Source organism: Microbacterium cucumeris (genome assembly GCF_058349845.2).
In genome coordinates, this window is the sequence record NZ_JBYRIZ020000002.1 from 54127 (window position 1) to 111515 (window position 57389).

A 57389-nucleotide genomic window follows, 5' to 3' on the forward strand; every position below is an offset into this window, starting at 1 on the left:
CTCCAGCATCCTGCCGTTCCGCTGGTTCGCGACGGCGTGGATCGAGCTGTTCCGCGGGCTCCCGGCTCTGCTGACGATCTTCGCGGTGGCGTTCATGCTGCCGATCGGTCTCGGCATCAAGATCCCCGGCGGTGCCGCGGCGCAGGGTCTGGTCGGACTGATCCTCGTCGCCTCGGCGTACATGGCCGAGGTCATCCGCGCCGGAATCCAGGCCGTCCCGAAGGGTCAGACCGAGGCATCGCGGTCGCTGGGCATGTCGCCGACGAAGACGATGTTCTGGGTCGTGCTGCCGCAGGGCTTCCGCATCATCATCCCGCCGCTGACCAACGAGTTCGTCCTGCTGCTCAAGGACACCTCGCTGCTGTACATCGCGGGGACGACGATCCTCACCCGCGAGCTGACGACCTTCGCGCGCGACACCTCGACGGCGACTGCGAACGGCACGGCGCTCGTCGTCGCGGCGGCGCTGTATCTGCTCGTGACCATCCCTCTCACGCGCCTGGCCGCGTGGCTCGAACGACGACTGGCGAGGCAGCGATGAGCACGGATCTGATCGACATCCACGCTCCGGCCATCGAGGCGCGGGGCCTGGTGAAGAACTTCGGCGACAACGAGGTGCTCAAGGGGATCGACCTCATGGTGACCGCCGGCGAGGTCGTATGCGTCATCGGACCGTCCGGCTCGGGCAAGTCGACCCTGCTGCGCTCGGTCAACCTCCTGGAAGAGCCCACCGACGGCGCGATCCTGATCGAGGGCATCGACATCACCGATCCCGACGTCGACATCGACCGGGTGCGCACCCGCATCGGCATGGTCTTCCAGAGCTTCAACCTCTTCCCGCATCTGAGTGTGCTCGGGAACCTGACGCTCGCGCAGCGCCGGGTGCTGAAGAGATCCAAGACGGATGCCGAGGCCATCGCCCGCGAGATGCTGGACCGGGTCGGGCTGGCCGAGAAGGTCGACGCCTATCCCGGACACCTCTCCGGCGGGCAGCAGCAGCGCGTCGCGATCGCCAGGGCACTGTGCATGAACCCCGACATGATGCTGTTCGACGAGCCCACGTCGGCGCTCGACCCCGAGCTGGTGGGTGAGGTGCTGCAGGTCATGCGGTCTCTCGCCGACGAGGGCATGACGATGCTCGTCGTCACCCACGAGATGGGCTTCGCGCGCGAGGTCGGGTCGAGGCTGATCTTCATGGACGGCGGTCGCATCGTCGAGGAGGGCGACCCGCGCGCCGTGCTCGCGGACCCGCAGCATCAGCGCACGAAGGACTTCCTCTCGCGCGTGCTGTAGTCGCGGCGGGCGCGGCTACGCCGATTCGCGCAGAACGAGGCGATGCGGCACGACGCGGTGCGGGCCGACGTCGCCGTCCCCCTCGCCGAACGCGACGGCGAGTTCGAGCGCATGGCGGGCGACCTCGTCGAAGTCCACCGCGAGGGTCGTGAGGGTGGGAGCGACGAGCGTGCCGACCGTGAGACCGTCCACGCCGGCGACCCGGATGTCGCCGGGGACGTCGAGCCCCGCGTGACGGCACGCCGACAGCACGCCGAGCGCCATCAGGTCGTTGAACGCCAGGATCGCATCGGGGCGCGTCGTGCGGCGGATCACCTGCGCGGCGACGGCGGAGGCGTGCTCCGGCGTCGGAACGGACGCATGGACCACCTCGGGGGAGAGGCCCCGTCGTTCGAAGGCCTCGACCATCGCGATGCCGCGCCTGCTCGGGGTCGGGGGTTCGGAAGCGTCCAGCACGACCGGTCGGCGCGTGCCGAGTGCGACGAGGTGTGCGGCGAGGTCGTCGATCGCCGCGATCGGGTCGAGGTCGACTCCGGCGTGCGCGATGTCCTCTCCGGCGTCGAGGAGGACGAGCGGCGTCGCGCCGAACCGGCTCTCCCATGCGGAAGCCCACGTTCCGAGGTAGCCGACCACGACGTCCGCCTGGGCGTGCAGCGAACGCAGCAGGCGGTCCGCGGCTCCGGCGAGGCCGATGTCGACCAGCGAGACGCTCCATCCCTCGTCGGCGGCGCGGCGCACGACGGCCGCGGCCAGCTCGGGCGAATACGGGTTGCGCAGGTCGTTCACGACGAGCCCGAGCTGGCGATCGCCGCCGGTGACCAGCCCGCGTCCGAACCGGGACGGCCGGTACGAGAGGGCTCCGGCGGCGTCGAGCACCCGCTTCTTGGTGTCGGCGCTGATGCCCGGCATGTCGTTGATCGCGCGCGTGACCGTCTGCCGGGACACGCCCGCCGCGGCGGCGACATCGAGGATGGTCGCGCGCCGGCGCGCGGCGGGCGCTGCGGGGTCGCCCGCGCCGGTCAGCTGCGCAGATTCAGCCATGCCACCTCTTCGGGCGTGAGATCGACGGTGAGTCCCCGCATCGACGAGCGGGTCTCCTCGATCGTACGGGGTCCGAAGAGGGGGAACGTCGGGAACGGCTGCGCGAGCACGTAGGCCAGCGCGATCGCCGTCGTGGGCACGCCGCGTTCGGCTCCGAGATGCTCCGCGCGGCGGAGACGCTCGAAGTTCTCGTCGCTGTAGTAGCAGCGCACGAGCTCCGGGTCGCTGAGGTCCTCCGGGTGGGCGCGGCCGGCGAAGAACCCGCGCGCCTGCGACGACCACGGCAGGAGAGGCAGCTGCCGCTCCTCGAGCCAGCGCTTCGAGGCCTCGTCGGTCACGTGGACGCACCCCTCCCATGGCACGTCGTAGGCCTCGGCGAGTCCGAAGTGGTCGCTCACGACCCCGAATCCCTGCCGTCCGTTCGCCCTGGCGTAGGCGTTCGCCTCGTCGATGCGCGCGGGCGTCCAGTTCGATCCCCCGAACACGCGGATGCGCCCGGCGCGCGCGTGCTCGTCGAGCACGTCGACGAACTCGCCGACGGGAACCTCCGGGTTGTCCCGGTGGAGCATGTAGATGTCCGCGTAGTCCGTGCCCTGCCGCTCGAGGCTCTCGAGCAGCTGGCGCGAGACGGATTCCGGATCGCAGTACGGTGTGTGCCCGCCCTTCGTGATCACCACGACGTCCTCGCGGACGCCGCGGTTCGCGATCCACCGGCCCAGGCGCTTCTCCAGCTCGCCGTCGCCGTAGATGTACGCGGTGTCGAACACGTTGCCGCCGCGCTCGGCGTAGACGTCGAAGATCGCCGATGCGTGCGCGAGGTCCGGCTGGTTGTCGACGCCCATCACGAGCCGCGACACCGGTTTGCCGACCCCGGGGATCTCCCCGTACCGCATCTCGCCGTCACGGGTGTCGCCGCCCGGGACGAACGCGCCGCGCACCGGGGGGATGTCGGCGTCCTCGGCCTCGAACGGATATCGCAGCCCGACGGCGGCGCGCCAGCGGTCCAGCGTGCGCGCGGTGGCCAGCGTCTCGGCCGTCGTCATCTCCGGGACATCGAGGCGACCCTCGCGCAGCGCGGCCAGAGTCGCCTCCGCCTCGAGGGCGTAGGCGTCGGCCTCGTCGATCACGATCGTCTGCACGCCGTCGGTCGTCGCGAGCTCGATCTCGGTGGCGCCGACCGGCACCCAGGGCTCGGCGACGCGGATGCTGCCCCGCTCCCCGAAGATCGTCACAGTGTTGGGCGCCGGGACCATGACACCGGTCGTGAGGGTCGCGGTGATGCCGCTGCGATAGGTGGCCCGCGCCACCGTCCACTCGTCGACACCGGTCGGCCCGATCGACCCGTCAGCCGTCAGCTCGACCGGCTCGGAGGCGTGCACGCCGTCGGCCGCGTCGACGACGGCGGCGGCCATCGTCACGGTGTACCCGCCGACATCGAGGATGCCGCCCCCGGCGACCGCCGGATCGAGGAGGCGTCCGCGGCGCTCGCCGACGCGGAACGCGAACGACGCGTCGATGTGGAGGACCCGGCCGATGGCGCCCTCGCGCACGAGATCCAGCACGGCGCGCGTCTGCGGGTGGAAACGGTACATGTAGGCCTCGACGAGCGGCACGCCGGCCTGGCGGGCCGCGTCCACCATCGCCATGGCCGTGCCGTGGTTGACGGCGAGCGGCTTCTCGCACAGCACCGCCTTGCCGGCGGAGATCGCCGCGATCGCGAGTGCGGGGTGCGCCGTGTGGACGGTGGAGACGTAGACCGCGTCCACGCGCGGGTCCGCCAGGGCCTGGGCGTAGTCCCCGGCGGTCACCTCCTCAGCGCCCTGCTGCTCGGCTTCGTCCGCGAACGAGCGGGCACGAGCGGCATCCGAACTGCCGACCGCGACGATCCGTCCGTCGCCCGAACCGATGCCGGTCAGGAATCGCCGCGCGATGCCGCCGGGGCCGAGCACGGCCCATCCGCCGGTGCGGGTATGCGTCTCTTCGACGGGGAGCTGAGGGGTCACCATTGTCCTTTCGAGCCGGGACCGTGAACGCTCACGGTCCTGTCACGCTAGCCCCGTATCCCTTGATCGTCAAGCCCGTCGTGAACGTTCACACGTTCGGTTCTCACCTCGGAGATCTCTCCCGAGCGACGGAGAGACCTCTCCGGAATGACGAGACCCCGTCGTATCCACGCGGATACGACGGGGTCTCGCAGGTAAGGCGGGGTCTCGAGCGAGCGTCAGCTCTCGACTTCGACGACCTCGGCATCCGCGGCGTTGCGCCGCACCGAGTCGATCCCGCCGAGTGCACTCGCCTTGGACGAGTATCCCTGGCCGGTCGCGATGACCTCGCCGTTGCCCGCCTTGAGGCGGAACCGGTAGTCGCCGCCCTTGTCCTGGAACACCTCGAACGTGCCTGCCATGCGGCATCCTTCCCCTGAACGATCGGGGACGGAGTGCCCCCGGATCACACGCTATCGACGCCCGCATCCGAGCGGAAGCGTCGGATCCCCGGCCGATCCGCCCCTCGAGACCCCGCCTGCGTGACGAGACCTCCCCGCATTCGCGTGAATGCGGAGAGGTCTCGTCAACAGGGAGAGGTCACTCGTGACGGGGATCCGTCGAGGGACCGAGAGGGGATGACGTGCGTCAGGCCTCGGCATCCTCGGGGACGAAGTCGACGCCGGCCTCAGCGCGCTGCTGGTCGGTGATGGGAGCGGGCGCAGCGGTGAGCGGGTCGAACCCGTTGCCGGTCTTCGGGAACGCGATGACCTCGCGGATCGACTCGGTCTTGGACAGGTGCTGCAGCACGCGGTCCAGGCCCAGCGCGATGCCGCCGTGGGGCGGCGCGCCGAACTTGAACGCGTCCAGCAGGAAGCCGAACTGCTCGTCCGCCTGCTCATCGCTGATTCCCATGACCTCGAACACCCGCTTCTGGACATCCTCGCGGTGGATCCGGATGGAGCCGCCGCCGAGTTCGGAGCCGTTGCAGACGATGTCGTACGCGTAGGCGAGCGCCGAACCGGGGTCGGTGTCGAAGGTGTCCTCGAACTCGGGCTTCGGGCCGGTGAAGGCGTGGTGCACGGCCGTCCAGGCGCCGGCGCCGACAGCCACATCGCCGGATGCCACGGCGTCCGCGGCCGGCTCGAACATCGGGGCGTCGACCACCCAGGTGAAGGCGAACGTGTCGGGGTCGAGCAGGCCCAGACGCCGACCGATCTCGACGCGCGCCGCTCCGAGGAGAGCGCGGCTGTCCTTGGCAGAACCGGCGGCGAAGAACGCGCAGTCGCCGGGTGCCGCTCCCACCAGCTCGGCGAGCCCGGCCTGCTCGGCCTCCGAGAGGTTCTTCGCCACGGGGCCGCCGAGGGTGCCGTCCTCGTTGAACAGGACGTATGCGAGACCTCGGGCGCCGCGCTGCTTGGCCCAGTCCTGCCAGGCGTCCAGCACCTTGCGCGGCTGCGAGGCGCCGCCCGGCATCAGCACGGCGCCGACGTACTCGGACTGGAAGACGCGGAAGGGCGTCTCCGAGAAGTACGAGGTCGCCTCGACGAGCTCGAGGCCGAAGCGCAGGTCGGGCTTGTCCGAGCCGTACTTCGCCATGGCGTCGGCGTAGGTGATGCGCGGAAGGGGAGTCGGCACCTCGACGCCGATGGTGGCCCACATCGCGGTGATGACGGCCTCCATCATCTCGATGACGTCCTCCTGGTCGACGAAGGCCATCTCGATGTCGAGCTGCGTGAACTCCGGCTGGCGGTCGGCGCGGAAGTCCTCGTCGCGGTAACAGCGCGCGATCTGGAAGTACTTCTCCACGCCGCCGACCATGAGCAGCTGCTTGAACAGCTGCGGCGACTGCGGCAGGGCGTACCAGCTGCCGGGGTGCAGGCGTGCGGGCACGACGAAGTCGCGGGCGCCCTCGGGAGTGGAGCGGGTGAGCGTGGGCGTCTCGATCTCCGTGAACTCGCGCTCGTGGAGCACGTCGCGGATCGCCTTGTACACCTGCGAGCGCAGGCGCATGACGGATGCCGGCTGCGGACGGCGCAGGTCCAGGTAGCGGTACTTGAACCGGACGTCCTCGCCGATCGGGTCGCCGCCTTCGAGGCCGGTGGAGACCTGGAACGGCAGCGGGGCGGACTCGTTGAGGACGACGACCTCGGATGCGATGACCTCGATCTCCCCGGTGGGCAGGTTCGGGTTCTCGTTTCCGGCCGGACGCGCGGACACGGTGCCGGTGACCTTCAGGACGAACTCGCTGCGCAGCGGATGCGCGGTCTCCTCGTCGCGGATGACCACCTGGGCGATGCCGGAGGCATCCCGGAGATCGATGAACGCGACTCCTCCGTGATCACGACGACGATCGACCCAACCCGTGAGGGTGACGGTCTGACCGATGTGCTCGGCTCGCAGAGAGCCGGTCGTGTGAGTGCGAAGCACGGAAGATTCCTCCAGTTCGGAAAAGGGAACCTGGCTATTCTACGGGGGAGGGTTCACGCTCCGAGAGAGCCCGCTCGCTAGACTCGCGGCCATGGACTCCAACCTGATCACCGAACAGCTCTTCTCGACCAGTTCGGTGCTGCTCGGCGTCGTTCTGTACGTCCTGTACGCGGTGACGATGTGGAAGGTCTTCGCGAAGGCCGGCTATCCCGGCATCCTCGCGCTGATCCCTATCGTCAACTGGATCTTCCTGGTCAAGATCGCCGGGATGTCCGGCTGGTTGGCGCTGCTCTATCTGATCCCGCTCGTGAACGTCGTGTTCGCGCTCGTGGTCGCGTTCAAGGAGGGTGCCAACTTCGGCAAGGGCGGGGCGTTCTCGTTCTTCCTCCTCTGGCTCTTCCCTTACATCGGTCATCTGATCATCGGCTTCGGATCCGCCGAGTACCGGCGGGTGTGACCGGGTGCCTGCCGAGCGTCTGCACCTCGTCCGCCACGGCGAGGTGCACAATCCCGATCGCGTGCTCTACGGTCGGCTGCCGAACTTCCGTCTGAGTGAAGCGGGACGGGGGATGGCACGTGCTGCGGCGGAGTACGTGATCGGACTCGGGCACACGCTCGCAGAAGTGCGCTGCTCGCCCCTGCAGCGCGCCCGCGAATCGGCCGAGCCCTTCACCGAGCTGACGGGACTCGCGGCCGAGATCGACGAGCGGATCATCGAGCCCACGAACGTGTTCGAGGGCACCAGGATGCGTCGCGCACTGCGCGACCCGCGCAACTGGTGGCACCTGCGCAGCCCCTCGACGCCGAGCTGGGGCGAACCCTACGCCCTGATCGCGGCACGCATGCGTCAGGCCATGGACGACGCCTGGCACGAGACGGATGCCGGGGACATCGTCTTCGTCTCGCACCAGGCGCCCATCTGGATCACGCACCTGTCGGTCGCCGGTCTCCCGCTGCGCCACGACCCGCGGACCCGACGGTGCTCCCTCTCCAGCGTGACGTCCTTCGAGCGCGTGGGCGACGTGTGGCGCGAGGTCGACTACGCCGAGCCCGCGTCGGGCGGGGTGGACCTCGGCGCTGTCTGAGCGCTTACCCTCGCGGTCAGTGCTCCGCGGCCAGCTCCTGGACGAGCACAGCGGCCGCCATCTGCCCGGCAGCGGCCGCCATGACGACTGACGCCACCACCCCCGGCAGCGTCGCGCGGTGGGCGAGGTCGCCCGCCGCGCTCACACCGGGGACGGAGGTGCGCCCGAACTCGTCGATCTCGATCGCACCGGACGGCAGCACCTGCAGCCCGAGCTGCTCGGCGAACGGCGCCCGCTGCCGGATGGACCCTGCAGCGACGAAGAGCCCGGCGACCGCGATGTCTCCATCAGCGGTGCGGACCACGACCTGGACTCCATCGTCCTCGACGCGCTCGACCGGCACGGGGTGCACGCGCACGGAGGCTCGCTCCAGCTGGCCCACCACGGCCGGGTCGGGGGCCTCGCCGACACCGAAGACGGTGATCTCGCCGACGATGGGAGCGAGCATCCCGATCAGGTGGGCGGTCCGGTCGCTCGCGCCGAGGATGCCGATGCTCGCGTCGCTGAACTCGTGGCCGTCGCAGAACGGGCAGGTGAACGCGCGTCGTCCCCACAGCGCATCGAGGCCGGGCACGGCGGGGAGGTCGTCCGCGACGCCAGTGGCGAGCACGATGCGCCGCGCGCGCTCCGACGTGCCGTCGGCGAGGGCGACGGTGAAATCGTCCACCTCGCCCTCGATGCGCTCCACCGCCACATCTCGCACGCGGACGTCGGCGTACGCACCCAGTTGGGCGCGTGCCTTCGCCCGGAAGTCGGCGGGCGGCGTGCCGTCGTTGCCGATCACGTTGTGCATGTGCGCCACGGGGCCGTTGCGGTACTCGCCGGAGTCGAGCAGCAGGGTCGAGCGGTGCATCCGGCCGAGGCTGAGCGCGGCCTGCAGGCCGGCGGGGCCGGCTCCGATCACGATCACGTCGTACATGGTGTCTCCATCCTGATCTTGCGTTCGCGAACAGTCTGTGACTTCATGTCAACATGAAGTCAAGCGCGAATCATCCCTGGTCCGTCGGAGACGTCGCCGAGCGCTTCGGTCTGCCGACGAACGTCCTCCGGCACTGGGAGAGCGTCGGGCTGCTCCGACCTGATCGGGATGCGGCGGGGCGCCGGAGATACGGCGAGGACGAGGTGGTGCGCATCGCGATCATCCAGCGCAGCAAGGCCGCCGGGATGAGCCTCGAGCAGATCGGCGTCCTGCTGGACGACGGCCGTTCCGGCCGTCACGAGGTGCTGCACGCGCATCTGGACGACCTCGACCGGCGCATGGAGGAGATGCGCCGGTCGCGCGAGATGACCGAGCACGCGCTGCGCTGCCGCGCTCACGACATCACGATGTGTCCGAACTTCCGCGCCGGCGTCGAGGACGTCCTGGCACGGCTGTGAGGCTGGCAGAAGGCTCAGAGTACCCATAGAATCCGCCACGTAGACTGGGGCCCGTGCCCGATCACACGGTTCTCTCCGACCGCGCCGGCCAGCCCTCCCGATCCCGCTTGCGCGGAATGCTCGGAGTCGCGCTCGCCGCGGCGCTCGTCGTCGGCGTGACCGCGTGCGCTCCCGATCCCGTCGCCGAGCAGTACCTGAACGGTGAGGACAAGGGCTACATCGCCGCCGACGGATTCACCGTCGTCGAGATCGCGCCGGAGGATCGCGGCGAGCCCGTCGAGTTCGGCGGCGTGACCGAGGACGGCGAGCAGTTCGACAGCGCCGACATCGCCGGCGACGTCGCGGTCGTGAACTTCTGGTACGCGGGCTGCGCGCCGTGCCGGGTCGAGGCGCCTGAGCTCGAGGCCGTGTGGCAGGACTTCCAGGACGACGGCGTGTCGTTCGTCGGCGTCAACACGTTCGACGAGGCCGACACCGCCAAGGCGTTCGCCGAGACCTACGGCGTCACCTACCCGAGCCTGATGGACGCGAAGACCGGAGAGGCCAAGCTCGCCTTCGCCGGCGCCACGCCGATCCAGGCGACGCCGACGACGCTCGTGCTCGACAAGCAGGGCCGAGTCGCCGCCCGCATCATCGGACAGCTGGAGAGCGCGTCGATCCTGTCGACGCTGGTCAAGGACGCGCTCGCGGAGAGCGCGTGAACGTCCAGACGCTGATCGGCGACGGCAGTCTGCTCCTCGCGATCCCGGTCGCGATGCTCGCCGGACTCGTGTCGTTCCTCTCGCCCTGCGTGCTGCCGCTCGTGCCCGGCTATCTCGGCTTCCTCGGCGGCGCGGTCGCTCCCCGGGGCGGCGCAGGCGCGCAGTCGAACGGGAAGGGCCGGCTCCTGCTGGGCGTGCTCCTGTTCATCCTCGGCTTCACGATCGTGTTCGTCGCCTGGACGATCCTGGGCGGCGCGACCGGGCACTTCTTCGTCCGGTGGGGCGAGCTGGTCACGCGCATCCTCGGCGTGGTTATCATCCTCATGGGGCTGGTGTTCCTCGGGCTCTTCGGCTTCGCGCAGCGCGAGTTCCGCTTCCACGTCGACTCCAGGTCCGGCCTGATCGGCGCGCCGCTGCTGGGCATCGCGCTCGGCATCGGCTGGGCGCCCTGCATGGGACCCACGCTCGCCGCGATCGTGTCACTGTCCTGGCAGGTCGGCGATCCGTGGCGCGCCGCCCTCCTGGGCGTGGCGTACTCCCTCGGCCTGGGCATCCCGTTCGTTCTCGTCGCTCTCGGCTTCGGCTGGGCCGCGCGCGCGATCGGCTTCCTGCGCCGTCACATCCGCACCGTGAACATCATCGGCGGCGTGCTGCTCATCGTGCTCGGTGTGCTGATGGTCACCGGAATCTGGACCGACATCATGTCCCGCCTGCAGGCGGTGATGGCGAGTGTCGTCCTCCCGCTCTAGTTCGATCAAGAAGGATGCCGTGAGCCCCGAGTCCGCCGACCCGTTGCGCCCCTCTGACCACGTCGACGCCGTCGATGACGGCATCACGCAGCCCCGGCTGGGCTTCGTCGGGTGGCTGCGCTGGGGCTGGCGTCAGCTCACCTCGATGCGCACAGCGCTCGTGCTGCTGCTGATCCTGGCGATCGCCGCCATCCCCGGGTCGGTCTTCCCGCAGCGCATGGCCGACCCCAACGGCGTGACGCAGTGGGAGGCGGACAACCCGGATCTGTTCCCGGTGCTCGACGCGCTGAGCATGTTCGACGTCTACCTGTCGCCGTGGTTCTCGGCCATCTACCTGCTGCTGTTCACCTCGCTCGTGGGATGCGTCATCCCGCGCATCAAGCATCACGCGAAGGCGCTGCGGACCCGCCCGCCGCGGACGCCGGCGCGTCTCGCGCGCCTGGCCGATCACGTGGAGACCGACCGCGAGGTCGCGGACGGCGAGGATGCCTCGGCCGAGGCATCCCGTGCGGCCGACGTCGCGCAGAAGCAGCTCAAGGCGCTCGGCTATCGCGTCGAGCGCTACGACAAGGGCAGGACGTTCTCGGTGTCCGCGGAGCGCGGGTACTGGCGGGAGACGGGGAACCTGCTGTTCCACCTCGCGCTGGTCGGCGTGCTCGTCACCGTCGGGGTCGGCGGCGGGTTCGCGTACACCGGGCAGAAGGTCGTCGTCGAAGGGGAGACCTTCGTCAACTCCCTGGTCGACTACAACTCGATGAATCGGGGTCGCTTCGTCGGCGACGACGCCCTCGCGCCGTACGCCATGACGCTGGACTCCTTCGACGTCACATATCAGGAGTTCGGCTCGAAGGCGTCGGGGCAGGCGGGGGACTTCTCGGCCAACGTGTCCGTGCGCGACACGGACGGCTCCGAGTGGGAGGGCGCCGTGCAGGTGAACCACCCGCTCGACATCGCCGGCGACAAGGTCTACCTGCTCGGCAACGGCTACGCGCCCACCATCACCGTCCGCAACGCCGAGGGCACCGTGGTGTTCCGCGACTCGGTGGAGTTCCTGCCACAGGACAACAACATGACCTCCCTCGGCGTCGTGAAGGTGACCGACGGCATGCCGGAGCAGCTGGGCATGCTCGGGTTCTTCTATCCGACCCAGGCGAAGCTCGACTCCGGCGCCTATACCTCCATCTACGGAGACACGTACGCGCCGCTGCTGACCCTGCGCGTGTATCAGGGCGATCTGGGGATCGACGACGGCACCCCGAGGTCGGTCTATGTGCTGGACACGACGGATCTCACCGAGATCGCCGGCGGGGACTCGGGAGTCGAATCCCTCGAGCTCCAGCCGGGCGAGACCGCCGACCTGCCCAACGGGCTCGGCACCGTGACCTTCGAGGACGAGTCCCCGGAGGGGACGGCGGAAGGCGACTTCACCCAGTCCGTCAAGCGGTTCGCCTCGCTGCAGATCCATCACGACGCCTCTGCCGTGTGGGTGCTCGTGTTCGCGCTGCTCGCGCTCGGCGGCCTCGGTCTCGCACTGTTCGTCCCGCGACGGCGGATGTGGGTGAAGGCGACCGCCGCTACCGACACCGTGCACCTGGAGTACGCCGGGCTCGCGCGCGGCGAGGACCCCACGCTCGCCGCAGCCGTGGACGACCTGGCCGCCGGGCACGCCCGGCTGCTCGACGCCCCGAACCGGCGTGCACAGCAGGCCGCCCCTGCTCCGACCGACGACCCGAAAGTAGACTGACACCATGGAAGCGCTGGACGACTACTCGCTGCTGTGCATCTGGACGGCCATCGCGATCTACGCCGGGGCCTTCGTCGCCTATGCGTTCGATCTCGCGAGCCGCTCGGCGGCGACGGCGGATGCCCGCGCCGAGCGCGAGCTCGTGTCGGTGGGATCGGGCGGCTCGGCCGCGGACGCGGCGGCCGTGGCATCCGGCTCCGAGGCGCCCAAGAAGCCGCGCCACGTCATGGCGCGCATCGGCACTGCGCTGACGGTGCTCGCGTTCGTCTTCCACGTCGCAGCTCTCGTGCTGCGCGGCGTCGCGGCCGCGCGCGTCCCGTGGGCGAACCTGTACGAGTTCGCGATGATCGGGACCGCGCTCATCGTCCTCGTGTACCTGGTCGTGCTGACGCGCGTCGACCTGCGCTACCTCGGCACGTTCATCATCGGCCTCGTCGTCGTCCTGCTGGGCCTGGCGTCCACGAACTTCTACGTCGAGGTCGTGCCGCTCATGGATCCGCTCAAGAGCGTGTGGCTCGTCATCCACGTGTTCGTCGCGTCCCTGGCCACCGCGTTCCTGGCGCTGGCCTGCTCCTTGTCCGTGCTGCAGCTGTTGCAGGCACGACGGGAGCGCAAGATCGCGGAGCAGGCCGAGAAGACCGGAGCACGCTTCCTCGCGACGCTGCCGACCGCCGAACGCCTGGAGGCCCTCGCGTACCGCTTCGCGATCGTCGGCTTCATCTTCTGGACCTTCACGCTGATCGCCGGCGCCATCTGGGCGCAGGACGCCTGGGGTCGGTACTGGGGCTTCGACGTGAAGGAGACCTGGACGTTCATCATCTGGGTGCTGTACGCCGGGTACATCCACGCTCGCGCGACCCGGGGATGGCGCGGGAACCCGTCGGCGTGGCTGTCGATCACCGGGTTCGCCGCCGTGATCTTCAACTTCACCGTCGTGAACGTGTTCTTCAAGGGTCTGCACGCCTACTCCGGTCTGAGCTGATCTTCTCGAGCGCCCTCCCGGCGGCGGCGCGGGGCGGCGCTATCATGACGCCATGATCCGCTTCCTCATCCGCACGGCGATCTCGCTGGTGTGCTCCGCCCTCGCCCTCATGGTCTGCGCGTGGGTGCTTCCGGGCTTCGGCTTCTCATGGAGCGGATTCCTCACGGCCGTCGTCGTGTTCACCGTCGCGCAGGCGGTGCTGGGGCCGTTCATCTTCAACGTGGCGCGGCAGTACGCCAGCGCGATCCTGGGCGGCATCGGGCTGGTGTCGACGTTCGTCGCGCTGCTCATCGCCTCGCTGTTCCCCGGCGGGCTGAAGATCGACGGCATCATCACCTGGGTGCTCGCGACGCTGATCGTGTGGATCATCACGGCGCTGGGCACGTGGCTGCTGCCGCTCATCTTCCTCAAGAAGCGGGTCGAGCAGCGCCGCAGCTGACGTGCCCCTTCAGCGCTTCATCCGCACGGGGTACCGCCGAGCGGGATGATCTCGGAGTGCTCGACGCCGTTGTCGTACCAGATGAACTCGGCGTCGGAGATGACCTCGCCGACGGGGGAGAGGTCGCGGCGGGCCGCCGTCTCCAGACCGGACCACGCCTCAGCATCGAGCGCCCTGGCGTACACGACCGAGAGATGGAAGATCCAGTCGTCCACGTCGAGCTCGTCCAGCCGGTGGATGTCCGTCGCGGACAGAGCCGCCGTGAGGCTCGCGTACGCGTCGACCAGCGCCGGAGTCCTGACGAGCCGGACGATGATGATCTGCCAGGGGGCGGGGAACGCGTCCACGGCCTCGGCGATCACCTCGATCGGATGCTGCGCCGCAGCCCATCCGCGGATCAGCGACGCCAGCTCCGCCCGGCGTTCTGGCTCGTGGAAGCCGCGCAGCGTGACGTGGCCCGTGAGGGGATGCTTCAGCCCGCGTCCGGGTCCCTCCAGAAGCCGCGCCTGTGTGCGCTCGTACTCCCGCGCGACATCGGCGGTCGGGCGCAGCACGAGGTACTGCTGCCCGTCGAGCGAGTCGTGCTGCCGGGTGTCCATGAACGGTCGTCGCATCCGCCCAGCGTAGGGCGCCCGCGGCGCTGTACGGATCAGCCGGCCGCGAGCACCGCCTTCGCCGAAGTCGTCCGGCGCAGCGCCACGGCGAGCGTGGTCGCGCCGAGCGCCAGCACGGCCCAGACGATCAGCGCCGCGACGGCCGAGCCGCTGACGGAGATCAGGCCGGTGAACGCCGCCTGGGTCGGCAGCGCGGCACCGAGCGACGCCAGCCACGCCGGAATCGTCGAGATGAGTCCGGTCGCGATCGCCAGGACGCCCACGAGCGCGCTGATCCAGCGGCCGATGCCGCCGAAGAGCGCCACGAGCGCCTGGTTGACCGCGGCGAACGCGATCCCTGCGAGCACCGCCGTGCCCGCGAACGTCCACCACGCTCCCGCCTCGTACTGCGCGACGATCTGCACGATCAGCGACACGAGCAGACCCTGCCCCGCCCCGATCAGGGCGGCCGGGGCGAAGGCGCGCAGCGTGAGCGCGATCGACGGACGACGCGACGTGAGCGTGCGGTCGGTGTGCGGACGCAGCACCAGGAAGGTCGCGAGCGCGCCGAACCACAGCACGACCGCGGTGAGGAGCGGGATCGCGGTGGGCCCGAAGATCGTCGACGTCGAGGTGTTCGACGACACCGGATCCGCGATCACGGTCGCGAGCGACGAGGACTCCTCGTCGCTGAACGAGGGGAGCTCGTCGACCGCGGTGCTCAGGCCTCCGGCGAGCTCATCCGTGCCGTCGGCGAGCTGACCGAGGCCGTCGACGAGTTCCGTCGCGCCGTCGGCGAGCTGTGTCGCGCCGTCGCCGAGCTGGCCGGCTCCCGAGCTGAGTTCGTCCGCACCGGATGCGAGCTGGCCGGCGCCCTGACCGAGACCGATCGCTCCCGTGCTGAGGCCGGAGGCACCGGTCGCGAGCTTGCGCGCTCCGGCGGCCGACTGGGTCGTCCCCTCGGCGAGCTGGGTGAGGCCACCGCCGAGCTTCGTCGCGCCGGCGCCGGCCTCGCGCATCTGCGTCGACATTTCAGCGGTCGCTTCGGTGTCGAAGGCGGAGAGGCCGTCGGCCGTGCCGGCTGCGGCCTCTGATGCACCTGTGGCGGCCTCCTGGAGGTCGGGCATGCTCTCGGAGATGTCAGCCAACTCGATGCAGACTGGATCGTCGGTCCGCCCATCGCACAATTTCGCGAGCTCGTCGATGTCCAGGACGAGATCACTGACTTCGGTTGCGACGTTGGCGGTGGCATCCTTTGCAGCGCTCGCCGCGCCGAGAAGCTTGTCGGGGACGAGCCCGTTCTGCTCGAGCGCGGTCGCACCCGCCGTCAGACCGGCCCCCAAATCGGTTGCTCCTCTCGAGGAATCCGCGATGCCGGCAGCGATGGTGTCGAGCCCCGCAGCGAGCGCACCCGCGCCGCCGCTGAGCTGGTCTGCTCCGCCGGCGAGCTGGTTCGCGCCGTCCGAGATCTCGGACGCGCCATCTCCCAGCTGAGACGCCCCGTCACCGAGCTGGGTGACGCCGTCCGCGAGCTGCGTGGCCCCGTCGGGCAGGGCTGCGGCCCCGTCTGCGGCCTGCGACGCGCCGTCCGCGAGCTCCGTCGCCCCGTCCGCGGCCTCGCCGATCTGGTCGCCGAGCGTGGTGAAGCCGACGAGGACGTTCTCCATGGTCGCCTCGCTGAGCATCGTGCCCATGCTGGAGGTCGCGGCCGCCGCGATCTGCGACGTGATCAGGTCGTCGGCGACGCGACCGTCCTCCGGCGTGGTGACGGTGATCGTGGCCTGCTCCGCCTCGCCCCCGCCGTCCGCGATGGCCTGCCCCGAGGACGTCGCGGCGGCGGAGAAGTTCTCCGGGATCGTGATGACGGCCTGGTAGGTGCCGTCCGCGAGCCCCTCGGCCGCGTCGTCCTCGTTCGAGATCACCCAGTCGAGGTTCGAGTCGACCTCGTCCGATCCCTCCACGAGACCCGACGCGAGCTGGCGGCCGAGCGGCGTGTACTGGTCGTCGATCGTGACCGGCTCATCGAGGTTGACGATGGCCGCCGTCATGTTGTCCAGCCGCTCGGTTGGATTCTGCAGCGCGGCGACCAGTACACCGCCGATGATCGCCGGCAGCAGCAGCACGCCGATCACCGTCAGCCATGTGATCGGCTTGCGGGAACGTGCGCGTTCGATGGAGAGGGTCATGCGGTCACCTCGGTGGTCTCGGTGCGGCGGGGGGATCGGGTGTCGAGCACATCGGCGTCGGACCAGCCGGCGTCGGCGAGGACGGCGCGCGCGACGTACGCGTCGGATGCCGTGGCGAACACGGCCAGCGGGCGGGCTGTCGCGGCATCCCGCAGCATCGCCGTCGCCTGGTCGCGCTGAGCGCCGCCGAGGCGGTCGATGCCGTCGATGACGACGAGCTCGGAGCGCCCGCGCAGCGCCTCGCGCAGGTCGCCGAGCGCGGCATCCGCGTCATCGACGAGCACGCAGCCCACGTGCGATCGCACCCAGGCGGCGCGTCCCGGCAGCAGGTGCCCGGCCACGCGCAGGCGTCCGCCGTCGGGAGCCACGCGGCCCGCGACCGCCAGGGCCAGAGCGCGACGGACCCGGGCATCCGGACCCGTGGCGATCAGCGCGGCGCCCGGAGCCACCCGGAGGCTCACGCCGTCGACGACGGGAGCGTCCGCGGCGAGCACGAGGTCGTCCGCCGCGACGATCGAGTCGTCTCCCGGCCACGCGGCCAGGTGCCGCTCGCGCTCGACGGCCTCGCCCTCGATGTCGACGCTCGGCAGGATCTTCTCCAGCCACGCGGGCAGCTCCCAGGCGCGCTGGCCGAGGATCGCCATCAGCGCGGGGATCAGGGTCATGCGCACGAGGAAGGCGTCGATCGCGATGCCGGCGGCAAGACCGAGGGCGATGGGTTTCAGTGACGAGTCGCCTTCCGGCACGAATGCCACGAACACCGCGAACATGATGAGCCCGGCGGCGGTGACGACCTTCGCCGATCCGCGGAAGCCGGTGCGCACAGCGCGGATCGCGGCCTCGCGGCGCTCCGCGCGGGAGGCGCTCTTCGACGACGGGTCGTGCACGTAGTCCTCGCGCATGCGGGACACCAGGAACACCTGGTAGTCCATCGCGAGTCCGAACAGCACGCCCATCAGGACGATCGGCATGAAGCTGATGATCGGTCCGACCTTCGCGACATGCAGCGCGTCGGCGAACCAGCCCCATTCGAAGACCGCTCCCACGACGCCGAACGCGGCGACGATCGACAGCAGGTATCCGAGCGCGGCGGTGATCGGCACCCACAGGGACCGGAACACGATGGTCAGAAGGATGAGCGACAGCCCGATCACGAAGATCCCGAAGGGCAGCAGCGCCGCACCGAGCTGATCGGAGATGTCGATCGCGACGGCCGTGAACCCGGTGACCTTCACATCGATGCCGTACTCGTCGAGCCATTCGTCGTGATGCGAGCGAAGCTCGCGCACGAGATCGCTCGTGGCGGGGTCGTCGGGTGCGGTCTCGGGGATCACCTGGACGATGCCGGTGTCGGCGGTCTCGTTGGGGGTCGCGAGGGCGACCTCCTTGACGCCGTCGATCTCGTCCACGGCGTCGCCGAGGTCCTCCATCAGCGTCAGCGGATCGGTCGAGGTGACGATCGTGCCGGTGAGGATCAGCGGCCCGTTGAATCCGGGGCCGAACTCCTCCGCCACGAGATCGTAGCTCTGCCGGGCCTCGGAGTCCTTCGGGAGCACACCGGCGTTCGGCAGGGCGAGGTTCAGGCTGAGCGCGGGGATCGCGACGACGCCGAGTCCGATGACCACGGCGAGGGACGTGAGGATCGGTCGCTTCGTGATGCCGCCGACCCAGCGCTGACTGAACGTGCGCTGCGGCGCGGTGGACGCCTTCTTCTTCCGAGGCTTGCGCTTCCAGCCGATCACGCGCCCCTTCATGAAGCCGAGCAGCGCGGGTGTGAGGGTCACCGCGATGGCGACCGCGATGGCGACGGCGACGGAGGCGGCTACGCCCATCGTCGTCAGGAACGGGATGCCGGCGAAGCCGAGGCCGATCAGGGCGATGAGGACGGTGATGCCGGCGAACACGACCGCGGACCCGGCGGTGCCGACGGCCCGCGCCGCGGACTCCTCCGGGTCGACTCCGTCGCGCACCTGGTCCTGGTGCCTGGCCATGATGAACAGCGCGTAGTCGATGCCGACGGCGAGGCCCAACATCAGCGCGAGCAGCGGCGTGGTCGAGGACACGGTGGCGAACGCCGTGGCGGCGAAGATGCCGGCGATCGAGATGCCGACGCCGAGGACCGCCGTGGCCAGCGGCAGCCCGGCCATCGCGAAGGAGCGGAACGTGACGATCAGCACGACGAGCGCGATCAGCAGGCCGACCGCCTCGGTGATCGTGACGCCCGGGATCGAGGTCGCGAACAGGTCGCCCCCGAGGGCCGTCTGCGACCCGTCCGGCAGCGCCGCGGACAGCTCGTCGACGACCGCGCCCAGCTCGTCCTTGGTCTCCTGCGACACGTCGGTGGACTGTCCGTCGAACTGGAGCTGGACGATCGCCGCGGTCTCCTCCTCGTTGACCATGCCAGCGACCATCTCGTCATAGGGGGACGTGACGGCGAGGACCCCGTCGAGGTCCTCGAGCTCGTCCACGGCATCCTCGATGTCCGTGCGGTACGCGTCGTCCGTGATGCTGTCGCCGTCGGCCGCGACGACGATGAACTGCGCGTTCGTGCCGCTCACCTGCGGGAACGACCGGGAGAGCTGCTCGAGACCCGCCTGAGATTCGGTGCCCGGGATCGAGAACGTGTTGTCCGTACCGGTGCCGAGCACCAGCGCTCCTCCGCCAGCGATGCCGAGGACCAGCAGCCAGGAGACGAGCACGCGCCAGGGGTGGCGGAACGACCAGCGTCCGAGCGACGACAGGAGAGTGGACACGGAATCCTCCGAGGGGCCGAGGTGGATTCGATACACAGGTGTATCCGATACAACTGTGTATCCTACGGTGAGTCGGCGGTGCGAAACTGTGCGCGGGGTGTGAGAGTTGAGGGGAGGAGGCTTCGATGACGATTCCGGTGACCCGACGTCGCGAGAACACGCGTGCCCGCCTGCTGGATGCCGCGGCGCAGGTGTTCGCCGAGGTGGGCCTCGAAGGAGCGAGCGTGGAGGCGATCTGCGAGCGCGCCGGCTTCACGCGCGGAGCCTTCTACTCGAACTTCGAGTCCAAGGACCAGCTCTTCCTGGCTCTGGCGTCCACGGTGGCCGAGCAGCGTCTCGCCTCTGTGCGGGGGCGTATCGACGAGTTCGTGGCCTCCGGCGTCCTCGCCGGTGACGCTGATCCGACCGAGCTGGTCCAGAAGATCATGGATTCCGGTCTCGACGACCGCCTCGGTGTGCTGATGATGAGCGAGATCCGCATCCGCGCGCTGCGCGATGAGGCGTTCGGGCGCGCCTACGTCGAGCAGGACCGTGCGATGGTCGCGAGCATCGAGGGCATCATCCAGGGCATCATCGACTCCGGGCTCTTCTCACTGCGGATCGACGTGCCCTCTGCCGCGCGCATGCTCATGGTGCAGTGGGAGGGGTGCATGGCTCGCGCCGCGATGGAAGGGCTGGACGGCGATCGCCTGCATCATGTCGGCGCCGAGGCGCTCGGTCAGCTGGTGGATCTGATCATCGCTCCGGCCGAGTAGCGCGGACGCCGTTCTCCGAGAGCACGGCATGGCAGCGGGAAAGGCGGTCCAGCCACCAGTCCCGGCGGTCCTCGGAGGCCGCCAGGCGGTCGAGCCGCGCCGGATCAGGCACGACGCGGTGGGCCGGGACGGCTCCGTCGACGGGGATCAGCTCCGCGACATCGTCGGTGAACAGGGCGCCGGTGCCGAGGCCGCAGTCGTGCTCGAGATCGGGGAGGGATGCCGCGAGCATCGCGCCCTGCGCCAGGCCGACGGCGGTGTCCAGGGCGCTGGAGACGACCGCGGGGAGACCGGCCTCGGCGACGATGTCGAGCGCGCGGCGGATGCCGCCCAGGGGCTGCGCCTTGATCACCACGAGGTCGGCGGCTCCGGCCCGCGCCACCGCGAGCGGGTCCGCGGCCTTGCGCACGCTCTCGTCGGCGGCGATCGGGATCCCCATGTACTTCACCCGACGGCGCAGTTCGGCGAGCTCCGCGACGCTCCCGCACGGCTGCTCCGCGTACTCCAGGTCGAACGGGGCCAGCGCGTGGATCGCGTGCTCGGCCTCGTCGACGTTCCAGGCGCCGTTGGCGTCGACGCGGATGCGCCCCTCCGGACCCATCGCCTCACGCACCGCGCGCACGCGCGCGACGTCCTCGGCGAGCACCTGGCCGGACTCGGCGACCTTGACCTTCGCGGTGCGGCACCCGGGGAACCGTGCGAGGACCGCGTCCACCCGGGCGGCCGCCACGGCGGGCACGGTCGCGTTGACCTGGACGGTCTTCCTGCGCGCTTCGGGCTGGGCTGACCAGCCGAAGTCGATCGCGGCGGCGAGCCACGTGGATGCCTCGGCATCCGGATACTCGACGAACGGCGAGAACTCCGCCCAGCCGTTCGGGCCCTCGATCAGCAGGGCTTCGCGCACGTCGACGCCGCGGAATCTCGTCGCCAGGGGGAGCGCGACCACTCGTGCCGTGTCGAGCAGGTCTGCCAGCGCCGGGATCATGACCCTATTCTGCTCTCGGTGTCAGCCTACATAAATGTGCGATTGACAATAGTGTGTGACGCACAGTAAAGTGGCGGACATGGACGAGACGTTCGACACACATCTGCAGGAGCTGCGGCGCGGCACGATCGTGCTCGCGTGCCTGCAGCTGCTGCGGGAGGCCGGCTACGGCTACAGCCTCCTGGAGCAGCTCGAGGCGCACGGCTTCGCGACCGACGCCAACACGCTGTATCCCCTGCTGCGACGGCTGGAGAAGCAGGGATACCTCACGAGCGAGTGGAACACCGAAGAGGCCAGGCCCCGGAAGTTCTACCGCACCTCCGAGGCGGGCATCCGCCTCGCCGACACACTCACAGACGAATGGCGCGCGCTCACCGGAGCGATCGCCTCGCTCACCGAAGAGGAGCACTGACATGACCGCCACACTGACCGAACGCTACATCTCCGCGACGATCCGGAGCCTCACACCTGAGACTCAGGGCGACGTGCGCGCCGAACTCGAGGCCTCCATCGCCGACGCCGTCGAAGCGCGCGTCGAGCAGGGCGAGGATCCGGCGGAGGCCGAACGGGCCGTGCTGACCGAGCTCGGCGACCCCGGCATCCTGGCCGCCGGTTACGCCGACCGCTCGCTGCACCTGATCGGCCCGAAGTACTACCTCACCTGGTGGCGGCTGCTGAAGCTGCTGCTGTGGATCGTGCCGGTCAGCGTCGTCGGCGCCCTGGTCCTCGGGCTGCTGCTGTCCGGGGCCGGCGTCGGCGAGACGATCGGGCAGGCGGTGTCCGTCGGGATCACCGTGATGGTCCACATCGGCTTCTGGACGACGCTCGTGTTCGCCGTGCTGGAGCGCACCGGCGCCGACACGGGCGCGAAGTGGGACGTCGATCAACTGCCGGAGATCCAGGAGGGCGGGGCCGGCCGCAGCGAGCTGATCGCCTCCCTCGTCTTCCTCGGCATCGCCGTCGTGGCGGTGATCTGGGATCGCGTGCGCGGGTTCTTCCCCACCGGAGGCGAGCCGATCCCGATCCTTGACCCCGCGCTGTGGCCGTGGTGGATCGGTGCCCTGTTCGTCCTGATCGCTTTCGAGGCGGTCTTCGCGGTCGTGATCTTCCGGCGCGGGTGGACGACGGCGCTCGCCGTCGTGAACACCGTGCTCGCTCTCGCCTTCGCGGCGTGGGTGCTGATCCCGCTGATCTCCGGAGACCTCATCAACCCGGAGTTCCTGGCGCACATCGTCCAGGCCGGAGGCGAAGGCTTCGCGGCGGGTGACGCCGAGGCGGCCGGCAACGGCGGCATCTTCCGCATCCTCGCTGTGCTCGTGGGCTTCGGCATCGGAGCGGGAGTCATCTGGGACATCATCGACGGCTGGCGGAAGGCCCGCCGCGCGGTGCGGGCCTGATCGCTGCGCAGGATCCTGCAGCGGTTCCCCGGGGAGCGGGCATGCTCCCCGGGGAACTCCGCGTTCGGCTCAATCGTCGGAGAGCATCTTCGGCAGATAGCCCAGCGCGTCGAGCTGACGGATGAGGCGCGGTGCCAAAGGGCCGCGAGACAACGCGAGTCGGTAGAACCGCGGACCCTCGACGGAATGCTGAAGAAGTTGTCGGTCCAGAAGGTCGCGAATGATGCGGGAGCGCTGCGAGGCTGTGCCGAGCAGCACCTCCGCGAGGTCCCCGGCCTTCACCGTCCCGCGGTTCAGGACTTCATTCAGCGCTCGATGCTCGCTGGTCGTGATCTGTCCGTCGCGGGCGAGGCGCGCCAACGCCGGGCCCACGAGTGCATCGATGACATACTCGCGATCTTGAAGTCGGATCAGACGAGTGATGTCCTCCCGGATCCCCTTCGCGAAGAAGGAAGCCCAGGCGATCGTCCCTTCGTCATCGAGTGCGTCTGCCGCTTCCAACGCGGCGATGTATGCAGCGCGGTCGTTGCCGAAGACGGCTGTGGGGTTCAGCGCGCTGAACCCCCGAGTGGCGAAGATCGTCCGCCGCAGCATGGCGTACGTGAACAGGCGGGAGACGCGACCGTTTCCATTGCGGAACGGGTGGATCCAGACGAAGCGATGATGCGAGAGAGCGATCTGCATCATCTGCTCATGAAGCGGGCGCTCCGCGTTCGCGAACTCGAGCAGAGACGACATCTCAGCATGAACGGTCACCCAGGGCGGTGGCCGGTGAGCGGAACCGGTGATGGCGACGTCCTGGTTCCGGTAGGCGCCGGGGGTCGGATCACCTTCGCGCGAGAGTCCTTGGACCGTGCGGGCGTGGAGATCGCGGATGAGTCCGTGCGTGAGCGGTTCGGCCGGATCAAGCTCGTCCAAGTGTCGAGCGACTTCGGTGATGTTCGCGATCTCGCGCAGCTGCTCAGTGAGCGGATCCTCAATCCCGTCGACAAGATCGATGGCCTCGTAGACGGTCGTATGGTTGCCCTCAATGCGGGCGGATACCACACTCATGACGGTATCGAATAGGCGATGCAGTTCTGCGTACGTGTCGCGTGGGGTGGTTCCCGTTCCGATGTCGGCGCGCAGCCGTTCGATCTCGAACAGGGTGGCGACGAGATCCGAGTCGAAAGCGAGAGGCGGCAACCGGTAGAGGTCGGTCATGGTCCTTGCTCCTGGATGCGTGAGAAATTGCAGTCATTTCCTCGATTATTTGCAGTCTAGGTGTACATACACCCGAAAAGAAGCTCCTTCTCGCATATGACAAGCCCCAACTAGTTGCGCACAGGGTCTGAGAGACTTGCAGGTCCAAGGCGGCCGACTTGCTTTCTACTCCCTGCCGACGCGGAATATGCTCGTAGACGTGCACAATGCGTTCGTCTCCGACCTGTTCGACCCCGCCGAGTGGGTGCTCGCCCCCGGCGCCGAGGCTTACACCGACATCACGGCTCATGTCTCGGTGGACGGCGGCGTCGCGCGCATCGCGTTCGACCGACCGGAGGTGCGCAACGCCTTCCGCCCGCACACGGTCGACGAGTTGTACCGGGCGCTGGACGTCGCGCGTCAGGACCCGAAGATCGGCGCCGTCCTGCTGACCGGCAACGGGCCGAGCCCCAAGGACGGCGGCTGGGCGTTCTGCTCGGGCGGCGACCAGCGCATCCGCGGTCGCGACGGCTACAAGTACTCCGAATCCGCGACCGAGGTGGCGGATCCGGCCCGCGCCGGACGTCTGCACATCCTCGAGGTGCAGCGCCTGATCCGCTTCATGCCGAAGGTCGTGATCGCGGTCGTACCGGGGTGGGCGGCCGGCGGGGGCCACTCGCTGCACGTCGTGTGCGACCTGACGATCGCGAGTGCCGAGCACGGCAGGTTCAAGCAGACGGACGCCGACGTCGGCAGCTTCGACGCCGGATACGGATCGGCGTACATGGCGCGCCAGACCGGACAGAAGTTCGCGCGCGAGGTGTTCTTCCTCGCCGAGGAGTACTCCGCGCAGCGCGCGTATGAGATGGGCGCCGTCAACCGTGTCGTCCCGCACGCCGAGCTCGAGCGCGAGGCTCTGGCCATGGCGCGGACAGTGCTCACCAAGTCACCGACCGCCATCCGGATGCTCAAGTTCGCCTTCAACGCGGTCGACGACGGGATGGTCGGCCAGCAGGTGTTCGCCGGCGAGGCGACGCGCCTGGCCTACGGCACCGACGAAGCGGTCGAGGGACGGGACTCCTTCCTCGAGAAGCGCGCTCCGGACTGGAGCTCCTTCCCCTGGCATTTCTGAGCGCAGACCCATGGCACGGCTGATCACGAGTTCCGCGGACGACCCCCTGATCCTTCGGGATCAGCTGCGCGCAGCGCTCGACGGCGGGCCGGCTCTAGGGCTCGGTCTGCTCGGCGGGGAGCCGGAGGCCGTGCCGGAGGGCACGGTGGTGGTCATCGGGACGTCCGGATCGACCGGCATCCCGAAGCGGGTCGTGCTCAGCGCGGACGCCCTGCGCGCCAGCGCCGAGGCGACCGGCGCGCGCATCGGCACCGGGCGCTGGCTGCTCGCCCTGCCGGCGGGATACGTCGCAGGACTCCAGGTCCTCGTGCGATCCATCCTGGCGGGTACGCAGCCGGTCGTGCTGTCCGACGGATTCTCCCCGACCTCCTTCGCCGAGGCTGTGCTGTCGAATGTGCGCTCGACCGATGAGGCGATGTACACCTCGCTGGTCCCCGCGCAGGTCGCGAGCCTCCTGGACGCGATCGACGAGCCGGGTGTGCGCGCCGCGCTCGGGACCTTCCGCGCGATCCTCGTCGGCGGGCAGGCGCTGCCGGACGTCCTGCGCGAGCGGGCGGACGAGGCAGGCCTGCGGATCGTGCGCACCTACGGGTCCACGGAGACGAGCGGCGGATGCGTCTACGACGGCATCCCGCTGGACACCGTGACCGTGCGCGCCGTCGACGGCGAACTGCGCATCGCCGGCCCCGTGCTCGCGGACGGGTACCTCGGCGACCCGGCGCTCACCGATCGCATCTTCCACCGCGACGACCGCGGCATCCGCTGGTACCGCACCGGCGACCTCGGCATCGTCGAGGACGGCGTGGTGCGCGTGCACGGCCGCGCCGACAACGTCATCGTCTCGGGCGGCATCAACGTCTCGCTCGACCGCGTCGAACGCATCGTCCGACGGGTACCCGGCCTGACATCGGCCGTCGTGGTCGGCGTCGACGACGAGCGGTGGGGCGAAGCATCCGTCATCGTCGCCGTGCGCGGCGAAGCGCTGCGACGCAGCGAAGCAGAGCAGCTCGAGCACGCCCGCACCGCCGTCGCCGAGGAGATCGGCAAGCATGCCCGGCCCGCTCGGCTCATCCTCGTCGACGAGCTCTCCACGCTGCCCAGCGGCAAGCCCGACCGCGACGCGATCTCCCGTCTGGCCGCGCAACTGCGCTGAGACCCGCCAGACTGAGGGCATGGCGACCTACACCCACGGACATCACGAATCGGTGCTGCGCTCCCACAGCAACCGGACGATCGCGAACTCGGCGGAGTATCTGCGCCCGTTCCTTCACCCGGATGCCGTGCTCCTCGACGTCGGTGCCGGGCCGGGCACGATCACCGCCGAGTTCGCCGAGCACGTCGCGCGCGTCACGGCGACTGAGATCGGGGATGCCGAGCTGGAGCTGTCGCGGCGGGAAGCGGCCGCGCGGGGCCTCACCAACCTGGACTTCTCGGTCGAGGACGCTCATGCGCTGAGCTTCGCCGACGATTCGTTCGACATCGTGCACGCCCATCAGGTGCTCCAGCACGTGGCCGATCCGGTCGCGGCGCTGCGCGAGATGCGTCGCGTCGCGAAGCCCGGTGGTGTCGTCGCCGCGCGCGATGCGGACTACGCCGGGTTCCTGTGGTTCCCGCTGATCCCGGAGCTGGACGAATGGCTGCAGCTCTATCGCGACGCGGCCCGCGCGAACGGGGGAGAGCCGGACGCCGGCCGACGGCTGCTGTCCTGGGCCAAGGCGGCGGGATTCCAGGACGTCACGGCGACGGCTTCCACCTGGTGCTACGCGACTCCGGAGGAGCGCGCGTGGTGGGGCGGCATGTGGGCCGACCGCATCGTGGAATCCGCGCTCGCCCGCCAGGCTGTGGACACGGGACTGGCCACCCGCTCCGACCTCGCTCGCCTGAGCGCGGGCTGGCGGGAGTGGGCCGCCGCCGAGGACGGCTGGTTCCTGGTGCCGCACGGCGAGATCATCGCGCGGGCCTGATACATCTGCAGACGGACGCGCCGCATCGCCCCCTCGCGTAGCGTGAGAGGGTGATCCGTCCGCTGTCCCGCACCGCACTCGTCCTCGACATCCTCGGGGCCGTTCTGCTGTTCCTGACGCTGACGCCGATGTCGCTGGTGTTCTACGCGCCGGGGAGTCTCACCTTCATCGGCATCTCCGAGGCGGCGGGCATCGCGGCGACCGTCCTCGCGGGAGCGATCCAGTGCGGAGCCGTCGCGGTCGGCCGGCTCGCCCCCGGGATCGCGCTGACGGTGGCCTGGATCGGGGCGCTCGTGCAGATGGCGGCGGGGCTGTCGCCGCTGCCGTTCAACGTCGCGATCCTGATGGTGCTGTACGCGACGGCGGCGTGGGGGTCGCGTCGCGTGATGTGGGCGGGACTCATCTCCGCGGGCGCGGGCGCCGTCGTCGCGGGCGTGTACATCTCGCTGGTCAACAACGCCTCGTCGGGCGGATTCGGCATCACCTTCGCCGCGGCGACCCTGCTCGTGCTCGTGTCGGTGCTGGCCCTCGGCTTCGCCTGGGTGGGCGGCTTCGGCTGGCGCATGGTGCTGCGCGCCCGCCGCATCCGCGTCGAGCAGATGCGGGCCGAGGCGGCGACCGCGGAGGAGCAGGAGCGCGTGCGCATCGCCAGGGACATGCACGACATCGTCGCGCACTCCCTCGCGGTCGTGATCGCACAGGCGGACGGTGCGCGCTACGCCTCGGCCGTGGACCCGGATGCCGCACCCGCCGCCCTGACGACCATCGCGCAGACCGCGCGCGGCGCGCTGTCGGACGTACGGATGCTGCTCACCCAGCTGCGCCACCGTCAGGGCGACGGACCGCAGCCGACCCTCGCCGACCTCGAGACGCTGTTCGCGCAGGTCAGGCAGGCGGGCATCGAACCTCGCGTCACCGTCGACCCGATGCCACCGGGAGAGCCGCCGGGAGCCATCCAGCTCGCGGTGTACCGGATCCTCCAGGAGGCGCTCACGAACGCGCTCAGGCACGGAGACGGGAGCTCCGTCGAGATCCACCTCGCCTGGCATCCGGACCGCGTCGACCTCACGATCGCGAACGTGGCCGGAGCGCCGAGCGGTCAGAACCTCGGCGGCGGCGGCCACGGCATCATCGGCATGCGCGAGCGCGCGCAGCTGGTCGGCGGCGTCCTGCGGGCCGAACGCGAGGGCGGGCTCTTCGTGGTCCGGGCGCGCTTACCGATCGGGACGGGCGGCACCGGGCGGGATGAGAGCGGCGCACCCGGCGCCGCGGAGGGAGACGCATGATCCGCGTCGTGCTCGTCGACGATCAGGCGCTGTTCCGCGCCGGCATCCGCATGCTCATCGACTCGCAGCCCGACCTCGAGGTCGCCGCGGAGGCGGGCGACGGTCGCGAGGCGCTCGCGGTCATCTCGGCGACGCGTCCGGACGTCGTCCTGATGGACATCCGGATGCCGGTCATGGACGGCCTCACCGCCACCGGTGAGCTGCTCGCGCAGCCGGATCCGCCCAAGGTCGTCATGCTCACGACCTTCGACCTCGACGAGGCCGCCGCACGGGCCATCCGCCAAGGTGCGAGCGGGTTCCTGCTGAAGGACGCCGACCCGGAGTTCCTGCTCGCCGCGATCCGCACCGTTCACGCCGGTTCCAGCGTCATCGCCGCCGCGGCGACGCGGGATCTGTTCGCGCATTTCGCGCAGGAGGCGACGCCGGTGCCGGCATCCTTCGGCGAGTTGACCGAACGCGAACGCGAGATCTTCGCGCTCGCGGCCCGCGGGCTCTCCAACGCCGAGATCGCGGCGCGGGAGTTCCTCAGCGAGGCGACCGTCAAGACGCACATCAGCCGCATCCTCACCAAGCTGGGGCTGCGCGACCGCGTTCAGCTGGTCGTCTTCGCCTTCGAGCACGGACTGGCCTGACTCAGCGCACAGCCCTGCGGTGCAGGATCCGCTCCGGGAAGTCATCCTCGGGATGTACGCGGATGCTCCCGGCGGGCGATGTGCCGCCAGGGGGCCGGGAAATAACGTCGAAGGCATGGAGATCACGACCACCGACCTCGGGCTCGCCGCCCGCGTCCAGCACCTGAAGAAGTCCTACGGCTCCGGCGATGCCGCGGTCCACGCGCTCGACGGCGTGAGCGTCGGCATCCGCCGCGGCCAGTTCACCGCGATCATGGGGCCGTCCGGATCCGGCAAGTCGACCCTCATGCACATCATGGCCGGTCTCGACGCCCCGACCGAGGGGCGTGCCTGGATCGGCGACACCGAGATCACCGGACTCGGCGACCTCGAGCTGACCATCCTGCGTCGGCGCCGCGTGGGCTTCATCTTCCAGGCCTTCAACCTCGTCCCGACGCTCGACGCTCTCGGCAACATCATGCTGCCGTTCGAGCTCGACGGCCGGCGTCCCAGTGCCATCGAGCGCGCTCGCATCGATGGGCTGATCCAGACGCTGGGGCTGTCCTCGCGGCTGCGTCATCGTCCGCACCAGCTGTCCGGCGGACAGCAGCAGCGTGTCGCGATCGCGCGCGCCCTGGCCACGGCCCCCGACCTCGTCTTCGCCGACGAGCCGACCGGCAACCTCGACTCGAAGACGGGGCGCGAGGTGCTGCAGCTGCTGTCGGACGCCAGCCGCGAGCACGGGCAGTCGATCGCGATGGTCACGCATGACGCGATCGCCGCGAGCCACGCCGACCGCGTGCTCTACCTCGGAGACGGACGCATCGTCGCCGACCACCCGCAGCAGAGCGCTGAGCAGATCGCGGCCTACATGCTCGCCGCGGAGGTGGCGGCGTGAGCGCCGTCGCGGCGGCCATCGCCGACACCGCCAGGACCGGCCCGCGTCTGGGCTGGCTGCGGGACCGCGGGATGGGGGCCAGCATCCTCGTGGCGGGACTGGCGTCCGCGTTCGGCGTCGTGCTGGTCGAGGCCACCGCGTACATCGGCGTCATGCTCAAGGCCGATCCGTACATCGGCGACAGCGGGACCCTCGCCGTCGTCGTTTCGATCCTCAGCGTGCTGCTCATCGGCGTCGCTCTCTACGTCGCGGCGATCGTCACGGCCAACACGTTCTCGACCATCATCGCTGGGCGCACGCGTCGGATCGCGCTGCTGCGGCTGATCGGAAGCACGTCCCGGTCGCAGCGTGCGGAGGTCGCGCGGCAAGGGCTCGCGGTGGGCATCATCGGCGCCCTCGTCGGTGTGGCGGCCGGCACCCTCATCTCGGTGCTCGGACTGGTCCTGGCCGACCGGATGCTGGGACAGCTGCCGGAGTTCTCGCTCGCGCAGCCCGCGATCGTCGTCCCGGCCGTCGGCGTCGCGTTGACGACCTGGGCCGCGGCCTGGGCGGGGTCGCGCCGCGTGCTCGCCGTCACGCCGCTGCAGGCGATCGGCGGTTCGGTCGAACGGACCCATGAGGATGCCGTGGCGCGCCCCGCGCGGCACGTCGGCGCCCTGATCCTGCTGATCCTCGGTGTCGCGCTGCTCGTGTTCGGCGTGCTCGTCGGCCTGGTCACCCCGCTCGGGGTCATCGTGGCGTTCTTCGGCGGGCTGCTCTCGTTCACCGGTCTGTCGCTCGCCGCCGTGCTCGTCATGCCGCCGGTGCTGCGGCTCGTCGGGAGGCTGTTCGGCTCGTCGGCGACCGCGCGGCTCGCGGCGGAGAACGCGCTGCGCTACCCGGAGCGCTCCAGCCGTATGGCGATCGGCGTCGTGATGGGCGTGACGCTCGTGACGATGTTCGCAGTCGCGCTGGAGTCCGTGAAGGCGCTGCTGACGAAGGCCGCCGGCGGCGAGCTCGACGCGCAGTTCTCGCTCATCATGGACAGCTTCGCCGCCGTGATGATGGTGCTCGTCGGCATCTCGGCCGTGATCGCGGCCGTGGGTCTGGTGAACCTGCTGACGATCGGCGTCGTCCAGCGCCGTCGCGAGCTCGGCCTGTTGCGGGCCATCGGGCTGTCGAATCGGCAGGTGCGCCGCATGATCCTGCTCGAGGCGCTGCACATCACCGTCACGGCTACCGTCACGGGCCTCGTGCTCGGTGTGGCCTACGGATGGATCGCGGCGCAGTCTCTTCTCGGCTCGGTGCGCATGCCTCCCGCGTTCGAGGAGACCGCGGGCCTCGTCGCCCCCGCCGTGCCGTGGATCCCCGTGGTCGTGATCGTGGTCGCGACGGCCGTCCTCACGCTGGTCGCAGCCGCGACGCCGACGCGCCTCGCGACGCGGGTCGCGCCGGTGGAGGCTCTGGCCGTCGACTGACGCTCGCGTTCCCCTCCGCGAGACTTGCTTTGCGGGGTGAGACTTGGCCCGCCAAGGTCGGTCTCACCTCACAAAGCAAGTCTCGCGGCAGCTGCGGCAATGGGCGGCAATAGGGTGGAGGGATGCCGCAGCCGTTCGACCAGTCCACCTACCAGGTCCGCTTCGAGTGGGGCCTCCCCGGTCTCGCCCGGTTGGCTGCGGCCGATGTCGTGGTCGTGGTCGATGTGCTCCGATTCTCCTCGACGCTCCCGGACGTCGTGGCAGCCGGCGTCGAGGTGCAGCTCGCGGATGCGATGACATGGTCGTCCAACGGCGCCGCTGTTGTGGCGAGTGCCGCCGCGGACTCCGCCACGGTGCTCGTCGGCGGCCTGCGCAACGCCTCGGCCGTCGCCCGCGCCGTCATGGCGATCCAGGATCGGCGACAGCGGCGCACCTCGGTGGCGGTGATCGCGGCGGGGGAGGTCACGCCCGACGGCGGCCTGCGCTTCGCGGTCGAGGACCAGCTCGGCGCGGGGGCGATCATCGCGGCGCTCGGCGACCTCGGTATCGATCACACCTCGCCCGAAGCGGCCGTCGCCGCGGAATCGGCGCGCGGGCTCCGGCGTGCGCTGCGGCACCTGCTCTCGGCATCCGGGTCCGGGCGCGAGCTCGTGGACGGCGTCGCGTCGACGGCGCGCATGGAGGCGTCCGGCATCGCGCCCGTCACGACCGCCGCTGCCGCCGAACTGGACGCGATCGACCTCGTCCCGACGCTCGTCGACGGTCGCTTCGTCGCGTTCGCGCGCTGACGTTCTGCGACGCCTCTCGGCGAATGCGCCAGAGGACAACAGACGCAGACTCAGAGAAATGGCGCAGAACCCGCTGAGCGGATCCGTGGCTCAGCGCGGGGTCTGCGCGGCGAGCCGCGTCGCGGCCGTGATCTCGCGCCGCGTCCATTCGAACTGGAACCGCGCGTCGTAGTTGCGGGAGCACTTCGCGCAGCTGGTCGCGCGCGAGGGGCGGCGGTGGCGGTACGTCACGTGCCCCGCCGGGCAGCGGCCCACCCACGGCGCGAGCTCGGTCGCCGTCTCGCCGTGATGCGTCGTCCCGCCGACGTAGCCGAGATCGCGGGCGATGCGCTTCCAGGTCGCGCCGTGACCGGCCTGGTGTCCGGCCAGGGCGTGCGCGACCTCGTGCAGCAGCACCTGATGGATCTCGTCGTCGTCGAACCGGGCAGCGAGATAGCGGGACACGGAGATCCGCTGGGTGCGGTAGTCGCACTGGCCGGCGCGTCGCTTCGCGTTGTCGAACGCGAACGTCCAGCCGTCGTCCAGATGCATCCGGATGAGCGCCTCGCCCCAGATGCGCACACGGTCCAAATCCGCCATACGCTCAGGCTAGATCACCCCGGCGACATCGGCACCGGCGACACCTCAGCTGGCGACCGGAGCCTCCACCCGATGGCGCTCGACGGTCTCGATCGCCAGGAGCACGGTCTCGAGGTCGCGATCCTCGGCCCCGGTCTCGCGCCGCAGGAACAGCGCGCGCTTGAAGCTCTCCTTGGCCTGCTCGAACTCGCCGGCGTCGAAGGCGTTCTTGCCGCGGTGCTGGTGCGCGAACGCGGCGATCGACGCCCAGCGCTGTCCTTCCGCCTCGTCGGCGCAGGTCGCGAGCTCCTGATCGGCGGCGGCATGCGCGCCGCGGTACTGCAGGATCGTGGCGTGCAGCACCCGGGCGCGCAGCACGTCCTTGCGGGTGCCGGCCATCCTCGCCTGGCGCACGGTCTCCTCGGACAGCGCGAGCGCATCGTCCAGCCGGTCGAGCACCTTCAGCAGCCACACCCGCTCGAGCATCGCCGGCAGGCTCCGCTGCGCCTCGATCTCTTCGAGACGACGGGCGCACTCGGCCGTGTCGACCAGTTCCCGGAGGGTCTCGGAGTCGTAACCCCGGATGTAACTCATGTGCTCTCTCCCTTCCGCAGCGCCCGGCATCCAGTCTGCCCTCCGGGGCGCGCGGGGCTGAGGCGGCACGCCCCGGACCGCCGGATCCGGATGCCGGGACAGCGATCGGACGCTCAGCGCAGGAAGATCGACGCGTCCGGCTTCGGGGAGGCGCTGGCGTCGGCATCCGTCACGATCCGGGCGCCCTGCGCGAACGACGCCACCTCGGCGCCCTGCGCGATCTTGGCCGGATGCGGGCCGGCTGCCAGCATCCGGGGCAGCCAGTCGGTCGGCAGGGGAGAGGCGGATGCCGCGATCACGAGGTTCCCGAACCGACGGCCTTTGAGTACCTGGGTGTCCGCGAGCACCGCCACCTCGGGGAGGACGGCGGAGATCGTGGCGACCTGGCGGCGCGCGAAGGCCAGCCCTGGGCCGTCGGCGACGTTGACGAGCAGCACTCCGGCGGGGGCGAGCAGCTGCGCCAGCTCTCGGTAGAACTCGACGCTGGTCAGGTGCGCGGGCGTCTGGGCGCCGGAGTAGACGTCGGAGACGACGAGGTCGCACGCGCCGGCCAGTGCGGACGGGAGCCGGGTCACGCCCTCGCGGGCGTCGCCGATGCGGATGCGGATGGCGGCTCCGCGCGGCAGCGGCAGATGTTCCCGGACGAGTGCGGCCAGTGGCGCCTCGAGCTCGATGACCTGCTGGCGGGATCCTGGACGGGTCGCTTCGACGTAGCGCGGGATCGTCAGTGCTCCGGCACCCAGGTGCACGGCCGTGAGGGCCGTCCCCGGCAACTGGTCGATCACCGCGCCCATGCGGACGATGTACTCGAAGTGCAGATGCGTCGGGTCGTCGAGATCCACGTGAGACTGCGGAGTCCCGTCGACCACCAGCTCGAATCCGCTGGTGAACTCGCTCGGGACGATGGAAGCGATCCCACCGTGGTCGAGCCGGGCGCTGGGGTGCTCGGCATCCCGTGCGCGTGACCGTCCCATGGCCCCCAGCGTACGTGTTACGGCTGGATGACGATCCTGGCCAGAAGTTGCAGGGAGTTTGTTAGTCGTGAATACTTTTTCCTGATCGGCATGCATCCCTGCGTGACGAGGAACGTTTTCAATGAGGAGATTCACCCGATGAAGAAGCGCATTCTTCCCCTCGTGGCGCTCGGCGTCACGGCGACGCTGGGGCTGGCAGCCTGCTCCGGCGACAGCGGCAACGGCGGTGGCGCCGATGGCGAGGGCAAGACCCTCACCGTCTGGATCATGCAGGGCACCAACCCCGACTCGACCGCGTTCCTCGACGAGGTGGCGGCGGAGTTCAAGGACCAGACCGGCGCGGACGTCGAGTTCGAAGAGGTGCAGTGGGCCGACGCCCACGACCGCTTCGTGACCTCGATCGCCGGCGGCACCACGCCTGACATCGCCGAGACCGGCACGACCTGGACTGCCGAGTTCGCCGACGCCGGCGCGCTGCTGCCGATCGACGAGTACGTGGACGGCGAGGACGGCCTGCGCGACGACCTCGTCGAGGGCCTCGAGGTCGCCGGAACGTACGAGGAGGAGCTGTACGGCATGCCGTGGTACGCCGGCGTCCGCTCGATCATCTACCGCGCCGACATCTTCGAGGAGCTCGGGCTCGAGGCTCCGAAGACGTGGGATGACATCATCGCGGCGGGCGAGGCCATCAAGGCCGCGCACCCCGAGATCATGCCGTTCCCGGTCCCGGGCGACGCCGAGTTCCAGGTCTACCCGTGGGTCTGGGGCGCGGATGGCGAGATCGCCACGCAGGACGGTGACACCTGGACCAGCGAGCTGGACAGCGCGGAGTCCCAGGAGGGCATCCAGTTCTACACCGACCTGGCCACGAAGCACGGCTTCTCGTCGGCCGGTGCCACCACGTGGAAGGAGACGGACCTGCGTGACGCGTTCGTCGCCGGCAACGTCGCGATGATGCTCTCGGGCTCCTGGACCCCGAACGCGATCATCGAGGCCAACCCCGACCTCGAGGGCAAGCTCGGCGCCGCGGTCATCCCCGGCAAGGACGGCGGCATCGCGCCGTCGGTGCTCGGCGGATCGCACCTGTCGATCTTCAACAACACCGAGAACGCCGACCTGGCCTGGCAGCTCGTCGAGCTGATGACCACGGGCGAGTTCGCCGAGAAGTGGGCGGATGAGACCGGGTACTTCCCGGGTGTCCAGTCCGCGATGGAGGAGGCCCTGGCCTCGACCGACCCGCTCGTCGCCCCGTTCGCCCAGCAGATGGTCGAAGGCGGAGCATCCGTGCCGGTCACGCCGAACTTCGGCGCGGTGCAGGCCAAGAAGACGACCAACGCCATGATGCAGTCGATCCTCAGCGGGCAGAAGGACGTCGCGACCGCGACGGAGGACGCCGCAGCCGAGATGACCGAGCTGCTCAACCAGTAAGCAACGCTAAGGAAGTATTCCTTCATGTCGATGGTGCAAGCACCAGTGCCGACCACCACGGAGGCGGGGAACACCCCCGCCTCCGTGGCCGGAGGCCGAAAGGGCCGAGTCCTCACCTGGGCGAAGGCGCGACCGTGGGTCCTGCTGGCCCCCGGTCTGATCCTCCTCGCGGGACTCATGCTGTGGCCGCTGGTGCAGGTCTTCCTGTACTCGCTGCAGGACTACGGTCTCCGTGAGATCAACACCGGCGAGTCGAACTTCATCGGGTTCGACAACTACGTGGAGGCCGTGACCAACTCCACGCTGTGGACGGTCGTGCTGCCGAACACGGTCGGGTTCGCCGCGGTCGCGGTGTTCGCCACCGTCGCCCTCGGCACGCTCGTCGCCCTGCTCCTCGCGCGTCTCGGGACCGTGTGGCGCACCATCGTCTCCAGCTGCATCATGATCGCCTGGGCCATGCCCGCGGTGACCGGGACGTACGTCTGGACCTTCATCTTCGATGCCGACCACGGCATCTTCAACGCCATGCTCCTCGAGCTCGGCCTCATCGACGGACCGGTCAACTGGTTCACGAACCAGTGGTCGTTCTACGCCATCGTGCTGCTGAACGTGGTGCACCACGGCTTCCCGTTCGTCGCGGTCACCGTGCTCGCGGGGCTCCTCGGCGTCTCCAAGGAGATGCTCGAGGCGGCGGCCCTCGACGGCGCCGGCGCGTGGCGCCGCTTCTGGCAGATCATCTTCCCGACGCTGCGCCCGGTGTTCTCCGTCGTGATCATCCTGTCCACGATCTGGGACTTCAAGGTCTTCGCGCAGGTCTACCTGATGCCCGGAGGCTCCGGTTCGAACCGGTCCGTGCTGAACCTCGGCGTGTGGTCCTACGTCGAGTCGTTCGGACAGAACCGCTACGGCTTCGGTGCGGCTCTCGCCGTGCTGCTCACGCTCGTGCTCATCGGGATCACGATCGTGTACATCCGCTCGCTCATGAAGGAGGACGAACTGTGAGCACCCGTCCGTCCGTCCTGTCCCGCATCGGCATCGGCGTCGCCGTCGCGGCCGTGCTGCTGTTCACCCTGTTCCCGGTGTACTGGATGATCTCCAGCGCGTTCGACGCGAAGGCGTCCAGCGGCGGTCAGTCGTTCCTGCCGCAGGAGTTCACCTGGGACAACTTCGCCTACGTGCTCACCGACGGCGGCTTCGGCGTCTACCTGCGCAACTCGGCCATCGTGGCGATCGCCACGGTGCTCGTCAGCGCTCTGGTCTGCCTGCTCGCGGCCGTCGCCGTCGCGCGCTTCCGCTTCAAGTTCCGCACCACGATCCTCATGATGATCCTCGTGGTGCAGATGGTGCCGCTCGAGGCTCTGGTCATCCCGCTGTTCCTCCAGGTGAAGAGCTTCGGTCTGCTCAACACGCTGCTCGGCCTCGTCATCGTGTACATCGCGCTGTCGCTCGCCTTCGGCATCTGGATGCTGCGCGGATTCGTCGCTGCCGTCCCGGTGGAGCTCGAGGAGGCGGCCTACATCGACGGCGCGAGCTGGTGGCGGATGTTCCGCTCCGTGCTACTGCCGCTGGTGATGCCGGGCCTCGTCGCGACGAGCGTGTTCAGCTTCATCACGGCCTGGAACGAGTTCATCTTCGCGATGACGATGCTCGGCGGCGCGACCGACCAGTACACCGTCGCGATCGGTCTGAAGTCGTTCTTCGGCCTGCACTCGAACGACTGGGGCAGCATCATGGCGGCGTCCACGATCATCACGATCCCGGTCATGATCTTCTTCGTCATCGTGCAGCGACGGCTGTCCGCCGGTCTCGTCTCGGGGGCCGTGAAGGGATGACGGACGAGCTCACCCGCCTCGCCAACGCGGTCCTCTGGCCGGGGTTCTTCGGCACCGAGGCGCCGGAATGGCTCCTCGCGGAGCTGCGCGAGGGGCTGGCCGGAGTGGTGTACTTCGGACAGAACATGTCCGAGCGGCTGCCCGAACTGAGCGCGGCGCTGCGCGCCGCCAACCCGGACGCCCTCATCGGCATCGATGAGGAGGGCGGCAGCGTCACCCGGCTCGAATCGGCGACCGGTTCGACGCTTCCCGGGGCCGCTCAGCTCGGCGCCGTCGACGACGTCGAGGCGAGCCGCGCGACGGGGGTGGAGCTGGCGCGTCGGGCGCGCGAGACGGGCATCGATGTCGTGCTGGGGCCGGTCGCCGACGTCAACACGGACCCGCGCAACCCGGTGATCGGAGTGCGCTCGTTCGGAGCGGACCCCGCGCTCGTGTCCCGGCATGTCGCGGCGATGGTCGATGGACTCCAGACCGGCGGCGTCGCCGCCTGCGTCAAGCACTTCCCGGGCCATGGCGACACCCACCTGGATTCGCACCACGCGCTTCCGGAGATCACCCTGGATCCCGCCGAGATCGAGGCGGTGCACCTGGAGCCGTTCCGTGCGGCGATCGCCGCCGGTGTCGACACCGTCATGACCGCGCACATCGTGGTCCCGGCATGGGGGGCGAAGCCGGCGACCCTGAACCCGGACGTGCTCGGACGGCTGCGGGACCTCGGATTCGAGGGGGTCATCATCACCGATGCCCTGGACATGGCTGCCGTCCGCGAGAGCGTGGGGATCGGCGGGGGAGCGGTGCAGGCGCTGGCCGCCGGCGCGGATCTGCTGTGCATCGGCAACCCCACCAACCCCGGCGCCGCCGCGTTGCCCGATCAGGACGAGCGCGACTTCTTCACCGCCCGCGAGGCCATCGTGGCGGCTCTGCGCGACGGGTCGCTGCCGCGTGAGCGGGTCGAGCAGGCGCGCGACCGCGTGCGGGCATTGGCGGGGAAGCTGCGCGCGGCGGAGCCCGTGGCACAGGGGACGTACGACGCCGCCGCCATCGTGCGTCGCGCGCTGCGCGTCGTCGGAGAGCCGGATGCCGCGGCATCCGCACTGTCCGTCGTGGACGCTCGACGTCGATCGACCCTCGCGGTCGACAGCGCGGCCGGATATGTCGCGGCTGCTCTCGCCGGTGACGGCTTCCGCGCGCGTCTGGACGTCGACCGGGCGTCGGAGGCTGAGCGGGACGCGGCGCTCGAGGCCGCACGGGCGGCCGGTGGCCGGCTGGTGCTGCTCGTCGACCGGCCCGAGGTGGAACCGGCTCAGCGCGCGCTCATCGAGCACGTCGCGGCTCGCGATTCCGGTGCCGTCGTGGTGAACGTCGGCCTCCCCGTCCGGGGCGAGCTGCCGTTGCCGTTCATCGACGCGGCGGCCGCGAGCCGGATCTCCGCCGAGGTCGCGCGTGAACTCCTGACGGCCTGACCCGCCCCGTTTCGTTCGTTGAGCGAGCCCGTTTTCGTTCGTTGAGCGGGCGAAGCGAGTCGAAACCGGGTGGTCCGTCGGGACACTGCGTTTCGACTCCTCGCTGCGCTCGTCGCTCAACGAGCGGGGAGGGGGCGGTCCGTTCGCGAGCCGGCCCCCTTTCGTTCGTTCGTCGGGTACTGCGTTTCGACTCCTCGCTGCGCTCGTCGCTCAACGAACGGGGATGGGGCGGTCCGTTCGCGAGTCGGCCATCATCTCGTTCGTTGAGCGAGCGAAGCGAGTCGAAGCGCGGTGGTCCGTCGGAGACTGCGTTTCGACTCCTCGCTGCGCTCGTCGCTCAACGAACGGGGATGGGGCGGCGCTCGTCGCTCAACGAGCGAGGGAAGGGACGGCCGTTCCCCCCGTCGCGAGTCGAACGCCCATTTTCGTTCGTTGAGCGAGCGCAGCGAGTCGAAACGCGGTGCGGTCCGGGGAACGAGAGAGGGGCAACCCCGTCGCTCAACGGACGAGCGCGCGGAGCGCGGCATCCGGCGTCGCGTGACGGAAGGCGAAGCCGTCCCGGATCAGCCGTTCCGGGACCGCCTGCTGGTCGGCGAGCAGAAGCTCGTCCGCGGCAATACCCATGCCCGCGCGCAGGGCGAACGCGGGGAGCCGGAAGAGATGAGGCCGGTGCAGGACCCGCGCGAGACCCCGCGTGATGTCTCGTGACGTCGCCGGCGCCGGGCCGACCAGGTTCACCGGGCCGTCCAGCGCGGATGCGGTGGCCAGATGCAGCAGGGCGGCGGCCTCGTCCTCGAGGGAGATCCACGGCCAGTGCTGGCTGCCGCCGCCGATGGTCGCGCCCAGGCCGAGCCTCGTCGTGAGCATCAGCGGCGTGAGCGCCCCGCCCGAGGCGAGCACCAGACCCGTGCGGGCGTGCACGACGCGCGTGCGCGGACGGGCGGGATCCGCAGCGCTCTCCCACGCGCCGACGACGTCGGCGAGGAATCCCGTCCCCGGCATGGCATCCTCGGTCACCACCTCGCCGGGGCGATCGCCGTAGATCCCGACGGCGGATGCCGACACCCACGCGTCCGGCGGCGCCTCCGAGCCGGCGATCGCCCGCGCGATCGCGCTGGTCGCCGCGACACGGCTGCGGAGGATCTCCGCGCGGTAGCGGGCGGTCCAGGGCAGGCGCGACAGGCTTGCCCCCGACAGGCTGATCACGGCGTCCGCCCACGCGATCGGCTCCGCCGGGGCGGTCCGGGCCGAGGCATCCCAGCGGTGCTCGCTCGCGTCCACCGGATCGCGCCGCACCAGCGCGCGCACCTCGTGGACGCCGCCGGCCCGTGCCGCGACGGCCGAGCCGATCAGGCCCGACGCGCCGACGAGGAGGATCCGCATGGATCGAACCTACGCCACCGGAGTGAGGCCCTCGTGCCGCGGTCGTTACACAGCCGATACCGGATCGCAATGCGTGTGGGATTGGATTCCTGGTGCGGGCTGGGTAGCGTCGAGGGATCACCGTATCCGGAAGCGACGACGCTCCCGGTGCGCGCAACGAAGCGCTATACAGGGAAGGGCATCACCCATGCACCAGACACCTCTGCGACGGCGGGGAATCCTCGCCGTGACCGGCACGGCAGTCGCAGCACTGCTCCTGGCCGGATGCGTCGCCAGCGAGCGCGGCGACGACTCCGGTGAAGGATCCGGCGAGGTCGACACGACGTTCATCTTCGCGGCATCCTCGGACCCGGCCAGCCTCGATCCCGCCTTCGCGCAGGACGGAGAGACCTTCCGCGTCTCCCGGCAGATCTTCGAGGGCCTCGTCGGCACGGAGCCCGGAACGGCCGATCCGGCACCCCTTCTCGCCGAGGAGTGGGACTCGGCGCCGGACGGCATGAGCCACACGTTCACGCTGAAGGAGGGCGTGACCTTCCACGACGGCACTCCGTTCAACGCCGAGGCCGTCTGCGCGAACTTCGACCGCTGGTACAACTGGACGGGTCTCGCCGCGAGCGAGGCGTTTGGGTACTACTACAACAAGCTGTTCCACGGGTACAAGGACAGTCCCGAGAACGCCGTGTACAAGTCCTGCTCGGCCGACGACGAGTACACCGCGACCGTCACGCTGAACAAGCCGTTCGCCGGGTTCATCCCCGCGCTGTCGCTGCCCGCGTTCTCGATGCAGAGCCCGACGGCGATGAGCGAGTACAACGCGGACGAGGTCGGCGGTTCCGCTGAGGCGCCGCAGATGTCCGAATACGCGATGGGCCATCCCGCGGGCACCGGCCCGTACCAGTTCGAGGAGTGGGCTCCGGGCGAGCAGGTCACCCTGACCGCGTACCAGGACTACTGGGGCGACCCCGGCCAGATCGAGGAGATCATCTTCCGCACGATCGACGACCCGACCGCGCGCCGCCAGTCCCTCGAGGCGGGCGACATCGACGGCTACGACCTGGTCGGCCCCGCCGACACCGCCGCCCTCGAGGAGGACGGGTTCACGATGGTCCCGCGTCCGCCGTTCACGATCCTGTACCTGGCGTTCAACCAGGCGATCCCCGAGCTGCAGGACATCACCGTGCGTCAGGCGCTGTCGCACGCGATCGACAAGGACGCGCTCATCTCGCAGGTGCTCCCCGAGGGAACCGAGAAGGCGATCGAGTTCATGCCGGACAGCGTCAACGGCTACAACCCGGATGTCACCACCTACGACTACGACCCCGAGAAGGCCAAGGAGCTGCTGGCCGATGCCGGTTACACCGAGGCGAATCCGCTGAAGCTGACGTTCAACTACCCGGTCAACGTCTCGCGGCCGTACATGCCGGACCCCGAGCAGATCTTCACCGTGCTCTCCTCCCAGCTCGCCGAGGTCGGCGTCGAGACGACGCCGGTCTCCGAGGAGTGGGTGGAGTACCTCGACCGCACCACCGGCACGGCGGATCACGGCATCCACCTGCTGGGCTGGACCGGTGACTACAACGACACCGACAACTTCGTCGGCGTGTTCTTCGGCGCTCAGAGCTCGGAGTGGGGCTTCGACAACCCGGAGCTGTTCCAGAAGCTCGCCGAGGCACGGGGCGTCTCCGACCTCGAGGAGCAGTCGGCGCTCTATGAGGAGATCAACGAGGATGTCGCGCAGTTCATCCCCGGGGTCCCGCTCGCTCACCCGGCGCCGACGCTCGCGTTCGACCCGCGCGTCGAGAGCTATCCGGCCAGCCCGGTGAACGACGAGGTCTTCACGGACATCGTCCTCACCGAGTGATCGTTCCGCACGTCGTGATCATTTCCGCTCGTTGAGCGAGGAGCGGAGCGACGAGTCGAAACGCCGTCTCCGACGGGCGGCGTTCCGACCTGCTCCGCTCCTCGTTCGACGAACGAGGGACCGAACCGGAGACCTATCCGTGCTGCGCACCATCGGCAGGCGACTGCTGCTTCTCATCCCCACTCTCTTCGGCCTGAGCATCCTGCTCTTCGCCTGGGTCAGAGCCCTCCCCGGCGGACCCGCCGTGGCCCTCCTCGGCGAGAAGGCCACGCCCGAGGCGATCGAGCGGGTCAACGAGCTCTACGGCTTCGACCAACCCCTGATCCAGCAGTACTTCACCTGGATCGGCCGACTCCTGCAGGGCGACTTCGGCACGTCGATCCAGACGAACCGTCCGGTCGTCGAGGAGTTCATGCGACGGTTCCCCGCGACGCTCGAGCTGTCCGTGGCGGCCCTGATCATCGCGATCGGCATCGGCATCCCGCTCGGCTACTGGGCCGCGAGGCGGCACGGCAGGTTCACGGATCACGCGTCCGTCGTGCTGAGCCTGGTCGGTATCACGATCCCGGTGTTCTTCCTCGCGTTCATCCTGAAGTACGTCTTCGCCGTCCAGCTGGGGTGGCTTCCGGCGGACGGCAGGCAGAACCCGCGCATCGACGCCACGCACCCCACCGGCTTCTACGTGTGGGACGGCATCATCACGGGGGAGCTGGATGCCGCGTGGGACGCCATCCTGCACCTCATCCTTCCCGCGCTCGCGCTCGGCACGATCCCGCTCGCGATCATCGTCCGCATCACCAGGGCGAGCGTGCTCGAAGTGCAGAACGCCGATTACGTGCGTACCGGCCGCGCCAAGGGCGTCGCCCCGGGGACCCTGCGCAGCAGGTTCATCCTGCGCAACGCCATGCTGCCGGTCATCACGACGATCGGCCTGCAGGCCGGGCTGCTCATCGCGGGCGCGGTGCTCACCGAGACCGTGTTCGCCTTCCCGGGGATCGGCTCGTTCCTGGCCCGGGCCATCTTCACCCGTGACTTCCCGGTGCTGCAGGGATTCATCATCTTCATCGCGATCGCGTACGCGCTCATCAACCTCGCGGTGGACGTCTCCTACAGCGTGATCGACCCGAGAGTGAGGGTCCAATGACTTCCCCCATCCTCCCTCCGGCGCAGGGCGCCGGGATCATCGACACCGTCGCCGTCGCCCAGGAGGGCCTGAAGAGCAGCGGTGGATTCTGGCAGGACGTCTTCCGCCGGCTGCGCCGCAATCCCACGGCGTGGATCGGCGCTGCGATCGTGTTCGTGTTCCTGCTCATTGCGTTCCTCGCACCCGTCATCGCCCCGTATCCCGAGACGGCGCTGCCCGGCGCGAAGTACATCACGCCCACCCATATCCCCGGCCCGGGGGAGCTGGCGCAGTTCCCGCTGGGCTTGGACCGGTTCGGCGGGGACGTGCTGTCCAAGCTGATCTGGGGTGCGCAGGCCTCGCTTCTGGTCGGTGTGGTCTCGACCGCGCTCGGCCTGGTGGGCGGGATGCTGCTCGGACTCATCGCCGGCACGTTCGGCGGCTGGGTGGACACCCTGATCATGCGCATCGTGGACATCATCCTGTCCGTGCCGAACCTGCTGCTGGCCGTGTCGATCGCGGCGATCCTGGGCCAGACTCCGTACGCGGTCATGATCGCGATCGGAGCTTCGCAGGTGCCGATCTTCGCACGACTGCTGCGCGCGTCGATGCTGCAGCAGCGCTCGAGCGACTACGTGCTGTCGGCGCAGACACTGGGCCTCGGACGCGGCCGGATCACGATGTCGCACGTGCTCCCGAACGCGATCGGCCCGGTCATCGTGCAGGGCACGCTGACCCTCGCGACCGCCGTCATCGACGCCGCGGCGCTGTCGTTCCTCGGTCTCGGCGGGGGTCGCCCCGAGACCGCCGAATGGGGCCGGATGCTGACCTACGCACAGGCGGAGCTCGCCATCGCGCCCTGGCTGGCGTTCTTCCCCGGCATCTGTATCGCCGTGACCGCTCTGGGCTTCACGCTCTTCGGTGAGGCGCTGCGCGAGGCGATGGATCCGCGGACGAGGGCACGGTGATCGCGATGGAGGACAGGACGATGAAGACGCAGCCGCTGCTGCAGGTGGAAGGTCTCGCGGTCGATTTCACCACGATGGACGGCACCGTCCACGCGGTCGAGGACGTGAACCTCGAGATCGCGCCGGGGGAGACCGTCGCGATCGTCGGCGAATCGGGCTCCGGCAAGTCGACCACGGCGATGGCGATCATCGGGCTGCTCGCGGGAGGAGGTCGCGTGGCCGCCGGGAGCATCCTCCTCGACGGGCGCGAGATCGCGCATGCGCCCGAGAGCGAGTTGCGCACCATCCGCGGACGGGACATCGGACTCGTCCCGCAGGACCCGATGTCCAATCTCAACCCGGTCGCGAAGATCGGGACCCAGGTCGCCGAGACGCTGCTCGCGCACGGTCTCGCGAACAGGCAGAACGTCTCGGCCAAGGTCGTCGAGGCGCTCGCCGCAGCAGGGCTCCCCGACCCCGAGAGCCGTGCGAAGCAGTATCCGCACGAGTTCTCCGGAGGCATGCGCCAGCGCGCCCTGATCGCGATCGGCCTCGCCTGCAAGCCCCGGCTGCTCATCGCCGACGAGCCGACGAGCGCGCTCGACGTCACGGTGCAGCAGACGATCCTCGACCAGATCGGCGAGATGACGCGTGAGCTCGGCACCGCCGTGCTGCTCATCACTCACGACCTCGGGCTGGCCGCCGAACGCGCCGAGCGGGTCATCGTGATGCACCGCGGCAAGGTCGTCGAGCAGGGGCCGGCGAAGCGGATCCTCGCCGACCCGCAGCATCCCTACACGCAGTCCCTCGTGAAGGCGGCGCCCTCGGTCGCGGCGGCCCGGCTGATCCCGCAGGCGTCCCGGGCCGTCCCCCCTTCGCCTGGTGAGCGGGTCGTTCCCTCTTCGTCTGGTGAGCAGGTCGTTCCCTCTTCATCTGGTGAGCGGGCCGTCCCCCCTTCGCTCGTTGAGCGAGCCGTCCCTCCTTCGCTCGTTGAGCGAGCCGTCCCTCCTTCGCTCGTTGAGCGAGCCGAAGGCGAGTCGAAACGCGGTTCCGACCGCGCGGCGGCAGCTCCGGCATCCGACCACATCGTCGAGATCGAGAACCTGACCAAGGTGTACCCCGTGCGGGGACGCGCGGAGGACTTCGTGGCGGTGAAGGACGTCTCCCTCGCGATCCCGCGCGGCGAGACGGTCGCGATCGTGGGGGAGTCCGGATCCGGCAAGACCACGACCGCCCGGATGCTGCTGAAGGTCATCGAGCCGACGAGCGGCTCGATCCGGTTCGAGGGCAAGGACATCGCGACCCTGAGCCGTGCCGAGACGCGCGAGTTCCGCCAGCGGGTCCAGCCGATCTTCCAGGACCCGTACTCCAGCCTCAACCCGATGTTCACGATCGAGCGGCTGATCGGCGAGCCGCTGGAGTTCTACAAGCGCGGGAGCAGGGGCGAGCGCCGCACGCGCGTGCGCAAGCTCCTCGACGACGTGGCGCTGCCGCAGTCCATGCTGCGCCGGTATCCGTCCGAGCTCTCCGGCGGCCAGCGGCAGCGCGTCGCGATCGCCAGGGCGCTCGCGCTGTCGCCGGACCTCGTGGTGTGCGACGAACCGGTGTCGGCGCTCGACGTCCTCGTGCAGGACCAGATCCTCTCGCTGCTCGGCGACCTGCAGCGCGAATACGGGCTGAGCTACCTGTTCATCTCGCACGATCTGGCGGTCGTGCGACTCATCAGCGACTACGTGTGCGTGATGAAGGACGGTGCGCTCGTGGAGGCTGCGGACTCGGAGGAGATCTTCACGAACCCCCGCGATCCGTACACCCGGCGCCTGCTGAGCTCGATCCCGGGCAACGAGCTGGGCATCGCCTCGTGAGCCGGACCGGGCTTTTACCGCAGCATCCGAAATTGGTCAAGGATCTGACTGGACATGTCGCGAAATCGGACGTATAGTTGATCTTTGCGTTCGTATCTCCCTGCCCTCATATGGTGGTCGGCAGATGTTGAGCTCTTTCGAGCGCACTCCACCTGACGACAAAGGAATCGAGAAGCCCTGCGGGGCTCACGGAGGTTATTCCCTTGGCTGCTGCTCGCAACGCATCCACATCCACCACCACCAAGAACGGACGCGGAGCATCCCGTCTCTCGTTCGCCAAGATCTCCGACACGCTGACGGTCCCCGACCTTCTCGCGCTGCAGACCGAGTCGTTCGACTGGCTCGTCGGCAATGAGGCCTGGAAGGCGCGCGTCGCCGAGGCCCGCGAGGCCGGACGCAAGGACGTCAACGAGGTCTCCGGCCTCGAGGAGATCTTCGAGGAGATCTCGCCCATCGAGGACCTCAGCGAGACGATGCAGCTGAGCTTCACGAACCCGTACCTCGAGCCCGAGAAGTACTCCATCGACGAGTGCAAGGAGCGCGGCAAGACCTACGCCGCCCCGCTGTACGTCGAGGCCGAGTTCATGAACCACCAGACCGGTGAGATCAAGACCCAGACGGTCTTCATGGGCGACTTCCCGCTGCAGACCGGCAAGGGCACGTTCATCATCAACGGCACCGAGCGCGTCGTCGTTTCGCAGCTCGTCCGCTCGCCCGGCGTCTACTTCGACAAGACGCCCGACAAGACCAGCGACAAGGACATCGTCTCCGCTCGCGTCATCCCGAGCCGTGGTGCCTGGCTCGAGTTCGAGATCGACAAGCGCGACCAGGTCGGCGTGCGCATCGACCGCAAGCGCAAGCAGTCCGTCACCGTGTTCCTGAAGGCGCTCGGCCTGTCCAGTGAGGACATCCTCGCCGAGTTCGCCGGCTTCCCATCCATCGAGGAGACCCTGGCGAAGGACACCATCCTCACCAAGGAAGACGCGCTGCGCGACATCTACCGCAAGCTCCGTCCGGGCGAGCAGGTCGCCGCCGAGGCCGCCCGCGCGCTGCTGGACAACTTCTACTTCAACGCCAAGCGCTACGACCTCGCCAAGGTCGGCCGCTACAAGATCAACCAGAAGCTCGGTCTGGACGCCGCGCTGAACGAGTCGGTCCTGACCGTCGACGACATCGTCGCGACCATCAAGTACCTCGTCCGCCTGCACCGCGGCGACGAGACGTTCGAGGGCATCCGCGGCGGCAAGAAGGCCGAGATCCGTCTCGCGGTCGACGACATCGACAACTTCGGCAACCGTCGCATCCGCGCGGTCGGCGAGCTGATCCAGAACCAGGTCCGCACGGGTCTGTCCCGCATGGAGCGCGTCGTCCGCGAGCGCATGACCACGCAGGACATCGAGGCCATCACGCCGCAGACCCTGATCAACGTGCGTCCGGTCGTGGCGGCGATCAAGGAGTTCTTCGGAACCTCCCAGCTGTCGCAGTTCATGGACCAGAACAACCCGCTCGCGGGTCTGACCCACAAGCGCCGCCTGTCGGCCCTCGGCCCCGGCGGTCTCTCGCGCGACCGCGCCGGCGTCGAGGTCCGCGACGTGCACCCGTCGCACTACGGCCGCATGTGCCCCATCGAGACGCCTGAAGGCCCGAACATCGGTCTGATCGGCTCGCTCGCGACCTTCGCGCGCATCAACTCGTTCGGCTTCATCGAGACCCCCTACCGCAAGGTCGAGGGCGGCCGGGTGACCGAGGAGATCGTCTACCTCACGGCGTCCGAAGAGGCTGAGCACGTCGTCGCCCAGGCGAACGCCGTCCTGAAGAAGGACGGACACTTCGCCGACGAGCGGGTCCTCGCCCGCCGCGGCCGCGACGGCGAGGTGGACCTGTTCCACCCCGAGGAGATCGGCTACATGGACGTCTCGCCGCGCCAGATGGTGTCGGTGGCGACCTCGCTCGTGCCGTTCCTCGAGCACGACGACGCGCAGCGCGCGCTCATGGGCGCCAACATGCAGCGTCAGGCCGTGCCGCTGCTGCGCAGCGACTCCCCGCTGGTCGGAACCGGTATGGAGGGCTACGCCGCGATCGACGCCGGTGACGTCATCACCGCCGACAAGCCCGGCGTCGTGACCGAGGTCTCGGCGGACCGCGTCGTCGTCATGCTCGACGAGGGCGGGACGCAGGAGTACTACCTGCGCAAGTTCGACCGCTCCAACCAGGGCACCTCCTACAACCAGAAGGTCGTCGTCTCGGCCGGTGAGCGCGTGGAGAAGGGCGAGGTCATCGCCGACGGTCCTGCGACCGAGAACGGCGAGCTGGCGCTCGGGAAGAACCTCCTCGTCGCGTTCATGACGTGGGAGGGCTACAACTTCGAGGACGCCATCATCCTGAGCCAGGACCTGGTGAAGGACGACACCCTCTCGTCGATCCACATCGAGGAGTACGAGGTCGACGCCCGCGACACCAAGCTCGGCAAGGAGGAGATCACGCGTGACCTCCCCAACGTCAGCCCGGAGCTGCTGAAGGACCTGGACGAGCGCGGCATCATCCGCATCGGCGCCGAGGTCCGCCCCGGCGACATCCTGGTCGGCAAGGTCACGCCGAAGGGCGAGACCGAGCTGAGCGCCGAGGAGCGCCTGCTCCGCGCGATCTTCAACGAGAAGAGCCGCGAGGTCCGCGACACGTCGCTGAAGGTGCCGCACGGCGAGCAGGGCACGATCATCGCCGTCAAGGAGTTCAACGCCGAGGACGGAGACGACGAGCTCGGCTCCGGCGTCAACCGCCGCGTCGTGGTCTACATCGCCCAGAAGCGCAAGATCACCGAGGGCGACAAGCTCGCCGGCCGCCACGGGAACAAGGGTGTCATCGCCAAGATCCTCCCGATCGAGGACATGCCCTTCCTCGCCGACGGCACGCCGGTCGACATCGTCCTGAACCCGCTCGGCATCCCGGGTCGAATGAACTTCGGCCAGGTGCTGGAGACCCACCTCGGGTGGATCGCCAAGCAGGGCTGGAAGGTCGAGGGCACCCCCGAGTGGGCCGCGCACCTGCCGAAGGAGGCCCTCGAGGCCGCGCCCGGCACCAAGGTCGCGACCCCGGTGTTCGACGGTGCCGAGGAGCAGGAGATCGCCGGTCTTCTCGACTCCACGCTGCCGACGCGCGACGGCATCCGTCTGATCGACCGCTCGGGCAAGACCCAGCTGTTCGACGGACGGTCGGGAGAGCCGTTCCCGATGCCGATCTCGGTGGGCTACATGTACATCCTGAAGCTGCACCACCTCGTGGACGACAAGATCCACGCGCGTTCGACCGGCCCGTACTCGATGATCACCCAGCAGCCGCTCGGTGGTAAGGCGCAGTTCGGCGGTCAGCGCTTCGGTGAGATGGAGGTGTGGGCCCTCGAGGCCTACGGTGCCGCCTACGCGCTGCAGGAGCTCCTCACGATCAAGTCCGACGACATCCTCGGCCGCGTCAAGGTGTACGAGGCGATCGTCAAGGGCGAGAACATCCAGGAGCCCGGCATCCCGGAGTCGTTCAAGGTGCTCATGAAGGAGATGCAGTCGCTCTGCCTGAACGTCGAGGTCCTCTCGGCCGATGGCACGGCGGTCAACCTCCGCGACACCGACGACGAGGCCTTCCGTGCAGCTGAGGAGCTGGGGATCAACATCTCCAGCCGCTTCGAGTCCGCTTCGATCGACGAGATCTGATCTCGTCGCATCGCCTGATTCCTTAAGAATTTCGACACAGGAGAACTAGTGCTCGACGCAACAACCTTCGATGAGCTTCGCATCGGCCTCGCCACCGCAGACGACATCCGCGCATGGTCGTACGGTGAGGTCAAGAAGCCCGAGACCATCAACTACCGCACCCTCAAGCCCGAGAAGGACGGCCTCTTCGGCGAGCAGATCTTCGGCCCGAGCCGTGACTGGGAGTGCGCCTGCGGCAAGTACAAGCGCGTCCGCTTCAAGGGCATCGTCTGCGAGCGATGCGGCGTGGAGGTCACCAAGAGCTCCGTCCGCCGCGAGCGGATGGGCCACATCGAGCTGGCGGCCCCCGTCACCCACATCTGGTACTTCAAGGGCGTCCCGTCGCGCCTGGGCTACCTGCTGGACATGGCGCCGAAGGACCTCGAGAAGGTCATCTACTTCGCCGCGTACATGGTCATCTCGGTCGACGAGGATGCTCGTCACCGCGACCTCGCCACGCAGGAGAACAACATCCGTCTCGAGCTGAAGACGCTCGCGGACCGTCGCGACTCGAAGATCGCGGCGCGGATGGCCAAGCTGGAGGAGGAGCTCGCCGCTCTCGAGGCGGAGGGTGCCAAGGCCGACGCCAAGAAGAAGGTCAAGGACGCCGCCGAGAAGGAGATGGCTCAGCTCCGCAAGGGCACCGATGAGCAGATCGCCAAGCTCGAGCGCGTGTGGGAGGACTTCCGCACGCTCGAGGTGGGTGCGCTGCGCCCCGAGGACGACGTCTTCCACGAGCTGCAGGACCGGTTCGGCCAGTACTTCGAGGCCTACATGGGCGCGGAGTCGATCCAGCGCCGCCTGCGCGACTTCGACCTGGCCGCCGAGGCGGAGAACCTGCACCTGCAGATCGCCGAGGGCAAGGGCCAGCGCAAGATTCGCGCGATCAAGCGTCTGAAGGTCGTCAACTCGTTCCTGGAGACCGGCATGAGCCCGGCCTCGATGGTGCTGGACGTCGTCCCGGTGATCCCGCCGGAGCTGCGCCCGATGGTGCAGCTGGACGGTGGCCGCTTCGCGACCAGCGACCTGAACGACCTGTACCGCCGCGTCATCAACCGCAACAACCGTCTTCGTCGTCTGATCGACCTCGGCGCCCCCGAGATCATCGTCAACAACGAGAAGCGCATGCTGCAGGAGGCCGTGGACGCCCTGTTCGACAACGGTCGCCGCGGTCGTCCCGTCACGGGCACCGGCAACCGCGCCCTGAAGTCCCTGAGCGACATGCTCAAGGGAAAGCAGGGTCGATTCCGCCAGAACCTGCTCGGAAAGCGCGTGGACTACTCGGGCCGTTCGGTCATCGTCGTCGGTCCGCAGCTCAACCTGCACCAGTGCGGTCTGCCCAAGCAGATGGCTCTGGAGCTGTTCAAGCCGTTCGTGATCAAGCGCCTGATCGACCTGGGCCACTCGCAGAACATCAAGGCCGCCAAGCGTGCCGTGGAGCGCACCCGTCCCGAGGTCTGGGACGTGCTCGAGGAGATCATCCGCGAGCGCCCGGTGCTGCTGAACCGTGCACCCACCCTGCACCGACTGGGCATCCAGGCCTTCGAGCCGCAGCTCGTCGAGGGCAAGGCGATCCAGCTGCACCCGCTCGTCTGCGCCGCGTTCAACGCGGACTTCGACGGTGACCAGATGGCCGTGCACCTGCCGCTGTCGGTCGAGGCCCAGGCCGAGGCCCGCGTGCTGATGCTCGCGTCGAACAACATCCTGAAGCCGTCCGACGGCCGCCCGGTGACCCTGCCCTCGCAGGACATGATCATCGGCCTGCACCACCTGACCACGGTCAAGGAGGGCGCAGCCGGTGAGGGTCGTGCGTTCGGGTCCGTCGCCGAGGCGCTGCTCGCCAAGGACGAGGGCTCCCTCGACCTGCAGGCGAAGGTCCGCATCCGCATCCCGGGTCTGACCTTCCTCGAGGGCGAGGCTCCGGAGGGCTACGAGCGCCACGGCCTCGTGGACGCCTCGCTGGGTCAGGCGATCTTCAACGACACGCTCCCCAAGGGATACCCGTTCGTCCGCGAGCAGGCCGACAAGGGCAAGCTGTCGCAGATCGTCAACAAGCTGGCCGAGGAGTACCCCAAGGTCGAGACGGCCGCCACGCTGGACCGCATCAAGAACGCCGGCTTCTACTGGGCCACGCGTTCGGGTGTGACGGTCGCGCTCAGCGACATCCTCACGCCGCCGAACAAGGGCGAGATCGTCGCGGGCTACGAGAAGCAGGCCGCGAAGGTCCAGTCGCAGTACGAGAAGGGTCTCACCACCGACGCCGAGCGTCGTCAGGAGCTCATCAAGATCTGGACCGAGGCGACCGACGAGGTCCAGGCCGCGATGCGCGAGAACTTCCCGGCGGATAACACCATCAACCGCATGGTGTCCTCGGGTGCTCGTGGTAACTGGCTGCAGATCCGCAACATCGCGGGTATGCGAGGCCTGGTGAACAACCCGAAGGGTGAGATCATCCCTCGTCCGATCATCTCCTCGTACCGCGAGGGGCTGTCGGTGGCCGAGTACTTCATCGCGACGCACGGTACCCGTAAGGGTCTGGCCGACACCGCTCTGCGCACCGCCGACTCGGGTTACCTGACCCGTCGTCTGGTGGACGTCTCGCAGGATGTCATCATCCGCGAGGAGGACTGCGGCACGTCCAAGGGCCTCGAGCTGCCGATCGCCGCGCCGAACTCGGCCGGCGAGCTGGTCCGCGACGCGAACGTGGAGAACTCCGTGTTCGCCCGTACGCTCGCCTCCGACGTCATCGACGCGAAGGGCGACGTCGTCGCCACCGCCGGTGAGGACGTCGGCGACGTCCTGATCGACAAGCTCGTCGAGCTGGGCGTGGAGACGATCAAGGTCCGCTCGGTGCTGACCTGCGACTCGGCTGTCGGCGTCTGCGCGCAGTGCTACGGCCGCTCGCTGGCCACCGGCAAGACGGTGGACATCGGTGAGGCCGTCGGCATCATCGCGGCCCAGTCGATCGGTGAGCCCGGTACCCAGCTGACGATGCGTACGTTCCACACCGGTGGTTCGGCGTCGGCGGACGACATCACCCAGGGTCTGCCCCGCGTGCAGGAGCTGTTCGAGGCGCGTACCCCCAAGGGCGCGTCCCCGATCGCCGAGGCCGACGGCCGGATCACGATCGACGAGACCGACAAGGCCAAGAAGGTCATCCTCACGCCCGACAACGGCGACGAGGCAGTGGTCTACCCGGTCCTGAAGCGTGCCACCCTCCTCGTCGAGGACGGCCAGCACGTCACGGTCGGCCAGCCCCTTCAGGTCGGCACGCTCGACCCCAAGGAGGTCATGCGCGTCATGGGTGCCCGCGAGGTGCAGAAGTACCTCGTCGGCGGAGTCCAGGGCGTCTACCGCTCGCAGGGTGTGCCGATCCACGACAAGCACATCGAGGTCATCGTCCGTCAGATGCTGCGCAAGGTCACCGTGGTCGACCACGGCGACACGACGCTGCTGCCCGGTGAGATGGTGGACCTCAAGCGCTACCAGCAGATCAACCGCGAGGCCGTCGGCGAGGGCAAGCGTCCCGCGTCGGGCCGTCCGGAGCTGATGGGTATCACCAAGGCGTCGCTCGCCACGGAGTCCTGGCTGTCGGCCGCATCCTTCCAGGAGACGACCCGCGTTCTCACGCAGGCCGCCATGGAGGGCAAGCGCGACCCGCTGGTCGGTCTCAAGGAGAACGTCATCATCGGTAAGCTCATCCCTGCCGGTACGGGTCTGTCCAAGTACCGCAACATCACGGTGGAGGCCACCGAGGAGGCCAAGAGCGAGCGCTACCCGAACCGGATCTTCGCATCCGACGGTGCGTACGCGGACGGCGACTTCGGCTACGTCGACTTCGACGCGTTCTCGACCGACGACATCACGCCCGGCACCTACAACTGACGCGGCTGGGCTCAATGCTGCGAAGCAGCGTTGAGCCCAGATCGGGTCAGGATTGAGCGAGCGCCAGCGAGTCGAAAAACTGATCAAGGCCTGATCTGAAGGCCCCGGTCCCGCAAGGGATCGGGGCCTTCGTCGTGCCGGGTTCCGGATGCCCGGGGCAGCCGTCACTCAGGCTGCGGGCGTCTGAGTGGGGGTCGGAGTCGGCGTCGGGACGTCGGCGAAGAGGTGCGCGACGATGTCCGCGGTGTATCCGGGCGGGGCGAGGTTCGAGTATCGGGTGTCGATCAGCACATCGTCGCGCCAGTACAGCGTCCTCCCGTCCGTGACGGGATACTCCTCGTTCTCCCAGGTCTTCTCGCAGCGCGTGCCGGCGTCCGGCTCGTAGCACGTGAAGCCCTCGTCTTCGATGAGTTCGTTGAGCATCTCGAACGCGGGTTCACGGGGAACGACAGAGATCCAGGTCACGAGACGCGTGGTGTCGGCGCGCGGGTCCGCCCACGTGCAGATGAGCGTGCCGTCCTCCTGGACGCCGTTCGGGGCGAACGCCTTGTCGTTGAGCGGATGGTCCGACAGCAGGTCGAGAGTGGAGTCGGAGAGGATCGCGCGGCAGTCCGTGGGCATCGTGATCGTGGACGGCGTCCGGACGGGTCCGGGCGTCGCCGTGTACGTGGGCCCCGGGGCAGGCGCCGACGTGCCGGACGGGGCCGGCGATTCCTCACCGGCGGACGGGGCGGAGGAGGTGCACCCGACGAGCAGCGCCGTCAGCAGCAGTGCCGCGGCGATCGGGGCGGTGCGCGGGATCATGACGTCACGGTATCGCGGCGCAGGAGCGGCGCTCGATCGGCGCGCTGGGCGACGCGGTAGGTTCGTCACGTGAGTGCAGAGACGGCGGAACAGGTGGTCGTGATCGGCGACGCGCTGATCGATGAGATCCGCGACGATGCCGGCATCCGGGAGCTCGTCGGGGGAGCGGCCCTCAACGTCGCTGTCGGCCTGCGGCGGATGGGTGTGCGCACAGCGCTCATCGCGATGGTCGGCGAGGACGAGGCCGGCGATCACATCCGCGAGTACCTGCGGGATCATGGCGTGCGGCTGATCGAGACGCCCGCGCCTCATGGATCGTCCCGCGCGATCGTCACGCGGTCGGCGGGCGGCGAGCCGACCTACGTGTTCAACCGCGCCGCGCAGCAGCGCACCATCCGCTACGGCGCGGAGGCGCGCGAGGCCATCGCCGAGGCCTCCCTCGTGGCGATCAGCTGCTTCCCGTTCGATGTGACTGCCGAGGTGGACGCCCTCGCCTCCGCGATCCGCGGTGCCCGGGTGGCGATCGATCCGAATCCGCGCGCAGGGATGCTCAGCGACCGCGACGCGTTCGTGACCGGTTTCGAGTCGCTCGGGGGCGGCGCGGACATCGTCAAGGTCGGCGCCGATGACGCCGAGCTCCTCTACGACGGCGATCTCGAGGCGCTGCGCCGGCGTCTGCGCGGGCTCGGTGCGCGCGCCGTGCTCGCCACCGCCGGCGCGGATGGCGCGGTGCTGGAAGCCGATGCCGGAATCGTCGATGCTCCGATCGCGGCGCTTCCCGGGCGGGTCATCGACACGGTCGGTGCGGGCGATGCGACGCTCGCGGCCGTGGCCGCAGGGCTTGTCCACGGCATTCCGGACGGTACAGACGAGTGGCGCGAACTGCTCGAGCGCGCCATGGCGGTGGCCGCCGCGACCTGCCGTTCCGAGGGCGGTCTGCTGCGCACGCCGGAGTCGCTGGAGGCGCGCGATGGGGCAGGTCTCTCGACCTGATCGCCCGATTTCGTCCCCTCGCCCGACGCGGGTAGTATGGATCTTCGCGCCCCCGGTTGGCTGGACAAGCCGGACGGGTGTGCACTGGCGAGTTACCCAAGCGGCCAAAGGGATCTGACTGTAAATCAGCCGTCTTAGACTTCGGGGGTTCGAATCCCTCACTCGCCACCAGATGTGTGAAGGGCTCCGCGCAGCGGGGCCCTTCACACGTTAATCGGATTGAGCGGGATTCGGGGAGGAGCACGCCGCGCCCCGCATCCCATTTGCGCGATCCGAACCGTGCGCGTGAGACTGGAGCGATGCGAGCGCTCACCGAGGCAGAGGTCCGCGCCAGTTTCGTCAACGCCGAGCAGGAGGAGCTCCGTGTCATGGAGCTGCCGCACGATTTCGTGCTGACGGACTGGGACTATCTCGACTTCTTCGCGTGGCGCGATCCGTCCATGGCTCGGCGCGGATACATCCTGGCGCAGATCGACGACGGCGTCGTCGGCATCGTGCTGCGTGCGACGGACCCCGGCCGCACGCGGTCCGGCATGTGCAATATCTGCCACACCCTGCAGCCCGGGAACCAGGTCGCGCTGTTCTCGGCGCGGCGCGCGGGAGAAGCCGGACGACGCGGAGACGCGATCGGAACCTACATCTGTGCGGACCTGTCCTGTCATGAGAACGTCCGGTTGGCGCATCCGCTCGCCCCGAACGAGATCCGTGCCGCCGGGCAGGCGGACATGCGCCTGGACGGCACACGCCGGCGCATGGAGCGCTTCGTCGCACGCGTGGTCGCGGACGCCGCCTGATCGGCGCGGCCGTTACGCTGAAGTCGACGAACCCGTCCTGCGCATCGAGGGAGACGCCATGAGCGAGGCCATTCTGCTGTCCGTGACCGAGGGGATGGCGCGCCTGACGCTGAACCGTCCGTCGAGGCTCAACGCTTTCAACGCCGACCTCGCCCACGCTTGGCGCGATGCCGCGACCGAGGCCACGACGCGTCAGGACGTCGGGGCGATCCTCATCGACGGCGCCGGGCCATCGTTCTGCGCCGGGGGCGACGTGATCGACATGGCGGCGACCATGGGATCGGGCGCCGAGATCTCGGCGCTGGCAGAGGTCATCAACGCCGGCATCCGGGCCCTGGTCGAGTCCTCGGTGCCGGTGGTCACGGCCGCGCACGGCACGACCGCGGGCGGCGGCCTCGGCATCCTGCTCAGCGGAGACTATGCCGTCGTCGGCAGCCGCTCCAAGCTCGGCAGTCTGTACGCCAACATCGGTCTGACCCCCGACCTGTCGGTCTCCGCCCAGCTGGCCCGCGCTGTGGGCGAGCGCCGCGCGCTGCAGCTGGTTCTGCAGGATCGCCTGCTGTCGGCCGAGGAGGCCAGGGACTGGGGGATCGTCGCCGAGATCGTGGACGGATCGGATGCCGCGGACGAGGCCGACCGCGTCCGAGCGCGTGCGGAGGAGATCGCCCGGTTCTGGCTCTCGGGTGCGGCCGCGGCCTACGGTCAGGCCAAGCGGCTGGTGCGGTCTCAGCCCTCGCGTTCCTTCGCCGAGCAGCTCAGCGAGGAGGCGCGGTCGATCGGCGCATCCTTCGACACCGCGGACGCGAAGGCGCGCGTCGCCGCCTTCGCCGCGGCATCCGCCCGGCGGAGCTGAGCGCGCCGGATGCCGACCTCTCCCGCGGGCAGGAGGGGCATGGCAGGATGAGAGCAGCGCAGACCGACGAGAGGATCGCCATGTCGCAACCGGGGGATGTCACCGCAGCCAAGCCGAACGCATCGCTGCTCATCAGAGGGGCCATCTGGATCGCGATCGGCGCGCTGATCGCCGCCGCGCTCGTGTGCGTGGTGTGGGTGCTCATCGGTGATCAGGACGGGCTGATCGGCCGCGCGTTCCTGACGATCCTGCTGCTCGCAGCCTTCGCAGGAATCGCGATCCTCGAGGCGGGGCTCGCCCCGAACCGTCCGGACTGGCTCGCGCTGTCCAGCATGATCACGTGGATCATCGCCCTGCTGGTGGGGGCCGTGAAGATCTGGCTGCCTGAGGAGCCCGGGTCCTATGGTGTCGGTGCGGAGCGCTTCTTCCAGCTGCTGCTCGTCGTCGGAATCCTGCAGTTGACGCTGCTGCACGTGCGCCTG

50 protein-coding genes and 1 tRNA gene (2 of these 51 only partly in view) are annotated in these 57389 nt (G+C 69.2%); 36 read left to right on the plus strand and 15 right to left on the minus strand.

The genetic code is table 11. From position 1 onward, the window contains the following. Both AC3RXZ_RS06885 and AC3RXZ_RS06890 read left to right on the plus strand, forming a co-directional pair. A protein-coding gene (locus AC3RXZ_RS06885; RefSeq protein ID WP_243233461.1) for an amino acid ABC transporter permease crosses the window boundary here: on the plus strand, nucleotides 1-541 show its 3' portion. 245 nt of this gene lie to the left of the window's left edge; the window shows 541 of its 786 coding nt (coding positions 246-786); its start codon lies beyond the left edge, outside the window; its stop codon occupies nucleotides 539-541. Next, nucleotides 538-1293: an amino acid ABC transporter ATP-binding protein gene (locus AC3RXZ_RS06890; protein ID WP_491493548.1), complete on the plus strand. Its 756-nt coding sequence runs from the start codon at nucleotides 538-540 to the stop codon at nucleotides 1291-1293. The genes AC3RXZ_RS06885 and AC3RXZ_RS06890 overlap by 4 nt, the downstream gene beginning before the upstream one ends. A 15-nt stretch (nucleotides 1294-1308) precedes the next feature. Here the strand turns inward: AC3RXZ_RS06890 and AC3RXZ_RS06895 are convergent, their stop codons facing one another. From AC3RXZ_RS06895 to aspS, 4 genes are all read right to left on the minus strand, one after another. Beyond that, entirely contained in the window at nucleotides 1309-2334 is a 1026-nt protein-coding gene (locus tag AC3RXZ_RS06895; RefSeq protein WP_491493549.1) for a LacI family DNA-binding transcriptional regulator, read from the minus strand. Beyond that, a complete protein-coding gene (locus AC3RXZ_RS06900; protein WP_491493550.1) occupies nucleotides 2313-4340 on the minus strand; it encodes an aldo/keto reductase in 2028 nt (675 codons plus the stop codon). The genes AC3RXZ_RS06895 and AC3RXZ_RS06900 overlap by 22 nt, the downstream gene beginning before the upstream one ends. 215 nt (nucleotides 4341-4555) lie before the next feature. Then, nucleotides 4556-4738, minus strand: coding sequence for a YegP family protein (locus tag AC3RXZ_RS06905; RefSeq protein WP_243233454.1), 183 nt, complete (start codon nucleotides 4736-4738; stop codon nucleotides 4556-4558). Nucleotides 4739-4964: 226 nt separating this feature from the next. Then, nucleotides 4965-6746, minus strand: a complete 1782-nt coding sequence (gene aspS / locus AC3RXZ_RS06910; RefSeq protein ID WP_491493551.1) for an aspartate--tRNA ligase — start codon at nucleotides 6744-6746, stop codon at nucleotides 4965-4967. A gap of 91 nt (nucleotides 6747-6837) precedes the next feature. Here aspS and AC3RXZ_RS06915 point away from each other — a divergent pair, with 91 nt between their 5' ends. Next, nucleotides 6838-7203: a DUF5684 domain-containing protein gene (locus AC3RXZ_RS06915; protein ID WP_243233450.1), complete on the plus strand. Its 366-nt coding sequence runs from the start codon at nucleotides 6838-6840 to the stop codon at nucleotides 7201-7203. Nucleotides 7204-7207: 4 nt separating this feature from the next. Further along, the gene (locus AC3RXZ_RS06920) at nucleotides 7208-7831 is read left to right on the plus strand and encodes a histidine phosphatase family protein (RefSeq protein ID WP_243233448.1); all 624 of its coding nucleotides are present in this window, start codon (nucleotides 7208-7210) and stop codon (nucleotides 7829-7831) included. 16 nt (nucleotides 7832-7847) lie between these two features. Here the strand turns inward: AC3RXZ_RS06920 and AC3RXZ_RS06925 are convergent, their stop codons facing one another. Then, nucleotides 7848-8750, minus strand: coding sequence for an NAD(P)/FAD-dependent oxidoreductase (locus AC3RXZ_RS06925; RefSeq protein ID WP_243233445.1), 903 nt, complete (start codon nucleotides 8748-8750; stop codon nucleotides 7848-7850). Nucleotides 8751-8803: 53 nt separating this feature from the next. Here AC3RXZ_RS06925 and AC3RXZ_RS06930 point away from each other — a divergent pair, with 53 nt between their 5' ends. From AC3RXZ_RS06930 to AC3RXZ_RS06955, 6 genes are read left to right on the plus strand one after another with little or no spacing between them, the layout of a single operon-like run. Beyond that, nucleotides 8804-9208 carry a helix-turn-helix domain-containing protein gene (locus tag AC3RXZ_RS06930; protein ID WP_243233443.1) on the plus strand — a complete coding sequence of 135 codons (405 nt, stop codon included), beginning with the start codon at nucleotides 8804-8806 and terminating at the stop codon, nucleotides 9206-9208. Nucleotides 9209-9261: 53 nt separating this feature from the next. Continuing rightward, the gene (locus AC3RXZ_RS06935) at nucleotides 9262-9909 is read left to right on the plus strand and encodes a TlpA family protein disulfide reductase (protein WP_243233440.1); all 648 of its coding nucleotides are present in this window, start codon (nucleotides 9262-9264) and stop codon (nucleotides 9907-9909) included. Continuing rightward, nucleotides 9906-10658: a cytochrome c biogenesis CcdA family protein gene (locus tag AC3RXZ_RS06940; protein WP_243233437.1), complete on the plus strand. Its 753-nt coding sequence runs from the start codon at nucleotides 9906-9908 to the stop codon at nucleotides 10656-10658. Before AC3RXZ_RS06935 ends, AC3RXZ_RS06940 begins: the two co-directional genes overlap by 4 nt. A 19-nt stretch (nucleotides 10659-10677) precedes the next feature. After that, complete coding sequence (gene resB, locus AC3RXZ_RS06945; RefSeq protein ID WP_308220993.1) at nucleotides 10678-12402, plus strand: cytochrome c biogenesis protein ResB; 1725 nt, start codon at nucleotides 10678-10680, stop codon at nucleotides 12400-12402. Between the two features lie 4 nt (nucleotides 12403-12406). Then, nucleotides 12407-13384: a c-type cytochrome biogenesis protein CcsB gene (gene ccsB, locus AC3RXZ_RS06950; protein ID WP_243233426.1), complete on the plus strand. Its 978-nt coding sequence runs from the start codon at nucleotides 12407-12409 to the stop codon at nucleotides 13382-13384. Between the two features lie 52 nt (nucleotides 13385-13436). After that, nucleotides 13437-13823: a phage holin family protein gene (locus AC3RXZ_RS06955; protein ID WP_243233421.1), complete on the plus strand. Its 387-nt coding sequence runs from the start codon at nucleotides 13437-13439 to the stop codon at nucleotides 13821-13823. A 17-nt stretch (nucleotides 13824-13840) separates the two neighbouring features. Here AC3RXZ_RS06955 and AC3RXZ_RS06960 read toward each other — a convergent pair whose 3' ends face one another. From AC3RXZ_RS06960 to AC3RXZ_RS06970, 3 genes are read right to left on the minus strand one after another with little or no spacing between them, the layout of a single operon-like run. Then, complete coding sequence (locus AC3RXZ_RS06960) at nucleotides 13841-14437, minus strand: 2'-5' RNA ligase family protein (RefSeq protein ID WP_243233419.1); 597 nt, start codon at nucleotides 14435-14437, stop codon at nucleotides 13841-13843. Nucleotides 14438-14472: 35 nt separating this feature from the next. Then, entirely contained in the window at nucleotides 14473-16602 is a 2130-nt protein-coding gene (locus tag AC3RXZ_RS06965; RefSeq protein ID WP_491493552.1) for a YhgE/Pip domain-containing protein, read from the minus strand. Next, entirely contained in the window at nucleotides 16599-19355 is a 2757-nt protein-coding gene (locus tag AC3RXZ_RS06970; protein ID WP_491493553.1) for an MMPL family transporter, read from the minus strand. Before AC3RXZ_RS06970 ends, AC3RXZ_RS06965 begins: the two co-directional genes overlap by 4 nt. A gap of 125 nt (nucleotides 19356-19480) precedes the next feature. Between AC3RXZ_RS06970 and AC3RXZ_RS06975 the strand changes: the two genes are divergently transcribed. Further along, nucleotides 19481-20110 (plus strand): TetR/AcrR family transcriptional regulator, encoded by a 630-nt coding sequence (locus AC3RXZ_RS06975; protein ID WP_243233411.1) that lies wholly within the window; start codon nucleotides 19481-19483, stop codon nucleotides 20108-20110. On the opposite strand, the gene AC3RXZ_RS06980 is transcribed toward AC3RXZ_RS06975, so the two are convergent. Beyond that, nucleotides 20091-21095, minus strand: coding sequence for an o-succinylbenzoate synthase (locus tag AC3RXZ_RS06980; protein WP_243233408.1), 1005 nt, complete (start codon nucleotides 21093-21095; stop codon nucleotides 20091-20093). The genes AC3RXZ_RS06975 and AC3RXZ_RS06980 overlap by 20 nt on opposite strands. Before the next feature lie 79 nt (nucleotides 21096-21174). Here AC3RXZ_RS06980 and AC3RXZ_RS06985 point away from each other — a divergent pair, with 79 nt between their 5' ends. Further along, nucleotides 21175-21507, plus strand: coding sequence for a PadR family transcriptional regulator (locus AC3RXZ_RS06985; protein ID WP_243233474.1), 333 nt, complete (start codon nucleotides 21175-21177; stop codon nucleotides 21505-21507). Nucleotide 21508: 1 nt separating this feature from the next. Further along, a complete protein-coding gene (locus AC3RXZ_RS06990) occupies nucleotides 21509-22492 on the plus strand; it encodes a permease prefix domain 1-containing protein (protein ID WP_491493554.1) in 984 nt (327 codons plus the stop codon). Between the two features lie 69 nt (nucleotides 22493-22561). Here AC3RXZ_RS06990 and AC3RXZ_RS06995 read toward each other — a convergent pair whose 3' ends face one another. Further along, a complete protein-coding gene (locus tag AC3RXZ_RS06995; protein WP_243233398.1) occupies nucleotides 22562-23695 on the minus strand; it encodes a Fic family protein in 1134 nt (377 codons plus the stop codon). A gap of 187 nt (nucleotides 23696-23882) precedes the next feature. On the opposite strand from AC3RXZ_RS06995, the gene AC3RXZ_RS07000 reads away from it, so the two are divergent. From AC3RXZ_RS07000 to AC3RXZ_RS07035, 8 genes are all read left to right on the plus strand, one after another. Beyond that, nucleotides 23883-24806 carry a 1,4-dihydroxy-2-naphthoyl-CoA synthase gene (locus AC3RXZ_RS07000; protein ID WP_243233395.1) on the plus strand — a complete coding sequence of 308 codons (924 nt, stop codon included), beginning with the start codon at nucleotides 23883-23885 and terminating at the stop codon, nucleotides 24804-24806. A 10-nt stretch (nucleotides 24807-24816) separates the two neighbouring features. Continuing rightward, a complete protein-coding gene (locus tag AC3RXZ_RS07005; protein WP_491493555.1) occupies nucleotides 24817-25959 on the plus strand; it encodes an AMP-binding protein in 1143 nt (380 codons plus the stop codon). Nucleotides 25960-25978: 19 nt separating this feature from the next. After that, nucleotides 25979-26770 (plus strand): class I SAM-dependent methyltransferase, encoded by a 792-nt coding sequence (locus AC3RXZ_RS07010; RefSeq protein ID WP_491493556.1) that lies wholly within the window; start codon nucleotides 25979-25981, stop codon nucleotides 26768-26770. A gap of 50 nt (nucleotides 26771-26820) precedes the next feature. Continuing rightward, nucleotides 26821-28056, plus strand: coding sequence for a sensor histidine kinase (locus AC3RXZ_RS07015; RefSeq protein ID WP_491493557.1), 1236 nt, complete (start codon nucleotides 26821-26823; stop codon nucleotides 28054-28056). Then, the gene (locus tag AC3RXZ_RS07020) at nucleotides 28053-28688 is read left to right on the plus strand and encodes a response regulator (RefSeq protein ID WP_243233387.1); all 636 of its coding nucleotides are present in this window, start codon (nucleotides 28053-28055) and stop codon (nucleotides 28686-28688) included. Before AC3RXZ_RS07015 ends, AC3RXZ_RS07020 begins: the two co-directional genes overlap by 4 nt. A 115-nt stretch (nucleotides 28689-28803) precedes the next feature. Continuing rightward, a complete protein-coding gene (locus AC3RXZ_RS07025) occupies nucleotides 28804-29565 on the plus strand; it encodes an ABC transporter ATP-binding protein (protein WP_243233386.1) in 762 nt (253 codons plus the stop codon). After that, nucleotides 29562-31022 carry an ABC transporter permease gene (locus AC3RXZ_RS07030; protein ID WP_243233384.1) on the plus strand — a complete coding sequence of 487 codons (1461 nt, stop codon included), beginning with the start codon at nucleotides 29562-29564 and terminating at the stop codon, nucleotides 31020-31022. Before AC3RXZ_RS07025 ends, AC3RXZ_RS07030 begins: the two co-directional genes overlap by 4 nt. A gap of 122 nt (nucleotides 31023-31144) precedes the next feature. Further along, on the plus strand, nucleotides 31145-31810 hold the full coding sequence (locus AC3RXZ_RS07035) for a 2-phosphosulfolactate phosphatase (protein WP_243233383.1): 666 nt from the start codon (nucleotides 31145-31147) through the stop codon (nucleotides 31808-31810). A 90-nt stretch (nucleotides 31811-31900) separates the two neighbouring features. Here the strand turns inward: AC3RXZ_RS07035 and AC3RXZ_RS07040 are convergent, their stop codons facing one another. The 3 genes from AC3RXZ_RS07040 to AC3RXZ_RS07050 form a co-directional block, all read right to left on the minus strand. After that, nucleotides 31901-32389, minus strand: a complete 489-nt coding sequence (locus AC3RXZ_RS07040) for a SprT-like domain-containing protein (RefSeq protein ID WP_243233382.1) — start codon at nucleotides 32387-32389, stop codon at nucleotides 31901-31903. A 45-nt stretch (nucleotides 32390-32434) separates the two neighbouring features. Further along, nucleotides 32435-32962 carry a hypothetical protein gene (locus AC3RXZ_RS07045; protein WP_491493558.1) on the minus strand — a complete coding sequence of 176 codons (528 nt, stop codon included), beginning with the start codon at nucleotides 32960-32962 and terminating at the stop codon, nucleotides 32435-32437. A gap of 113 nt (nucleotides 32963-33075) precedes the next feature. Beyond that, nucleotides 33076-33936 carry a spermidine synthase gene (locus AC3RXZ_RS07050; protein ID WP_491493559.1) on the minus strand — a complete coding sequence of 287 codons (861 nt, stop codon included), beginning with the start codon at nucleotides 33934-33936 and terminating at the stop codon, nucleotides 33076-33078. Between the two features lie 138 nt (nucleotides 33937-34074). Here AC3RXZ_RS07050 and AC3RXZ_RS07055 point away from each other — a divergent pair, with 138 nt between their 5' ends. Genes AC3RXZ_RS07055 through AC3RXZ_RS07070 form a run of 4 tightly spaced genes read left to right on the plus strand, consistent with a single transcriptional unit; the run spans nucleotide 34075 to nucleotide 38659 of the window. Beyond that, complete coding sequence (locus AC3RXZ_RS07055; protein WP_491493560.1) at nucleotides 34075-35364, plus strand: sugar ABC transporter substrate-binding protein; 1290 nt, start codon at nucleotides 34075-34077, stop codon at nucleotides 35362-35364. Between the two features lie 24 nt (nucleotides 35365-35388). Next, the gene (locus AC3RXZ_RS07060) at nucleotides 35389-36366 is read left to right on the plus strand and encodes a carbohydrate ABC transporter permease (protein WP_243233378.1); all 978 of its coding nucleotides are present in this window, start codon (nucleotides 35389-35391) and stop codon (nucleotides 36364-36366) included. Then, nucleotides 36363-37196 (plus strand): carbohydrate ABC transporter permease, encoded by an 834-nt coding sequence (locus tag AC3RXZ_RS07065; RefSeq protein ID WP_243233377.1) that lies wholly within the window; start codon nucleotides 36363-36365, stop codon nucleotides 37194-37196. The genes AC3RXZ_RS07060 and AC3RXZ_RS07065 overlap by 4 nt, the downstream gene beginning before the upstream one ends. After that, nucleotides 37193-38659 carry a glycoside hydrolase family 3 protein gene (locus tag AC3RXZ_RS07070; protein WP_491493561.1) on the plus strand — a complete coding sequence of 489 codons (1467 nt, stop codon included), beginning with the start codon at nucleotides 37193-37195 and terminating at the stop codon, nucleotides 38657-38659. Before AC3RXZ_RS07065 ends, AC3RXZ_RS07070 begins: the two co-directional genes overlap by 4 nt. 498 nt (nucleotides 38660-39157) lie before the next feature. Here AC3RXZ_RS07070 and AC3RXZ_RS07075 read toward each other — a convergent pair whose 3' ends face one another. Continuing rightward, entirely contained in the window at nucleotides 39158-40042 is an 885-nt protein-coding gene (locus AC3RXZ_RS07075; RefSeq protein WP_243233373.1) for a TIGR01777 family oxidoreductase, read from the minus strand. 187 nt (nucleotides 40043-40229) lie between these two features. Here AC3RXZ_RS07075 and AC3RXZ_RS07080 point away from each other — a divergent pair, with 187 nt between their 5' ends. The 6 genes from AC3RXZ_RS07080 to rpoC all read left to right on the plus strand — a co-directional run bounded on the left by AC3RXZ_RS07080 (nucleotide 40230) and on the right by rpoC (nucleotide 53463). Further along, nucleotides 40230-41903: an ABC transporter substrate-binding protein gene (locus AC3RXZ_RS07080; RefSeq protein WP_491493562.1), complete on the plus strand. Its 1674-nt coding sequence runs from the start codon at nucleotides 40230-40232 to the stop codon at nucleotides 41901-41903. Between the two features lie 139 nt (nucleotides 41904-42042). Continuing rightward, nucleotides 42043-43047, plus strand: coding sequence for an ABC transporter permease (locus AC3RXZ_RS07085; protein ID WP_243233368.1), 1005 nt, complete (start codon nucleotides 42043-42045; stop codon nucleotides 43045-43047). After that, nucleotides 43044-43994: an ABC transporter permease gene (locus AC3RXZ_RS07090; RefSeq protein ID WP_243233366.1), complete on the plus strand. Its 951-nt coding sequence runs from the start codon at nucleotides 43044-43046 to the stop codon at nucleotides 43992-43994. The genes AC3RXZ_RS07085 and AC3RXZ_RS07090 overlap by 4 nt, the downstream gene beginning before the upstream one ends. 20 nt (nucleotides 43995-44014) lie before the next feature. Further along, on the plus strand, nucleotides 44015-45838 hold the full coding sequence (locus AC3RXZ_RS07095; protein WP_491493563.1) for an ABC transporter ATP-binding protein: 1824 nt from the start codon (nucleotides 44015-44017) through the stop codon (nucleotides 45836-45838). 203 nt (nucleotides 45839-46041) lie between these two features. Next, a complete protein-coding gene (rpoB, locus tag AC3RXZ_RS07100; protein WP_491493564.1) occupies nucleotides 46042-49539 on the plus strand; it encodes a DNA-directed RNA polymerase subunit beta in 3498 nt (1165 codons plus the stop codon). A gap of 48 nt (nucleotides 49540-49587) precedes the next feature. Then, nucleotides 49588-53463 carry a DNA-directed RNA polymerase subunit beta' gene (rpoC, locus tag AC3RXZ_RS07105; protein WP_243229961.1) on the plus strand — a complete coding sequence of 1292 codons (3876 nt, stop codon included), beginning with the start codon at nucleotides 49588-49590 and terminating at the stop codon, nucleotides 53461-53463. A 168-nt stretch (nucleotides 53464-53631) separates the two neighbouring features. Here rpoC and AC3RXZ_RS07110 read toward each other — a convergent pair whose 3' ends face one another. Next, the gene (locus AC3RXZ_RS07110; protein ID WP_491493565.1) at nucleotides 53632-54267 is read right to left on the minus strand and encodes a hypothetical protein; all 636 of its coding nucleotides are present in this window, start codon (nucleotides 54265-54267) and stop codon (nucleotides 53632-53634) included. A 69-nt stretch (nucleotides 54268-54336) separates the two neighbouring features. Between AC3RXZ_RS07110 and AC3RXZ_RS07115 the strand changes: the two genes are divergently transcribed. From AC3RXZ_RS07115 to AC3RXZ_RS07135, 5 genes are all read left to right on the plus strand, one after another. Continuing rightward, entirely contained in the window at nucleotides 54337-55260 is a 924-nt protein-coding gene (locus tag AC3RXZ_RS07115) for a PfkB family carbohydrate kinase (RefSeq protein ID WP_491493566.1), read from the plus strand. 86 nt (nucleotides 55261-55346) lie between these two features. Continuing rightward, nucleotides 55347-55431: transfer RNA gene (locus AC3RXZ_RS07120), tRNA-Tyr, on the plus strand. A 128-nt stretch (nucleotides 55432-55559) separates the two neighbouring features. Then, the gene (locus tag AC3RXZ_RS07125; protein WP_243229976.1) at nucleotides 55560-56054 is read left to right on the plus strand and encodes an FBP domain-containing protein; all 495 of its coding nucleotides are present in this window, start codon (nucleotides 55560-55562) and stop codon (nucleotides 56052-56054) included. 58 nt (nucleotides 56055-56112) lie between these two features. Beyond that, a complete protein-coding gene (locus AC3RXZ_RS07130) occupies nucleotides 56113-56907 on the plus strand; it encodes an enoyl-CoA hydratase/isomerase family protein (protein ID WP_491493567.1) in 795 nt (264 codons plus the stop codon). Between the two features lie 80 nt (nucleotides 56908-56987). Further along, nucleotides 56988-57389: the beginning of a hypothetical protein gene (locus AC3RXZ_RS07135; RefSeq protein WP_491493568.1), read on the plus strand. Its footprint extends 810 nt past the window's final position; only the first 402 of its 1212 coding nucleotides appear in the window; it begins with the start codon at nucleotides 56988-56990; the stop codon falls past the right edge of the window.

Coding starts and splice junctions, on each gene's coding strand:
- AC3RXZ_RS07130 (WP_491493567.1), top strand. CDS start 56,113: ATGAGCGAGGCCATTCTGCTGTCCGTGACCGAGGGGATGGCGCGCCTG.
- AC3RXZ_RS06980 (WP_243233408.1), bottom strand. CDS start 21,095: ATGATCCCGGCGCTGGCAGACCTGCTCGACACGGCACGAGTGGTCGCG.
- AC3RXZ_RS06955 (WP_243233421.1), top strand. CDS start 13,437: ATGATCCGCTTCCTCATCCGCACGGCGATCTCGCTGGTGTGCTCCGCC.
- AC3RXZ_RS07010 (WP_491493556.1), top strand. CDS start 25,979: ATGGCGACCTACACCCACGGACATCACGAATCGGTGCTGCGCTCCCAC.
- AC3RXZ_RS06900 (WP_491493550.1), bottom strand. CDS start 4,340: ATGGTGACCCCTCAGCTCCCCGTCGAAGAGACGCATACCCGCACCGGC.
- AC3RXZ_RS07110 (WP_491493565.1), bottom strand. CDS start 54,267: ATGATCCCGCGCACCGCCCCGATCGCCGCGGCACTGCTGCTGACGGCG.
- AC3RXZ_RS06890 (WP_491493548.1), top strand. CDS start 538: ATGAGCACGGATCTGATCGACATCCACGCTCCGGCCATCGAGGCGCGG.
- AC3RXZ_RS07045 (WP_491493558.1), bottom strand. CDS start 32,962: ATGAGTTACATCCGGGGTTACGACTCCGAGACCCTCCGGGAACTGGTC.
- AC3RXZ_RS07025 (WP_243233386.1), top strand. CDS start 28,804: ATGGAGATCACGACCACCGACCTCGGGCTCGCCGCCCGCGTCCAGCAC.
- AC3RXZ_RS06905 (WP_243233454.1), bottom strand. CDS start 4,738: ATGGCAGGCACGTTCGAGGTGTTCCAGGACAAGGGCGGCGACTACCGG.
- AC3RXZ_RS07125 (WP_243229976.1), top strand. CDS start 55,560: ATGCGAGCGCTCACCGAGGCAGAGGTCCGCGCCAGTTTCGTCAACGCC.
- AC3RXZ_RS07050 (WP_491493559.1), bottom strand. CDS start 33,936: ATGGGACGGTCACGCGCACGGGATGCCGAGCACCCCAGCGCCCGGCTC.
- AC3RXZ_RS07075 (WP_243233373.1), bottom strand. CDS start 40,042: ATGCGGATCCTCCTCGTCGGCGCGTCGGGCCTGATCGGCTCGGCCGTC.
- AC3RXZ_RS06960 (WP_243233419.1), bottom strand. CDS start 14,437: ATGCGACGACCGTTCATGGACACCCGGCAGCACGACTCGCTCGACGGG.
- AC3RXZ_RS07080 (WP_491493562.1), top strand. CDS start 40,230: ATGCACCAGACACCTCTGCGACGGCGGGGAATCCTCGCCGTGACCGGC.
- AC3RXZ_RS07005 (WP_491493555.1), top strand. CDS start 24,817: ATGGCACGGCTGATCACGAGTTCCGCGGACGACCCCCTGATCCTTCGG.
- AC3RXZ_RS07040 (WP_243233382.1), bottom strand. CDS start 32,389: ATGGCGGATTTGGACCGTGTGCGCATCTGGGGCGAGGCGCTCATCCGG.
- AC3RXZ_RS06975 (WP_243233411.1), top strand. CDS start 19,481: ATGACGATTCCGGTGACCCGACGTCGCGAGAACACGCGTGCCCGCCTG.
- AC3RXZ_RS06990 (WP_491493554.1), top strand. CDS start 21,509: ATGACCGCCACACTGACCGAACGCTACATCTCCGCGACGATCCGGAGC.
- AC3RXZ_RS07020 (WP_243233387.1), top strand. CDS start 28,053: ATGATCCGCGTCGTGCTCGTCGACGATCAGGCGCTGTTCCGCGCCGGC.
- AC3RXZ_RS06930 (WP_243233443.1), top strand. CDS start 8,804: ATGAAGTCAAGCGCGAATCATCCCTGGTCCGTCGGAGACGTCGCCGAG.
- AC3RXZ_RS07070 (WP_491493561.1), top strand. CDS start 37,193: ATGACGGACGAGCTCACCCGCCTCGCCAACGCGGTCCTCTGGCCGGGG.
- ccsB (WP_243233426.1), top strand. CDS start 12,407: ATGGAAGCGCTGGACGACTACTCGCTGCTGTGCATCTGGACGGCCATC.
- AC3RXZ_RS06965 (WP_491493552.1), bottom strand. CDS start 16,602: ATGACCCTCTCCATCGAACGCGCACGTTCCCGCAAGCCGATCACATGG.
- AC3RXZ_RS06995 (WP_243233398.1), bottom strand. CDS start 23,695: ATGACCGACCTCTACCGGTTGCCGCCTCTCGCTTTCGACTCGGATCTC.
- AC3RXZ_RS06925 (WP_243233445.1), bottom strand. CDS start 8,750: ATGTACGACGTGATCGTGATCGGAGCCGGCCCCGCCGGCCTGCAGGCC.
- AC3RXZ_RS06985 (WP_243233474.1), top strand. CDS start 21,175: ATGGACGAGACGTTCGACACACATCTGCAGGAGCTGCGGCGCGGCACG.
- AC3RXZ_RS07035 (WP_243233383.1), top strand. CDS start 31,145: ATGCCGCAGCCGTTCGACCAGTCCACCTACCAGGTCCGCTTCGAGTGG.
- AC3RXZ_RS07060 (WP_243233378.1), top strand. CDS start 35,389: ATGTCGATGGTGCAAGCACCAGTGCCGACCACCACGGAGGCGGGGAAC.
- AC3RXZ_RS07095 (WP_491493563.1), top strand. CDS start 44,015: ATGAAGACGCAGCCGCTGCTGCAGGTGGAAGGTCTCGCGGTCGATTTC.
- AC3RXZ_RS06895 (WP_491493549.1), bottom strand. CDS start 2,334: ATGGCTGAATCTGCGCAGCTGACCGGCGCGGGCGACCCCGCAGCGCCC.
- AC3RXZ_RS07000 (WP_243233395.1), top strand. CDS start 23,883: ATGCTCGTAGACGTGCACAATGCGTTCGTCTCCGACCTGTTCGACCCC.
- AC3RXZ_RS07055 (WP_491493560.1), top strand. CDS start 34,075: ATGAAGAAGCGCATTCTTCCCCTCGTGGCGCTCGGCGTCACGGCGACG.
- AC3RXZ_RS07090 (WP_243233366.1), top strand. CDS start 43,044: ATGACTTCCCCCATCCTCCCTCCGGCGCAGGGCGCCGGGATCATCGAC.
- AC3RXZ_RS06915 (WP_243233450.1), top strand. CDS start 6,838: ATGGACTCCAACCTGATCACCGAACAGCTCTTCTCGACCAGTTCGGTG.